The organism is Pseudactinotalea sp. Z1739 (genome assembly GCF_049725055.1).
Classification (GTDB): domain Bacteria; phylum Actinomycetota; class Actinomycetes; order Actinomycetales; family Beutenbergiaceae; genus CALKWS01.
On sequence record NZ_JBMPQA010000005.1, the window covers coordinates 1 to 57246 of the forward strand.

The 57246-nt window shown below is 67.9% G+C and carries 51 protein-coding genes, 2 pseudogenes and 2 riboswitches (1 of these 55 only partly in view); of the genes and pseudogenes, 31 read left to right on the forward strand and 22 right to left on the reverse strand.

What is annotated here, in order from left to right; all coding sequences use genetic code 11:
* Positions 1-322: 322 nt before the first annotated feature.
* From ACO0LV_RS07760 to ACO0LV_RS07770, 3 genes and pseudogenes are all read left to right on the forward strand, one after another.
* Positions 323-967 (forward strand): hypothetical protein, encoded by a 645-nt coding sequence (locus ACO0LV_RS07760; protein WP_424787315.1) that lies wholly within the window; start codon positions 323-325, stop codon positions 965-967.
* A 2-nt stretch (positions 968-969) separates the two neighbouring features.
* A complete protein-coding gene (locus ACO0LV_RS07765) occupies positions 970-1641 on the forward strand; it encodes a group II intron maturase-specific domain-containing protein (protein WP_424787316.1) in 672 nt (223 codons plus the stop codon).
* Between the two features lie 74 nt (positions 1642-1715).
* A pseudogene (locus ACO0LV_RS07770) lies at positions 1716-2327 on the forward strand (IS1634 family transposase); the annotation flags it as partial.
* 10 nt (positions 2328-2337) lie between these two features.
* Here the strand turns inward: ACO0LV_RS07770 and ACO0LV_RS07775 are convergent.
* Both ACO0LV_RS07775 and ACO0LV_RS07780 read right to left on the reverse strand, forming a co-directional pair.
* Positions 2338-3336 carry a transposase gene (locus tag ACO0LV_RS07775; protein WP_424787317.1) on the reverse strand — a complete coding sequence of 333 codons (999 nt, stop codon included), beginning with the start codon at positions 3334-3336 and terminating at the stop codon, positions 2338-2340.
* On the reverse strand, positions 3285-3602 hold the full coding sequence (locus ACO0LV_RS07780) for a transposase (protein ID WP_424787318.1): 318 nt from the start codon (positions 3600-3602) through the stop codon (positions 3285-3287). The genes ACO0LV_RS07775 and ACO0LV_RS07780 overlap by 52 nt, the downstream gene beginning before the upstream one ends.
* Positions 3603-3677: 75 nt before the next feature.
* On the opposite strand from ACO0LV_RS07780, the pseudogene ACO0LV_RS07785 reads away from it, so the two are divergent.
* A pseudogene (locus ACO0LV_RS07785) lies at positions 3678-3896 on the forward strand (IS1634 family transposase); the annotation flags it as partial.
* 278 nt (positions 3897-4174) lie between these two features.
* Here the strand turns inward: ACO0LV_RS07785 and ACO0LV_RS07790 are convergent.
* The 5 genes from ACO0LV_RS07790 to ACO0LV_RS07810 all read right to left on the reverse strand — a co-directional run bounded on the left by ACO0LV_RS07790 (position 4175) and on the right by ACO0LV_RS07810 (position 10845).
* Positions 4175-5122, reverse strand: a complete 948-nt coding sequence (locus ACO0LV_RS07790; protein WP_424787319.1) for an ABC transporter ATP-binding protein — start codon at positions 5120-5122, stop codon at positions 4175-4177.
* Positions 5109-6059, reverse strand: a complete 951-nt coding sequence (locus tag ACO0LV_RS07795) for an ABC transporter permease (RefSeq protein WP_424787320.1) — start codon at positions 6057-6059, stop codon at positions 5109-5111. Before ACO0LV_RS07795 ends, ACO0LV_RS07790 begins: the two co-directional genes overlap by 14 nt.
* On the reverse strand, positions 6056-7528 hold the full coding sequence (locus tag ACO0LV_RS07800; protein WP_424787321.1) for a glycosyltransferase family 4 protein: 1473 nt from the start codon (positions 7526-7528) through the stop codon (positions 6056-6058). The genes ACO0LV_RS07795 and ACO0LV_RS07800 overlap by 4 nt, the downstream gene beginning before the upstream one ends.
* 287 nt (positions 7529-7815) lie before the next feature.
* Entirely contained in the window at positions 7816-8862 is a 1047-nt protein-coding gene (locus ACO0LV_RS07805; protein WP_424787322.1) for an LCP family protein, read from the reverse strand.
* An 84-nt stretch (positions 8863-8946) separates the two neighbouring features.
* A complete protein-coding gene (locus ACO0LV_RS07810) occupies positions 8947-10845 on the reverse strand; it encodes a glycosyltransferase family protein (protein WP_424787323.1) in 1899 nt (632 codons plus the stop codon).
* A 393-nt stretch (positions 10846-11238) separates the two neighbouring features.
* Between ACO0LV_RS07810 and ACO0LV_RS07815 the strand changes: the two genes are divergently transcribed.
* From ACO0LV_RS07815 to ACO0LV_RS07855, 9 genes are all read left to right on the forward strand, one after another.
* Complete coding sequence (locus tag ACO0LV_RS07815) at positions 11239-11433, forward strand: hypothetical protein (RefSeq protein WP_424787324.1); 195 nt, start codon at positions 11239-11241, stop codon at positions 11431-11433.
* Positions 11434-12397: 964 nt separating this feature from the next.
* Entirely contained in the window at positions 12398-13633 is a 1236-nt protein-coding gene (locus ACO0LV_RS07820; RefSeq protein ID WP_424787325.1) for an MFS transporter, read from the forward strand.
* Between the two features lie 1129 nt (positions 13634-14762).
* A riboswitch (cyclic di-AMP (ydaO/yuaA leader) is annotated at positions 14763-14912 on the forward strand.
* Between the two features lies 1 nt (position 14913).
* Positions 14914-15909, forward strand: coding sequence for a LysM peptidoglycan-binding domain-containing protein (locus ACO0LV_RS07825; RefSeq protein ID WP_424787326.1), 996 nt, complete (start codon positions 14914-14916; stop codon positions 15907-15909).
* Between the two features lie 259 nt (positions 15910-16168).
* On the forward strand, positions 16169-18208 hold the full coding sequence (locus ACO0LV_RS07830; protein WP_424787327.1) for a serine hydrolase domain-containing protein: 2040 nt from the start codon (positions 16169-16171) through the stop codon (positions 18206-18208).
* Between the two features lie 176 nt (positions 18209-18384).
* A complete protein-coding gene (locus ACO0LV_RS07835; RefSeq protein WP_424787328.1) occupies positions 18385-19734 on the forward strand; it encodes an enolase C-terminal domain-like protein in 1350 nt (449 codons plus the stop codon).
* Positions 19731-20054, forward strand: coding sequence for an L-rhamnose mutarotase (locus ACO0LV_RS07840; RefSeq protein WP_424787329.1), 324 nt, complete (start codon positions 19731-19733; stop codon positions 20052-20054). Before ACO0LV_RS07835 ends, ACO0LV_RS07840 begins: the two co-directional genes overlap by 4 nt.
* On the forward strand, positions 20051-20983 hold the full coding sequence (locus ACO0LV_RS07845; RefSeq protein ID WP_424787330.1) for an aldo/keto reductase: 933 nt from the start codon (positions 20051-20053) through the stop codon (positions 20981-20983). The genes ACO0LV_RS07840 and ACO0LV_RS07845 overlap by 4 nt, the downstream gene beginning before the upstream one ends.
* Complete coding sequence (locus ACO0LV_RS07850; RefSeq protein ID WP_424787331.1) at positions 20980-21840, forward strand: amidohydrolase family protein; 861 nt, start codon at positions 20980-20982, stop codon at positions 21838-21840. Before ACO0LV_RS07845 ends, ACO0LV_RS07850 begins: the two co-directional genes overlap by 4 nt.
* A gap of 20 nt (positions 21841-21860) precedes the next feature.
* Positions 21861-22601 carry a copper homeostasis protein CutC gene (locus ACO0LV_RS07855; protein WP_424787332.1) on the forward strand — a complete coding sequence of 247 codons (741 nt, stop codon included), beginning with the start codon at positions 21861-21863 and terminating at the stop codon, positions 22599-22601.
* Between the two features lie 13 nt (positions 22602-22614).
* On the opposite strand, the gene ACO0LV_RS07860 is transcribed toward ACO0LV_RS07855, so the two are convergent.
* Both ACO0LV_RS07860 and ACO0LV_RS07865 read right to left on the reverse strand, forming a co-directional pair.
* Positions 22615-24102, reverse strand: coding sequence for a M81 family metallopeptidase (locus tag ACO0LV_RS07860; RefSeq protein WP_424787333.1), 1488 nt, complete (start codon positions 24100-24102; stop codon positions 22615-22617).
* The gene (locus ACO0LV_RS07865) at positions 24099-25232 is read right to left on the reverse strand and encodes an ROK family protein (protein WP_424787334.1); all 1134 of its coding nucleotides are present in this window, start codon (positions 25230-25232) and stop codon (positions 24099-24101) included. The genes ACO0LV_RS07860 and ACO0LV_RS07865 overlap by 4 nt, the downstream gene beginning before the upstream one ends.
* A gap of 251 nt (positions 25233-25483) precedes the next feature.
* On the opposite strand from ACO0LV_RS07865, the gene ACO0LV_RS07870 reads away from it, so the two are divergent.
* The 8 genes from ACO0LV_RS07870 (at position 25484) to ACO0LV_RS07905 (ending at position 34478) form a co-directional block, all read left to right on the forward strand.
* Positions 25484-26755 (forward strand): alpha-L-fucosidase, encoded by a 1272-nt coding sequence (locus tag ACO0LV_RS07870; protein ID WP_424787335.1) that lies wholly within the window; start codon positions 25484-25486, stop codon positions 26753-26755.
* 32 nt (positions 26756-26787) lie between these two features.
* Complete coding sequence (locus ACO0LV_RS07875; RefSeq protein WP_424787336.1) at positions 26788-28068, forward strand: ABC transporter substrate-binding protein; 1281 nt, start codon at positions 26788-26790, stop codon at positions 28066-28068.
* 7 nt (positions 28069-28075) lie between these two features.
* Positions 28076-28993 (forward strand): carbohydrate ABC transporter permease, encoded by a 918-nt coding sequence (locus ACO0LV_RS07880; protein WP_424787337.1) that lies wholly within the window; start codon positions 28076-28078, stop codon positions 28991-28993.
* Positions 28983-29888: a carbohydrate ABC transporter permease gene (locus ACO0LV_RS07885; protein WP_424787338.1), complete on the forward strand. Its 906-nt coding sequence runs from the start codon at positions 28983-28985 to the stop codon at positions 29886-29888. Before ACO0LV_RS07880 ends, ACO0LV_RS07885 begins: the two co-directional genes overlap by 11 nt.
* Positions 29885-30811, forward strand: coding sequence for an ROK family protein (locus ACO0LV_RS07890; protein ID WP_424787339.1), 927 nt, complete (start codon positions 29885-29887; stop codon positions 30809-30811). Before ACO0LV_RS07885 ends, ACO0LV_RS07890 begins: the two co-directional genes overlap by 4 nt.
* Positions 30812-30906: 95 nt before the next feature.
* On the forward strand, positions 30907-32280 hold the full coding sequence (locus ACO0LV_RS07895; protein ID WP_424787340.1) for an alpha-L-fucosidase: 1374 nt from the start codon (positions 30907-30909) through the stop codon (positions 32278-32280).
* A gap of 129 nt (positions 32281-32409) precedes the next feature.
* Positions 32410-33456 carry an LCP family protein gene (locus tag ACO0LV_RS07900; RefSeq protein ID WP_424787341.1) on the forward strand — a complete coding sequence of 349 codons (1047 nt, stop codon included), beginning with the start codon at positions 32410-32412 and terminating at the stop codon, positions 33454-33456.
* A 50-nt stretch (positions 33457-33506) separates the two neighbouring features.
* On the forward strand, positions 33507-34478 hold the full coding sequence (locus ACO0LV_RS07905; RefSeq protein WP_424787342.1) for an NAD-dependent epimerase/dehydratase family protein: 972 nt from the start codon (positions 33507-33509) through the stop codon (positions 34476-34478).
* Here the strand turns inward: ACO0LV_RS07905 and ACO0LV_RS07910 are convergent.
* On the reverse strand, positions 34475-35542 hold the full coding sequence (locus ACO0LV_RS07910) for a PucR family transcriptional regulator ligand-binding domain-containing protein (RefSeq protein WP_424787593.1): 1068 nt from the start codon (positions 35540-35542) through the stop codon (positions 34475-34477). The two genes, ACO0LV_RS07905 and ACO0LV_RS07910, sit on opposite strands and share 4 nt — an antisense overlap.
* A 247-nt stretch (positions 35543-35789) precedes the next feature.
* On the opposite strand from ACO0LV_RS07910, the gene ACO0LV_RS07915 reads away from it, so the two are divergent.
* From ACO0LV_RS07915 to ACO0LV_RS07940, 6 genes are all read left to right on the forward strand, one after another.
* Positions 35790-37277, forward strand: a complete 1488-nt coding sequence (locus ACO0LV_RS07915; RefSeq protein ID WP_424787343.1) for an APC family permease — start codon at positions 35790-35792, stop codon at positions 37275-37277.
* Positions 37264-37971, forward strand: coding sequence for an SDR family NAD(P)-dependent oxidoreductase (locus ACO0LV_RS07920; RefSeq protein ID WP_424787344.1), 708 nt, complete (start codon positions 37264-37266; stop codon positions 37969-37971). The genes ACO0LV_RS07915 and ACO0LV_RS07920 overlap by 14 nt, the downstream gene beginning before the upstream one ends.
* Positions 37972-38757, forward strand: a complete 786-nt coding sequence (locus ACO0LV_RS07925) for an SDR family NAD(P)-dependent oxidoreductase (protein WP_424787345.1) — start codon at positions 37972-37974, stop codon at positions 38755-38757.
* Positions 38758-38792: 35 nt separating this feature from the next.
* The gene (gene speB, locus ACO0LV_RS07930) at positions 38793-39752 is read left to right on the forward strand and encodes an agmatinase (protein WP_424787346.1); all 960 of its coding nucleotides are present in this window, start codon (positions 38793-38795) and stop codon (positions 39750-39752) included.
* On the forward strand, positions 39749-40591 hold the full coding sequence (locus tag ACO0LV_RS07935) for a polysaccharide deacetylase family protein (RefSeq protein ID WP_424787347.1): 843 nt from the start codon (positions 39749-39751) through the stop codon (positions 40589-40591). Before speB ends, ACO0LV_RS07935 begins: the two co-directional genes overlap by 4 nt.
* 88 nt (positions 40592-40679) lie before the next feature.
* Complete coding sequence (locus tag ACO0LV_RS07940) at positions 40680-41561, forward strand: O-methyltransferase (RefSeq protein WP_424787348.1); 882 nt, start codon at positions 40680-40682, stop codon at positions 41559-41561.
* A 284-nt stretch (positions 41562-41845) separates the two neighbouring features.
* Here the strand turns inward: ACO0LV_RS07940 and ACO0LV_RS07945 are convergent, their stop codons facing one another.
* From ACO0LV_RS07945 to ACO0LV_RS07960, 4 genes are read right to left on the reverse strand one after another with little or no spacing between them, the layout of a single operon-like run.
* Positions 41846-42517, reverse strand: coding sequence for a DUF305 domain-containing protein (locus tag ACO0LV_RS07945; protein ID WP_424787349.1), 672 nt, complete (start codon positions 42515-42517; stop codon positions 41846-41848).
* A 39-nt stretch (positions 42518-42556) separates the two neighbouring features.
* Positions 42557-43372 carry an acVLRF1 family peptidyl-tRNA hydrolase gene (locus tag ACO0LV_RS07950; RefSeq protein ID WP_424787350.1) on the reverse strand — a complete coding sequence of 272 codons (816 nt, stop codon included), beginning with the start codon at positions 43370-43372 and terminating at the stop codon, positions 42557-42559.
* Positions 43373-43403: 31 nt separating this feature from the next.
* Complete coding sequence (locus ACO0LV_RS07955) at positions 43404-44345, reverse strand: NAD(P)-dependent oxidoreductase (RefSeq protein ID WP_424787351.1); 942 nt, start codon at positions 44343-44345, stop codon at positions 43404-43406.
* Positions 44342-44623, reverse strand: coding sequence for a hypothetical protein (locus ACO0LV_RS07960; protein WP_424787352.1), 282 nt, complete (start codon positions 44621-44623; stop codon positions 44342-44344). Before ACO0LV_RS07960 ends, ACO0LV_RS07955 begins: the two co-directional genes overlap by 4 nt.
* Before the next feature lie 165 nt (positions 44624-44788).
* On the opposite strand from ACO0LV_RS07960, the gene ACO0LV_RS07965 reads away from it, so the two are divergent.
* Together ACO0LV_RS07965 and ACO0LV_RS07970 are read left to right on the forward strand one after the other, a co-directional pair.
* Positions 44789-46273 carry an NCS2 family permease gene (locus ACO0LV_RS07965; protein WP_424787353.1) on the forward strand — a complete coding sequence of 495 codons (1485 nt, stop codon included), beginning with the start codon at positions 44789-44791 and terminating at the stop codon, positions 46271-46273.
* Between the two features lie 174 nt (positions 46274-46447).
* On the forward strand, positions 46448-47197 hold the full coding sequence (locus ACO0LV_RS07970; RefSeq protein ID WP_424787354.1) for a hypothetical protein: 750 nt from the start codon (positions 46448-46450) through the stop codon (positions 47195-47197).
* 62 nt (positions 47198-47259) lie between these two features.
* Here ACO0LV_RS07970 and ACO0LV_RS07975 read toward each other — a convergent pair whose 3' ends face one another.
* The 4 genes from ACO0LV_RS07975 to ACO0LV_RS07990 all read right to left on the reverse strand — a co-directional run bounded on the left by ACO0LV_RS07975 (position 47260) and on the right by ACO0LV_RS07990 (position 51431).
* The gene (locus tag ACO0LV_RS07975) at positions 47260-47946 is read right to left on the reverse strand and encodes a YkoF family thiamine/hydroxymethylpyrimidine-binding protein (RefSeq protein ID WP_424787355.1); all 687 of its coding nucleotides are present in this window, start codon (positions 47944-47946) and stop codon (positions 47260-47262) included.
* Between the two features lie 42 nt (positions 47947-47988).
* A riboswitch (TPP riboswitch) is annotated at positions 47989-48095 on the reverse strand.
* 160 nt (positions 48096-48255) lie between these two features.
* Positions 48256-49212, reverse strand: a complete 957-nt coding sequence (locus ACO0LV_RS07980; protein WP_424787356.1) for a hypothetical protein — start codon at positions 49210-49212, stop codon at positions 48256-48258.
* 306 nt (positions 49213-49518) lie between these two features.
* A complete protein-coding gene (locus ACO0LV_RS07985; RefSeq protein ID WP_424787357.1) occupies positions 49519-49722 on the reverse strand; it encodes a PLDc N-terminal domain-containing protein in 204 nt (67 codons plus the stop codon).
* A gap of 89 nt (positions 49723-49811) precedes the next feature.
* Entirely contained in the window at positions 49812-51431 is a 1620-nt protein-coding gene (locus ACO0LV_RS07990; RefSeq protein ID WP_424787358.1) for a protein adenylyltransferase SelO, read from the reverse strand.
* Between the two features lie 107 nt (positions 51432-51538).
* Between ACO0LV_RS07990 and ACO0LV_RS07995 the strand changes: the two genes are divergently transcribed.
* Positions 51539-52297 carry a DUF429 domain-containing protein gene (locus ACO0LV_RS07995; RefSeq protein ID WP_424787359.1) on the forward strand — a complete coding sequence of 253 codons (759 nt, stop codon included), beginning with the start codon at positions 51539-51541 and terminating at the stop codon, positions 52295-52297.
* A 304-nt stretch (positions 52298-52601) separates the two neighbouring features.
* Here ACO0LV_RS07995 and ACO0LV_RS08000 read toward each other — a convergent pair whose 3' ends face one another.
* Positions 52602-53378 (reverse strand): FadR/GntR family transcriptional regulator, encoded by a 777-nt coding sequence (locus ACO0LV_RS08000; protein WP_424787360.1) that lies wholly within the window; start codon positions 53376-53378, stop codon positions 52602-52604.
* A gap of 429 nt (positions 53379-53807) precedes the next feature.
* On the opposite strand from ACO0LV_RS08000, the gene ACO0LV_RS08005 reads away from it, so the two are divergent.
* The gene (locus ACO0LV_RS08005) at positions 53808-54629 is read left to right on the forward strand and encodes a lysostaphin resistance A-like protein (RefSeq protein ID WP_424787361.1); all 822 of its coding nucleotides are present in this window, start codon (positions 53808-53810) and stop codon (positions 54627-54629) included.
* 153 nt (positions 54630-54782) lie between these two features.
* Here the strand turns inward: ACO0LV_RS08005 and ACO0LV_RS08010 are convergent, their stop codons facing one another.
* The 3 genes in view from ACO0LV_RS08010 to ACO0LV_RS08020 are tightly spaced (at most 11 nt apart) and all read right to left on the reverse strand, a layout consistent with a single transcriptional unit that may run on beyond the window.
* On the reverse strand, positions 54783-55919 hold the full coding sequence (locus ACO0LV_RS08010) for an ABC transporter substrate-binding protein (RefSeq protein WP_424787362.1): 1137 nt from the start codon (positions 55917-55919) through the stop codon (positions 54783-54785).
* Between the two features lie 11 nt (positions 55920-55930).
* Positions 55931-56863 (reverse strand): ABC transporter ATP-binding protein, encoded by a 933-nt coding sequence (locus ACO0LV_RS08015; protein ID WP_424787363.1) that lies wholly within the window; start codon positions 56861-56863, stop codon positions 55931-55933.
* On the reverse strand, positions 56860-57246 hold the end of the coding sequence (locus tag ACO0LV_RS08020; protein ID WP_424787364.1) for a FecCD family ABC transporter permease. 681 nt of this gene lie beyond the right edge of the window; the window shows 387 of its 1068 coding nt (coding positions 682-1068); its start codon lies beyond the right edge, outside the window; it ends in the stop codon at positions 56860-56862. The genes ACO0LV_RS08015 and ACO0LV_RS08020 overlap by 4 nt, the downstream gene beginning before the upstream one ends.

Genomic DNA, 57246 nt, shown 5'->3' on the forward strand with positions numbered 1-57246 from the left:
TGCACCGACGACCAAGGAACCCCAAGTGGAAAAGCCGGACAGACCGGCGATTTACCCCTGCCCTTGCAGCGTTTCGAGCATCTCAGCCCAGATCAACTCGCCTTATCGCCCCATCGGTGGATCGAGGCTTAGACCTAGTCGAGCACGCCAATGCCTACCGGGCCGAGTACAACACCACTCGCCCGCACGAGGGCATCTCATGGAACCGCCCACTCGAGGTCCACCTCGGCCTCGCCGACCCCCTCGTCCCCAACTTTCCCGAGACCGAACCTCTGCCAACTACTTGACGCGGGACAGGGATGGTTTTCGGGATACTAATCTGATGGCGTTCGTGCGTAAGGTTCGCACCGGTTCGGGGGCGACGGCGGTTCAGGTGGTGCAAAAGCGTCGCGGGCGGCTGGAGGTCTTGAAGCACGTGGGTTCGGCGCACTCCCAAGCGGAGTTGGGGGTGCTGCTGGAACAGGCGCAGGGCATCTTGCGCCAGTATCAGCCGGTTCTGGATCTGGGGATCGATGATCCGGTGGGCCCGGCTGATCTGCTGGGCGAGCCCAAGGCTCAGGGCGAGTTGTTCAACCCGCCGGGCCAGTCTGTGAAGGACACGGTAGGTAGGGCCCAGGCGGTGGGGACGGTCTCCGATGTGCTGTGGGCGACGCTGCGCAGCGCCTATGGGCGCCTGGGTTTCGATGTGGTCGACGATGAGGTCTTCACTCAGTTGGTGCTGGCCCGGTTGATCGAGCCGGCTTCGAAGTTGGCCACCATCGGGATCCTGGAGGAACTGGGCGTTGATGCCCCGCACCGCAACACGATCACCGCCTGTTTGAAGCGGATCAACGCCGAGGACTACCGGTCCCAGATCGCTCGGAAGTGTTTCGCCCACGCGGCCAGCAGCGGTGATATCTCCCTGATTCTCTACGACGTCACGACGTTGTATTTCGAGGCCGAGCATGAGGACGTGCCGATGATCTAGTCGTGCTCTGCCATTCACGGCAGCAGGCCGAGCGGGTCAAGGAACGCCTGGCCGCGTGGTTGGCGCCTCGAGGGCTGTCGTTCAACGAGGACAAGACACAAATCGTGCCCCTGTCCGAGGGGTTTGACTTCCTCGGGTTCCACGTCCGCCACTACCGCAGTCCGGGAATATTGCTGATCAAGCCCTCGAAGGCAGCGGTCAAGCGGTTCCGTGCCCGGCTCCGCATCGAGGTGCGTAGCCTTCACGGCACGAACGCAGCGGCCGTGATCAGCAGGCTCAACCCGATACTGCGGGGCTGGTCGGAGTACTACCGGACGGCTGTGTCCAAGCAGGTCTTCGGAGACATCGACTCCACTTTGTGGTGGTTGCTGTTCAAATGGGGCAGACGCCAGCACAACATGAAGACAGGCCAGTGGATCGTGGACCGCTACTTCGGACGGTTCCATCCACGACGACAGGACCGCTGGGTCTTTGGCGACCGCACAACCGGCGCCTACCTGCGGAAACTGTCGTGGACGCCGATCCGCCGTCACCAGATGGTCAAAGCCGACGCGTCCCCGGACGACCCGGCGCTGAGCCACTACTGGGAACAACGACGGCGGCGGCGGCACCGGCCCCCGGCCACACCGGCACCGCTGTCCCAGTACCTACGACGCCCACAGGAATTTGCTTGAGCCGGATGCGATGAAAGTCGCACGTCCGGTTCTGAGGGGGCCCCGGCCCGGCAACGGGCCGGGGCTACCCGACGACCACCACGTTGATCCCGGTGCTGACCCAGTTCCAGCAACGTCATGGTGTTACTGACACGGTCGTGGTCGCCGATGCGGGCATGCTCTCGGCCGGTAACCTCAACGCCCTGGAGGATGCTGGTTTCAAGTTCATCGTCGGCTCACGACTGACCAAGGCTCCTTACGACCTGGCTGAGCATTTTGAGCGCCACGGGAACTACTTCACCGATGGGCAGATCCTGGAATCAACCAGGGTGATGGGCACCGGGAAGAACGCCCGGGAACGTCGCATCGTCTACCAGTGGTCCTTCAAACGTCAAAAGCGCGATGACCGCAACATCAACGCGATGATCGCCAAGGCCGAGAAGATCGCCTCCGGAGCCGCCCCGATGCGCAGGACGCGGTTCTTGAAGGTCACCGGTGCCACCAAGGAACTGGACCAGGCCACCATCGACCGGGCCCGCCAACTGGCAGGCCTGAAAGGCTACGTCACCAACCTGCCCACCCAGACCATGGCCGGCCAGAGCGTGATCGGCGCCTATCACGACCTGTGGCAGGTCGAAGCTTCCTTCCGGATGACCAAGTCTGACCTGGGCGCAAGACCGGTCTTTCACTACCGACGCGAGGCGATCCTGTCTCGCGTCAAGTAGTTGGCAGGATTTGTTCGATTTCGAAGTTGGGGATGGTGGGGTCGGCAAGGCCGGCGTGGACGTCGGCGGGACGGTTCCAGGCGAGCGCTTCGTGTGGGCGGACGCGGTTGTAGTCGTCCCGGTACGCGCTGATTTGCTCGACAAGCTCGAGGCCGTGGTCGATCTCTTCGCGGAACAGCCACTCGTATTTCATCGTCCCGAAACCGCGTTCGCGTGACCCGTTCTGCCCGGGCGTACGCACACGCGTGCGGACGTGCCGCAGCTCTGGGTGCGCGGCGATCAGCGCTTCGAAGGTGACCGACCGGAACGGGCCACCGTTGTCGGTCACGATCGTCAAGACCGGCGTGATCTCCCCGGTCACGGGCTCTACCGGGGCGTCATCGATCAGCGGGTGCCCGAGCAGCCCCTCGGCCTCGGCGAGGGCCTTCTCGACCGCGGTAACGGCGTCGTGCATGTTCGCCGTCGGGGACACGTGCGCGTCGAACTCGTACTTGGACCAGTAGTCCCGGCACGACGCGATCCGCCACGTCCCACCGGTGGTCGTCTCGTACTCAGAGAAATCCAGCTGCCACACCTGGTTCGGGCCGGTGGGTTCGGTCGCGAAGGCCGCCTTGCGGCGCTCCGCGAGGCGGCGGCGTTCCCGCTGGTAATGCGCGGGCAGGATCAGTCCCTCGTCGCGCAGGAGGCGCAGCACGGTCGACTGGGAGACGCGGTGCCCGTCGTGGCGGGTCATCGCCCAAATCTTGCGGTGACCCCACGCCGGATGCGCGAGCGCGTGCGTGACAGCGCGGCCCCGGGCGCCCTGGCGCGCGGGCTGCGGCCACGACCCCTTAAGCGGCCGGTCCACGCGTGCTTTGGCCTGCCAGCGCCGCCACGTGCGTTCGGGCATGTCGACCAGTGCGCAGAACCTCGAAGTCGACATACCCGCCTCCGCGCGGATCACCTCGAGGTCCTCGAAGGGCCCAAGCGGCCCTCCGCGCTCTTCTTCCACACCCGGATCTCCACGGCCGCTTCGCCGAGAGCCTGGGTCAGCTCGGCGACTTCGTCCTCGAGCTGCTGCTCCCGGGTCGACGGCTTCGACTTCCCGGCCTCGATGCCAGCCTTTCCGCCTTCGAGGAACTGTCGTTTCCAGTTCCCGATTGCCTGCTCGGAGACCTTCTCCCGGCGGGCGGCCTCGGCGATGGTGATCTCGCCTTGCAGCACAGCAAGCACGACGCGGAGCTTCTTCTCCGCAGGGATCGTCGGTGGACGACTCATGATGATCCAAACCTCTCAGCCGGGGTGTTGCACCAGCAACTAACTACCCCTGCCAAACATTCTGACGCGCGACAAATCCAGGCCCACCTGACTATCGTCTTCGCCGCACTGGCCATCACCCGCTACCTCACCACAGCGACCGGTACATCGATCAAGAAGATCGTGCGCACCCTGCGGCCCCTGCGTTCAGTGCTCATCGGCATCGAGGACCACCAGATCACCGCCGCCCCCGCCATTACCAACCAGGCCCGCGAAATCCTCAACCAACTACCCCCGATCACCACGGGGCACTAGGCCTGTGAGAGTCGCGGCAGAGAACCTGGGGCGGTTCACAGTGACACCTCCAGGTGGTCCCATGCTCGGGCAACGAGGTGGTCCCTTCACCCTGGCAAGCGACACAAGTGGGCCCGCATCGATGTGAGTCGCGCGGTCAACCTCGACAATCGCAGTAACTGAACCGCCTCGCCATTGAACTCCGGCGAGAATCTACAGCGCTTCTCCGACACTCTGGCGCTTCTCTTTCGGAAACAAACCTCGTAGCGCCTCGTATCCGAAATATCAGGAACGGCTCGCTAGACCTTCCGGGCCTGCTTGCGCGCATGTCGTGGCGGACCGAATGCGACTGGAGCGTTCTCGAGCACTGAAACCTCGCTCACGCGTCGTTCTTCGATAGCCTCCCCGAGCAGTTTAGCGGCCTTGCGTTCCTCACCGTTCGCAACGTTCCATGACCACCAACGATACTTCTGGGCAGTCTCATATGCGGGTCCATCCATTATGATTCGACCTTGGTGTAACCAAATCGCCCTGGTGCACATATCCTCAACCGTCTGCGCGGCGTGCGACACGAGAAAGACGGTAGCAGCACCCCTACGGAGTTCAGTCATCTTCTGTTCACTGCGGTCTCTGAACGCGGCGTCACCTGTGGCAAGGGCCTCGTCGATCAGGAGGATGTCTGGTGCGGCCGCTGCGGCGATCGCGAATCTCAGGCGCGAGCCCATGCCGGATGAATAGGTCCGCATAGGCAAATAGATGGACTTCCCGATCCCAGCGAGTTCCACGACCTCAGGGAACAACTGTTCGACCTCGTGCGGTGACTTGCCCATAGCCAGGAGCCCGATGCGTACGTTCTCCGCGCCGGATAGGTCCGGTAGCAGAGCAGCGTTGACTCCCAACAGCACCGGCGTGGACTCCGCCAACACAGTTCCTCGGCTTGGGGGTTCAAGGCCAGCGATAATCCGAAGCATCGTGCTCTTACCCGAGCCGTTTCGCCCGATGACACCGATTGACTCCCCCGAGCGAGCTAGCAGAGAGACGCCACTCAATGCTCGGACCAGTACCTCGGGTCTGGCGCCGAGGAGTCGCTGCGCGGCCACCTGTAGCGGAGCCCCCCCGACCCGCTCGGCCCTGTCACTCGACGGCACGCTGTAGCGCATGTGGACGCCTGATAGCGCGACGGTGGCAGCGCCTACAGGCACCTGGGTACTGGACTTGCGTTCTTGGGTGGTGTTACTCGCGGCCATAACGCTCCTCTGCCCGCCAGAAATAGATGAATCCAAGCAGAGCTGTGCCGACTGCCCAAGCGCCGAGGATCAACCATGATCGTGCCTCCGGGCTCACGCCGTAGAGGAGCAGGTCGCGTGACATGTCAAGGACTATGAACACGGGGTTCAGACCGAGGATCGCAAGAATCTGCGGATCGGTTACGAAGCGATCGAAGGAGTACAGTACACCGGAGCCGTAGAACCACAATCGTTGCACGAACTGCAACAGATGTCGGAAATCCGGTATCTGCGCGACAATCCGCGCGGCGAAGAATGCCACGCCCACGTTGAATACCGTTTGCAGGATGAATACAGCCGGGAAGAGGAGCCATCGCCACGTGACGTCGGCATGTGGGGGACTCATCTCCGCCGCATCCGGCGAAGGGACCATCACGATCAGAAGCAGCATGGTCCCGATGACAGGGAGCATGTTGAGTGCTTCTCGGAGGATAATAGAGATGGGCAGGGAGGCGCGCGGAAATGTGAAGCCGCGGATCATCGCCTTGGAACCGGTGATCGCTGTCGCCCCACTCGTCAGAGATCGGCCTGTGAACTGGAAGAGGAACACCCCGATGATCAGGTATCCAACGAACCTATCAATGCCGCGTGAGGTTCCCAGTAGGACGCCGAAGATGAGGAAGTAGATCGCACCATTCAGCAATGGCTGGAGCACCAACCATACGTTTCCCAAGATCATTCCCCGCCCGGTAGAGAAGGCGCGGGCTCGGGAATCAGCCCAGATGAAGTGGCGGCGATTCCAGAGGTCGAAGAGGTACCGCCTCAGTGCCGGGCGCTTGCCGACGGGTTTGAGGAACCAGCGGCCGATCACCTCTTTATGAGGGTCGTCGCTTTGGAGTTCTTGTACGAAGCGTGCGTTGTCCTGGACCTCCTGCTGGGGTTGTTGGTTCGTGCTCATCGCGTCTGATTCACCTCCTCGTAGATATCTGCATAGGTTAATCCGAGGGTCCGCCAAGTTCGGTCGCGGGCGAAGGAACGGCCTGCTCTAGCGTAAGCCGTTGCCAGGTCACGGTCGCATTGCAGTGCAGAAATGTGATCCGCGAGTTCACGAAAGTTGCTGGGATGGAACGTCTTCCCCGCACCTGGCGCGGAGACGATCTCGGCGAGCGCTGGCAAGTCGCTGGCGATCACTGGCCGACCCAAAGCCATGGCCTCGACCGGCTTTAATGGAGTGACGATCCGGGTCACTGGGAGATCACGGCGAGGGACGACGAAGGCATCCAATGCCTGGTACCACGTCCGTGCTTGGTGGCGGGGCACCCGGCCGGGAAACCTGACCCACTCCTGCAGGCCGAGCCGGCGAGTCTGAGCGATCAGGTCAGGTCGCGAGACGCCATCACCTACGAGTGCGCCTCGCACATCCAGCCCTTCTGCGCGTAGGACGGCAATCGCCTCGATGAGAGTGTCGAAGCCTTCATAGTCCACCAGCGAACTGACTGAACCCACCCAGAATCCGTCCGCGGGAAGCCCGAGTGCCTCCCGGGCTTGAGGCGGCGTCCGGCGCTGCTCCAACAGCGCCGCATCGACCCCGTTGGGAATCACGGTAACCTCGTCGGCGGCCCGGCCACGGGCGATGATGTCCTGGCGCAGCGTCTCACTGATCGTGACCACGTGATCGGCAGCGAGCATCATCTCCGTCTCCTTCTTGCGCAACAGCCGGTAGCGCTCGCTGGTTTCGGCTGCTGACTGAACAGAGGGATGGCGGGAGGCCAGCCATGTCTTCTCCAACTGCCCGCGTACCTCGTAGATCCAGGGGACGCTGAGCGCTCCGGCTATTGCCTGAGTTACGAGGGCGTTGGTGTAGTTGGTGGTGGTGTGGAGCACCGTGGGAGCAAACTCTTCCGCGATCGGCAAGGTCTGCCGGACCATCTGGTCCAACCGCGTAGCGGGTAGGCCGGCAAGGCGCGATGTCAACACGCGGTGGTAGGTGATGCCGTCAACCTCATCGGAAGCGCTGGCCCCGGCGAGCCCGACCGTGACGGGGTAACCGATCCGCGTCACCGCTGCCACGCTGACACCGGCCTGCGCCTGAGCCTTCAACACTTCGTGGCTGCGGAAGGCGTAGCCGCTGGCCGTATGCGGTACGGAGTTCGTCAACACGTGGAAGGCGCGGATGCCACCTCCTGGCGTGGGGCGGGCCCGAGCGGCGGGGGTCCTCAGCGCAAAGCCTGGGGCCAGAGTCGCGCGCTCGGAAGCCAGACGAGCGGCATACCGCTGCCCGGCCCGCCCGGCGCGGCGGGCCAGGCGGATCGCTTCGGTGATGTCGCCGTCGTTCCACGCCCCGCGCGCACGAGTGAGCGGTCGTGCCGACTCCAACCTCTCAGGCGCCAGGGCGGGGTCTCCTAACTGAACGGCCAGTTCAGCCATCACATGGCGTGGTAGCACTCGCTTCGGTGGCCTTGCTGCTGCCAAGGTGCCTGCGACGTCGTCGGTCCTTCCGGCAATGAATTGGGCCAGGGCGAGCCGCGCTCCCGCAGAAGCGCGCACAGCCAAAGCGCGGGAGAGCACCGTTCGGGCGCGGTTCGGCAGGCGCCGGGCGGCCTGGACCACCAGCAACAGCGGATCGTCTGCACCCTGCTGCAGCGCAGTCCGGGCGATCAGGAGGAGATTTCGCAGGACCTGAACCGGTCGGGCGGGTGTGGAGGCGGTAGGCACTAGGGCGTGTAGTCCGTGCCGTAGGTGTCCACGTACTCATCCATCGAGTCCGTGCGCAGCGCCTCACCCAGATCAGCGGTCTGGCTCTGGTTCACCACGTTGACCGACTGGCCCTGCTCGGTGCCGAACCCGGTGACCGGTGCCATCAACGACACCACCGAGTCAGTGTCGAAGTCCTCCAGCACCGTGGCGAGGGCGAGGGTGTCCTCCACGGTGAAGTCCCCGGTGACCCTGACGTTCTGGTAGAGCATCTCCACCAGTTCAGGGAATTCCTCCGGCTCCTCGGTGAGTTTCTCCTGGATACGCTCCAGCATCCCCACCAGGGCCGCTCGGCCACGTTCGGTGCGGTCCAGATCACCCAGCGGCATGCCCTGGCGCTGGCGGACGTAGATCAGGCCGTCGGTGTTCTCCAGCCGGATGCGCCCCTCGGGGAACTCCACGTGCCGCCCGGTGCTCTCCACGGTGACCGACGTGGCGTACTGGTTGTCCACCTCGAAGTACTCCAACCACCGGGTGAGGTTGATGAAGGAGTTCATGTTGGTCTGCACCGTGAAGTCGATGTCCAGGCCGCCGAGCAACTCATCCAAGGTGGCGTGCATGGTGTCCAGGCCACCGCGGGGGTAGGCGGAGTTGAGTTTCCCGTTCCCGAAGCCGGGGATGTGCACCCAGGAGTCCCGGCTGAAGGAGACCAGGTAGACGTTCTCCCGGTCCTCTGGGACGTGGGCCAGGATTATGGTATCCGGGTTGCCGACCATGGTGTCGGGGTCCCGATCGTCCGTGCCCAGCAACAGAATGTTGACCGGCCCCTCGGGCAGTGGGTCCTGTGCTTCGGGCTCCGGTTCAGGTTCGGGTTCCGGCTCCGGTTCGGGTTCGGGCTCCGGTTCCGGCTCAGGTTCGGGTGCAGCGCTGGTGGTCTCCTCCGGCTCGGGCTCCTCCGCGGATGAGCATGCCGTGAGGACCAGTGCCCAACTGAGCACGATCATCAGCAGCGCTAAGCCTCGGCGTGGCCGGCGGTCAGTGCGGCGCAGTGTCACGGGTGCAGCCACGACGATCCCCCCTGGTTAGGTCCTGAGCGTAAAGAGTCATCGTACGCAGGCGCTGGTGCATGCATCGGTAAGTACCTGTCTGCCCTACACCATCACGTGGGCAGGGTTGTGGCCGTAGAACTGCACATCCGCGTTGGCCAGCAACTCGGTGTCGGTGGTGTTCCAGGTGTGCCGGTGGTCGCCGTTGCCGGAGGTGGTGGCGCGGCGGTGCTGGATGAAGTTGAATCTGTCGGCCGAGTAGATCGTGGCGCCGGCCGCTGAGGCCGCGTCGAGGAACCCGGTGTCCTCCCCGCGGGGCACAGCAGGGAACGGGTGGGATAAGACCAGGTCGCGGCGAGCCACGATCGTCGGACCGGCGACGAAATCGGTGTATCGGTGCTCGCGCTCGGGGAACCGCAGCACGGTGGCGTCCGGGTCGGCGAGGTACATGAAGTGTGCTTGTTTGCCGACCACGTCGGCGCCTGCGTAGTCCATGGCGTACACCTGGTCGGACAGGTACTGCGGCCCGTACAGATCGTCGTCGTCGACCTTCGCCACCACATCCCCAGTGGCCGCCCGAGCCAGGATGTTCAAGCACTCGCCCAGGGGTGTCTGGGCGTCTGCGCTGAGGAATTCTATTCGCTCGATCCCGTGCTCGTTGGCTTGGTCGCGGGTTTCGGTCTCTGGCAGGTCGAATCCGTGGGCGAGGAGCAGGAGTTCGTAGTCGACATCCTGCTGGGCTGCGATGGTGGCCAGGACGTGCTCGATCTGGGCGGGTCGGTTGGTGGACACCAGAACCGAGACCGTGGGCCGGGCCTTTACGCGGTGCTCGGCGCCGATGCGGTCCAGGACAGCGTCCACCCGTCGGGTGTAGGTGTGCTCGGACCAGATCCGCCGCTGGGCCCGGTGCACCATCCGGTCGCGCAGTTCGCGGCTGCGGACCAGGGCGCGCAGGGTGTGTTCGGCCTCCTGGCGATCGTGCACCTGGGCGACCATGTCCGCGGTGAAGTAGTGCTCGATTGCCGGGCTCGGCGTCGAAACCACCGGGGTGCCGCTGGCGGTGATCTCGAAGATGCGCCGGGCGCACATGCTGGGGGAGTCCACCACGGAGTTGACGTTGAGGAACACCTTGTAGGCGCGGTTCGCCGAGAGCATCCGGTCATAGGTCAGCGAGCCGACCACACGTTGATCCAGCGGCGGGGGGAACTGGTAGCGATCATCCGCGCCCAAGTACCGGGAGAAGATCTCCAGGCCGGTTTCCATCCTCGGGCTGACGGCCTCGGCGGCGCCCAGGAGAAGATCCATCTGCTCACGGCGCTCGGGGTAGCGGTGGGCGAAGTACATGCCCGCGAAGGCGATGTCTCGGTGCTGGTGGCCGCCTGAGGGGCGCACCGGGTTGTGGATCGACTGCTGGGCGGCGAAGGGCAGCAGGCCGATGCGCTCGTGGCCCAGGTCGCGGCGGTAGACATCGAGGCGATTGGCATCGGTGGTGAACACGTGGTCGAAGAGCCGTGCCGAGTCCAGGAAGTCGGCGTAGTGGGCTGGGTCTTCCTTGTTCCAGAACACCGTGGGGACACCGTTGGTTCTGCACCACTCGACCAACTCGACGAACTGCGGGCGGGGAGCGCTGGTGCCGGTGAGGTGGTACTGCCACGCATCGGCATTGCCGTGCCAGGCCGACTCCACGAACAGCATCTCCACCGGGTGCTCGGTGAGCGTCTTCCGCCAGGAGGAGGGGGTGAGTTCGACCTGGACCCACTCGTAACTGAAGGCCAAGCGGGAGAAGTCATCGAGGATGACGGCGACCCGCATCTGCCTCCGCGGGGCCCGTTCTGGGAGCGGCCATGGGGGGAAGGTCAGGTGCCCATGGGCGTCACGCTGGCCCTCCAGCAGCGAGGGGGTGTGGCGGGTGGTGGTGCTGCGGTTCAGGTACTTGCGAAGTTGCCGGTGGCCCCCCGTGCGCAGATGCCACAGGGCGACGCGGGCTCGGTGGAGCCTAGACAAGGGGTGGGGCTTCCGACGCGGGGTGATGGCCCTCGTGGGTGCCGGGAAGGCGGCGTGATGGCCGCGCTGCGAGATCGCCCTCCCGGGATGCTGCCTCCATGATGTGCCAGCATAGTCAACCGATGCAGGCGGGATTGTGCGGTTGCGGGTCATGCGCGTAGGGGTGGGCGTCGTACACAACGGGGGTTTCGTGGTCGTCAGTCGACAAGTCCAGAGCGAGGCACTCTGAAGAATTGTCGGTTGGTGTAGCGACCCAGCAGGGCGCGACCGTCCGTGTCGTTGAGCGGTATGTGCCGTTCTACTCGGGCAAGATTGGTGTAGCGCAACGCTGGATTAGGCCGCGATGTCAGACCTCGGCGCAATCATGTGGCGGACGCGTGTGGAGGAGCGACCATGGCACCGAAGACTGCAGTTCGAGTGATGACTGTCGAGGAGGCGAAGGAGTTGCGCGCTGATTTGGTGCGCCGTTTGCCGTTCTCCGAAGAGGAGTTGCGCCATCGCGCGCAGCGGTTCGATCTTGATCCTCGGCAGTTGGCGGCCTATGACGAGATCGAAGACCTGGACTACCTACTCAAACACGCCGGATGAGCCAGCTCGCGGTTCAGGCTCGTCAGTTCGCTGATGAGTTGACCGCGACGATCGACGGAGTCGTGGTCGGTAATTCCCAGCCCTTCGACGCGTCTCTGGTAGCAGGTGGTGTGGGGGTGACTGTTCGACAAGAGCCTGGTACGGGCACCCCGTTGTCGGTAGACGGTGACACGACCATGTCTCTGCGAGTGCATTACCGTTGCGCTCTCGATTCATCCGAGAAGTTTCTTCGTGTTGAGAAGTCGACGTTCGCCCTCCATTACGGTGCTGAGGCCGACGGGCCACCGATATTTCGATACGACTACGACAGGGACATGCCGCATCCGCTCCCGCGAGCCCACCTCCAGGTTGATGAGGGCGCGACCTCCGATAACTCCGGGTTGTTCTCCTTGGCTGGATCCGGAACGTCTCGAGCGCGCCGGGTCCGGAAACGATGGGAGCGGGACGACTCGCACGGGCGACAAGGCGACCTGCACTTCCCACTTGGCGGGGATCGCTTCCGGCCGAGTGTGGAGGATGTGCTTGAGATTCTGGTGGACGCGTTCGGCGTGGATTGCGAACGGGGGTGGCGGTCGGTCCTCCGAAGAGGCCGCGTGCGTTGGCGCCGTATACAACTCATGGCAGCCATTCGAGACAATGCACAGGTGGCGGCGGAGGTGCTTGAATCTGAATTCGGCTATAAAGTGATTCCTCCCGCGGGCGGGCACCCGGCGTCGAAGGACGAGAACCTCCGTCGGCTCTGATCTGCCACCAACGAGCCAGTGGCCAGGCGCCCCCGCCCGGAAGGTGGACGCGATGTCCGAGGCCAGTTTCATCACTCCAGCGACTAAGGCTCGGCGCGCACGTCAAGGGCCGCCCGTGCATCGTTTTCGGCGCGAGTGTCCTACTGCGGATGCACAGGAGGTGGGTGTGCCAAGGAACGGGGATCGTCCCTCGTTGATGCCGTGCGGGAGAATGCGTGGCGATGACCCCTTCTGACCGATCGAGCACCGTGGTCTCCCTGCGCGCCCTGCTGCCCGGGGTCTATTTGCCCACGCTGTTGTTTGAGATCGGCGTGGGCGCGATGATGCCGATGATCGCCGTGTCCACCACCAGCCTGGGTGGGAGTCTGTCCACCGCGGCGTTAATGGTGTCGCTACTGGCGGTCGGCAAGATCCTGGCCGATGTGCCGGCCGGTGCACTGGCCGCGAAGGTGGGGGACCGTCCGGCGATGGTGGGGGCCTCCGGACTGGCGGTGCTCGCGCTGGCTGGGCTGGCGTTGGCGCCGAACTTGGTCACATTGGCCATCGGCGTGCTGCTGGTGGGGGCTTGTGATGCCGTCTACGGCCTGGCACGCCAGTCCTACCTGACCGCGGTGATCCACCCGCTGCGCCGGGCCCGGGCCCTGTCCACCCTGGGCGGGGTGGCCCGGATCGGATTATTCCTGGGCCCCTTCGTGGGTGCCCTGGCGATGGCAGGTTCGGAGGAACCATCCCGGTCCTACTGGGTGGGGGTGGTGACCTCCCTGGCCGCGGCCGTCGTCGTCGTCAGTGTTCGTGACCCGGCCAAGGACCTACCGCACACCGCCGCACCCAAGGGCGGGCGCATGGCTGTGCGGGCGGTGTTGCGCCAGCACCAGCGCGTCTTCGTCACCCTCGGGGTGGCGGTGCTGGGGGTGAGCGCAGTGCGTGGGGCGCGCAACACGGTGCTGCCGGTGTGGACCGAGTCCCTCGGGTTCGACCCCTCGACGACGTCACTGGTGTTCGGGCTGTCCGGCGCGATCGACATGCTGCTGTTCTACCCGGCGGGCAAGGTGATGGACCGGTTCGGGCGGCTGTGGGTGGCGATCCCCTCGATGGCGGTGATGGGCCTGGCGATGCTGCTGTTACCGCTCACCTCCACGCTGGTGGGGGTGTCGGTGGTGGCAATGGTGCTGGGGTTCGGCAACGGCATCGGCTCGGGGATCCTGATGACCCTGGGCGCCGATACCGCCCCACCGGGCCAGCGCGCCCAGTTCCTGGGGATCTGGCGACTGTTCGCCGACACCGGGGGAGCGGCCGGGCCCTTGGTGGTCTCGGCCGGCGCGGCGCTCGGATCGCTGGCCGCCGGGATCGTCTCGATGGGGGTGCTCTCGGGCGCCGTGATTGCGGCGCTGGGGCTGTGGGTGCCGCGGTGGTCGGTGCATGCCAATGCGCGGACGCGGCGGGAGGCGGGGGTGTGAGGGTCGTGTTGTTCGTGCGGACGCCTGCGATGTCGACTACGGGCTTGCGCGCCAGTCTCGCCCGCTTGCCTCACTGCGATGATCCCCCCGTTGCGGCGCCACGGCAGCGGTCGCGATTCAACAACAACATGCCAACCGTGGGCTGTAGTTTAAGTTTAGGCACCCTGCTAAACCTAAACTTATGATCGATTCGCGCGACTCGATTCACTTCCAGCCGGGCACCGAACTTATCGTGGACCGCAACCGAACGGAGATGGCCGTAGAACGTTGCCTCGAGGCAATCCGCCATGGCAGTTTGCCGGATGCAGCCGAGCGCCAACGAGTGGATGTCAAGGAAGAAGCGGGCCGGCGGGGTTCGGGCGCCTTAACGCGTGCGATTTGCAAGTACCTCTGCCTCAACCTCCCGTTTCACGTCAGCGTATGTCTCAGCGGCACGCCGGTAGACAGCGGAGCGCGCCTCTCTAGCCATGCTCGCCCGGCGCCCCGGCCGGAGGGGGGAGGCTCGTGGTCGTTTTGAGCGCGCCACGGCGCGCCTCGTTCGGCTCTTGTGCTGATGACCTCGCCACGCAACTCATCGGCAGAGGAGCGGAGTTGCTTTTCGATCGCCTCTGCATCCACTTTCTCGCCTGCGGTCCTATATGCGAGGGGTGTTGTCTTCACGGCGTGTGTCACGGCCGATGTCGACCCGTCGTCCCCTGAGGAGGGGGCCATGGACCCGGCGCGGCAGAAGACCATAACTAACTCACGCCAAAAGCTATGACGATGAAGCGATGACGCGATAGTTCATGACTTTGCCACTACCGCCGGAGCAACTCGGACCAGGGCGGAGCTCTTGCCAACTTGCGGCACCGCCGTCGTGCTTTGCCCTTCCAGGCCCTGCCCAGGGATCGACGCGGGCTCCGCGATCCGGCGACCGGGTGGAGCGATGAGGGTCGTCCTACAGCCCGTCGTGCTCGGCGGGCATCGGCGGGTCGCGGACGGGGGCTTCTGAACCGAGTCCCCGGCGCCGCTCCGTGACCTAATTGTGACTTATGTTACCGAACCGTGACATTGCTTCGCGAGCGGGTTACGGTCGCGGCACTTCCGAACCTGGAAGTCCGTGGGCGGACGCCGAACTCTGCCACCGCCCGCGGTCCATTAGCCGCCATGGCAGGGGCGGGGGACCCATGAAGACGGGACCGGCGTGCTGGTCCCTGGGGTGAAGTCTGGCCACGGCCAGGCCGGGTGTTTATCCGACCCGAACCCGACAGCTAACCCCGAAGGCAACCGGAGAAAACACCATGACACTACACAGCACCGCACGCGCGCGGCACCGAGCCGACGTGCGTCCCACCACCTTCCTCTCCGACCTGCCGGTGGGAAAGGTGGCCCGTCGCGGCACGGCCGGTGTGGCCACCGCGGGCCTGGCCTTCGGGCTGGCGATGCCCGCAGCCAGCGCCGACCCGGACGAGACCTACACCGTGAACGCCGGTGACACCGTCGGCAATATCGCCGCCGAACATGGCGCCAGCATCCAGGGGATCATCGACGCAAACGGCCTTCGCTCCGATGCGCGGATCTTCCCCGGTGACGAACTCACCATCCCCACCAGTACGGCATCGTCCAGTGCTGGTGGCGCCACCCACACCGTGAGTGCCGGTGACACCGTCGCGGCTATCGCGGCGCGGTACGGCGCCGGCGTTCAGGCGATCATCGACGCCAACGGCCTGGGTGCTGACGCGCTGATCTTCCCTGGGGACGAGCTCACCATCCCCGGTGGGTCGGGATCGTCGTCGGGGTCGGGATCGGCGTCAACGTCGGGATCGGGCTCGGGATCGGCTTCAGCCTCCGGGTCGGGCTCGGCGTCAACGGCGGGCTCGGGATCGGCTTCCGTGCAGCGGGGGACCGACACGGCCTCCCGTGACGGCCAGCGCTCCGCTGCGCCCTCCCCGCAGGCCAGCGCCTCTGGCAGTGCGATCGTCAACATCGCCCGCCAGTTCGTGGGCACCCCGTACGTGTGGGGTGGGTCCAGCCCGGCCGGATTCGACTGCTCCGGGTTCACCTCCTACGTGTACGCCCAGGCCGGCATCGACCTGCCGCGTAACTCCGGGGCCCAGCGCAGCGCCGGCCAGGTGGTCTCCGCCAGCCAGGCCCAGCCCGGGGACCTGGTGTGGTGGCCGGGGCACATCGGTATCTACACCGGCAACGGCAACCACATCGCCGCCCGTAACCCCGGCACCGCGCTGCACGAGAGCAAGATCTGGCGGGCCAACCCGACCTTCATCCGGGTGGCCTGACCGGCTCACGGACTCAACTGCCGCGTGCGACCCATCGGCCCGCCCCGAACTTCGGGGCGGGCCGATGCGTTTGCAGACCGGGCTGCTCGCCCATGATCAGGCGACTCCAGGGACGAAGCCAGCATTGGTCGGCTGAGGGGGTGGCTTCAGCCGATTGATGCTGACTTCGGGGGTGGGTTGATGTCGGCGGCCCATAGGGTCAGGGCTCGTGGGAACTCACTCAGCACGTACAGGCCACGGCCCGCCTGGCACGCCGGCCATGGCACCGCCTGCCGGAGCACCTCAGCGCCGCCGGCGGCCGTGGATCGCCGCGAGCATCGGCGTCGTCCTCGCTGCGGTCCTGGCCGGGTGTGCCGCCCTGCAGGGCGCCCCGGTGAACCCGCCACCGGCTCCCGCGGCCGCTCCGTCAGCGGCCGACGCGGCCGCGTCACTGACCGCTGTGGACACAGAGGCCTGGCTGGACGGTTTCCTGCCGGCAGCGTTGGAACGGGAGGGCGTGGCCGGGGCAGCGGTCTCGGTGGTCCACGAGGGCGAGGTGGTCACCGAACGTGGCTACGGCTACGCCGACACCGGCGCCGGCTCCGGTACCGGCTCCGGCTCCGACGACCCTGCCTCGGCGCCGCAGCCGGTCGAGGCCCAGCGCACGCTGTTCCGAGTCGGATCGATCAGCAAGGTGGTGGTGGGCATCGCCGTCATGCAACTGGTCGAGGAGGGGGCCGTGAGCCTGGATCACCCGGTCGCCGACTACATCGACCTCGACATCCCCACCACCTACGACGAACCGATCACACTGCGCCACCTGCTGTCCCACACCGCCGGCTTCGAAGAACGCCTGGCCGGTGTTTTCCTCGACCCAGCCGGCGACGTCCCGCCACTGCGCGAGGTGCTCGCCGACCCGCCGCGGCAGATCTACGCCCCCGGTACCACACCGTCGTACACCAATTACAGCAATGCACTGGCCGGCTACGTCGTGGAACGCGTGAGCGGGATGAACTTCGCCGACTACGCCGCCGAGCACGTCTTCACCCCGGCCGGGATGTCCACCGCGACCTTCGCCCAACCGCTGCCCACCGAACTGGCCGAGCAGATGTCCGGCGGCTACCCGCACCTGCGCGCCGAGCCGGCACCCTTCGAACTGGTCGGCCTCGCCCCCGCCGGGGCGATGAGCGCCACGACTGCGGACATGAGCGCACTCATGCTCACCCTGCTGGCGGCCGAGGACGGTGACCCCGGCTCCCAGGTGCTGTCACCGGAGTCGCTGCGCACCATGGCCGAGCCGGCGTTCGGCGCCGACACCCTCGGCGGGCTAGCCGGCGGGCCGCGCACCGGCCTGGGGCTGTATGAACTGGACCGCAACGGCCAGCGCATCGTGGGCCACGGCGGGGACACCTACGTCTTCCACGCCGAGATGCAGATCTACCCCGAGACCGGCACCGGGATCTACATCGGACTGAACAGTTCCGGGGTGGGTCCGATGTCCACCGCCGTGATCCGCGATCAACTCGTGTACGGGTTCACCGACCGGTACTTCCCCGACACCCGCACCGCTCCGGAGCCGACGGCCACCGCCGCGGAGCACGCGCAGGTGCTCGCCGGGTCCTACATGACCACCCGGGGGGTGCAGAGCAACTTCGTGCGGGTGTACTCCGCGCTCGTACCGGTCACGATCAGCGCGACCGGCGACGGCACCCTCACCATGGACGCGTTGGTGGATGCCTCCGGGTCGCCGCGGGTGCTGGTGGAAGTGGAGCCGTGGGTGTGGCAGGAGGTCGGCGGGCAGCAACGCCTCGGCGCCGACGTCGTCGATGGGCAGGTGCGGGCCGTGGGGCTGCACCCGGCGATCGCGTTGGAGCCGCTGCCGGCAACGTTGGCGCTGGTGCCGTGGGTGCTGGTGGGGACCTCGGTGGTGCTGGTGGTCGGGCTGCTCGGCCGCCCGGTGGCGGCGCTGGTGCGCCGGCGCTACCGGGGCCGCCTGCAGACCTCGCGAGAGGACCGGTGGCTGCGGCTGGCGTGCACGGTCGGTGCGGCGGTGGCCTTGCTCGCGGTGGGCCTGTGGGCGGTGGTGGCCGCGATGCTGATGGGCTCCGGTGGCGCCCCGGCCCTGCTGATCCGGGTGGCGCAGTTGCTGACCCTGGTGGCGGTGTTGGCGGTGATCCCGGCCGGGATGCGTTTGGTGGGTTCGCTGCGCCGGCGGCGCTGGTGGTCTGCGGGCAGCGCGGCGTTCTTCTCCCTGGCCTTCGCCGGCCTGGGTTACGTGGCGGTGGTGGGCCGGTTGCTGAGCCTGGACATCACCTACTGAGGAGTGGTTTGAAACTTCTGCGGCCAAGCCTGAACCGCTAGACATCCGATCTTTTGGTGTGGGTTGGTGGCGATCTTCTGGGACCGTCCCCGTTTGCCGTGTCGAACCTGTGCTATACATCCTATGTCTAGGATCTCTGCACGCGTGCCACCCATCTCGAAAGGACATCGCCTGCCATGGGCACCATCACGGCCCTTGAGTCGCGGGACGTTCGATTCCCCACTTCCCGTCAACTGCACGGCTCCGATGCGATGAACCCGGATCCGGACTACTCCGCCGCCTACCTCACTCTGCGGACCGATGAGACCCTGCCCGGTGGTGAACCACTGGCCGGCCACGGTTTCGTCTTCACCATCGGCCGCGGCAACGATGTACAGACTGCGGCACTCGCAGCCCTGGCCGATCACGTCCGGGGCCTGGATGTCGACGCGGTGTGCGAGGACCTCAGCCTGGTGCCCCGCCGGCTCACCGAAGACTCCCAACTGCGGTGGCTGGGACCGGAGAAGGGCGTCATCCACATGGCAGTCGGCGCCGTGGTGAACGCCGTGTGGGACCTGGCCGCCCGCCGAGCCGGCAAGCCGTTGTGGCGCTTCATCGCCGAACTGTCGCCCGAGCAACTCGTGGCGTGCATCGATTGGCGCTACCTGGAGGATGCGCTCACCCCCGGTGAGGCTCTGGACATGCTGCAGGAGAAGGTAGCGGGACGGGCTGCGCGCACCGATGAGTTACTCGCCGAGGGCTACCCCGCCTACACCACCACACCCGGGTGGCTCGGCTACTCCGATGAGAAGTTGACGCGGTTGTGCCGCGAAGCGGTGGCCGATGGCTACCGCACGGTGAAACTCAAGGTCGGTCAGTCCCTCGACGAGGACATCCGCCGGCTCTCCCTGGCCCGGGAGGCGCTCGGCCCGGACGTGCATCTGGCGGTGGACGCCAACCAACGGTGGGGTGTGCACGAGGCGGTGCGGTGGATGACCGCGTTGGCGCCTTATGACCTGGCCTGGATCGAAGAGCCGACCAGCCCCGACGACGTGCTCGCCCACGCCGCGATCCGCCGGCAGATCCCGGTTCCGGTCTCCACCGGAGAGCACGCCCAGAACCGGATCATCTTCAAGCAACTGATGCAGGCCGAGGCGGTGGACCTGATCCAGATCGACGCTGCCCGGGTGGGCGGGGTCAACGAGAACCTGGCGATCCTGTTGCTGGCGCAGAAGTTCGGGGTGCGGGTCTTCCCCCATGCCGGCGGTGTAGGCCTGTGCGAACTCGTGCAACACCTGGCGATGGCCGATTACGTGGCGATCTCCGGGACGAAGGAGGACCGTGCGATCGAGTACGTCGATCACCTGCACGAGCACTTCGAGGATCCGGTCATCATCCGCGACGGGCGCTACCTGGCACCCAGCGCCCCGGGCATGAGCGCCCGGATGAGAGACTCCTCGGTGCACGCCCACCTGTACCCCGGCGGTGCGGTGTGGCTGGAGGAGGACGAGCACAGCAACGCGGAGCGGGAGGCAGCACAGGCATGAGGGTCGCCGTTCACACGAAACTCAAAGCGGGCGCCGAGCAGGCCTACGACGAGGCGCATCGGGAGGTGCCGGCCGAACTGGTCGCAGCGATGCGGGCCAACGGGGTGCACGACTGGCGCATCTGGCGCAGCGGACTCGACGTGTTCCAGGTCATCGAGTGCGACGACTATGCCGCACTGCTGACAGCGCTGCGCGACCTGCCGGTGAACATCGCCTGGCAGGAGCGCATGGGCCAGATGCAGGACGTCACCCACGACTACTCCGCTGACGGCGCAGATGACGGCCTGCCGATGGTGTGGAACATCAAGGACGTCCCGTGAGCGTGGTCTTCGGTGCGGCATCCATCGCCGGGCTCTACCGGCCGGTCAGCCGCGATGACGCGTTGGCCACTCTCGAGGAGGCGTGGAACCGGGGCATCCGTGCCTTCGACACCGCCCCGCACTACGGGGTGGGCCAATCGGAGACGTTGCTCGGTGAGTTCCTGCAGGACAAACCACGCGACTCCTACACCCTGTCCACGAAGGTAGGACGGCTCCTGTACGAGGACCCCGACGCCCAGGACGGCACCGACGGGTTCTTCGGGGTGCCCAAGCGCTCCCGGATCCGGGACTACACCCGCGACGGCGTGCTGCGTTCCCTGGAGGACTCCCTCCAGCGCCTGGGCCTGGACCGGGTGGACAGCCTCTTCGTGCACGATCCCGAAGACCACATGGACGCTGCCCTAGACCAGGCGGCGCCGGCGCTGGCTCAGTTGCGCGACGACGGGGTGATCAGCAGTTACGGGGTGGGCACCAACTACGCGCAGGTCGCGGCACGGTTCGTTTCCGAAACCAGCGCCGACCGGATCATGGTCGCCGGGCGGTACTCCCTGGTCGACCGGCGCGCTGATGCCACGTTGCTGGAGTTGTGCGCCCAACGGCAGGTGCGCGTGCAGGCGGCCGGGGTGCTCAACTCCGGGCTGCTGGCCAGACCCGGCCCGGGTGCCCCGTTCAACTACGAGCCCGCACCGCAGTGGCTCATCGAGGTAGCCCAGCAGATGGCCCGGGCCTGTGCCCGCTATGACATCGCGCTGCCCGCGGCCGCGTTCCAGTTCCCCACCCGCCACCCGGCGGTGGAGGCGATCGTCATCGGCCCGGGCCGCGTGACCACCGTGCAGGACACCTTCGACCAACTGGCCGTCTCCATCCCCGAGGAACTGTGGGAGGAACTGGAGGCACTGCTGCCCGATCAGGACCGGTTGCCGTCATGACACCGGCTGCACAGAGCCCGCAGATCCTCGATGCCCACCTGCACGTGTGGGATCTTCGGGTGAACACCTACCCGTGGCTCACACCCGAACTGGGCCCGCTGTATGCGAACTACTCGATCCAGCAGGCACGCGCCGAGGCCCGGGCCGCCGGGATCAGCGAAGCGATCCTGGTGCAGGCCGAGGACTCGGTCGCCGAGACCGACTACCTGCTCGGCCTGGCCGCCGAGCACTCCTGGGTCCGCGGTGTGGTGGGCTGGCTGCCCCTGGATGACCCGGCGGCCGCTGCGGCGCTGCTGGAGCGCTACGACCACAACCCGCTGCTCGTGGGGCTCCGGCACCTGATCCACGACGACCCCAGACCCGACCTGCTCGACTCCCCGGAAGGGCGCCGCACCATGGCCGCCGTGGCCGAGCACGGCTACCCGGTGGACATCCCCGATGCGTGGCCGCGTCACCTGCAACAAGTGGAACGCCTGGCCGCCGCCGTACCGGGCCTGACCATCGTCGTCGACCATCTGGCCAAGCCACCGCGTGGCCAAGCCGACTTCGGCGACTGGGCGAACACCCTGCACCAGGTGGCCGCGCACGAGAAGACCGTGGCCAAACTCTCCGGGCTGCACAAGCCCGGGCAGCCCTACACCGCCGCGGCGCTGCGCCCGTCCTGGGAGGTGGCCCTGGAGGCGTTCGGTCCGGACCGGTTGCTGTACGGCAGCGACTGGCCGATGAGCGTGCCCCACGGCGGGTACGGGCCCACCCACGAGGTGCTCATGGAACTCGTGTCCGAGCTGTCCGCACCGGAACGCACGCGCATCCTGCGGGACACCGCACGCCGGGTGTACCGGTCGGCCGATTCCTGAACAACCCGGAGGAACCCCTGATGCCCACCACCCCGAGCGCGACCGGCCTGGAGATCGCGATCCAGGACATCGAGGGCGCCCACGTGGCCGCGGCCCACGGCGCGGACCGGGTAGAACTGTGCCAGGCCCTGGCACTGGGCGGGCTGTCACCCAGCCGAGGACTGATGACGCACGTCGCGGCGACCGGGGTCCCCTTCCGCGCGCTGATCCGCCCCCGCGCCGGGGGTTACCGCTACACGCCGGCGGAGGTCGCCGTGATGGTCACCGACGTGCGCACCGCGCTGGAGTGCGGGGCCGAGGGTGTGGTGATCGGTGCACTGACCGACGACGGTCTGGATCACGCCACCTTGCGAACGCTCGCCGACGCCGCCGACGGCCGGCCGGTGATCATCCACCGGTGCATCGACGTCCTCCTGGCCGATGGGCGGCACGACCCCGCGGCGCTGGTCGAGCAGATCCGGGCCACCGGGGCCACCGGGGTCCTCACCTCCGGCGGGGCCCCCCGGGCCGGGCAAGGGCGGGCCGTGATCGGTGCCCTGGCCGCGGCCGGTGGCGGTGACTTGGAGATCGTTGCCGGCGGGGGAGTGCGTCCCGAGGACGTGCCCGCGCTGGTGGCCGCGGGAGCCGACGCGGTGCACCTGAGCGCGAGCCGTGAGGTGGCCACCGGCCCCTCCGGGCCCGGGGGAGGAGAGGACACCTTCTCCACCACCGACGCCGGAGGTGTGGTTGCAGTTCGTGCGGCGGTCGACGCGCTCGCCTGACTCTTTGTGGGACCTAGTGGCGCGGGGGCAGCAGCGTGGCACTCAGGGACGGGTCAGCCATGTCCGGGTCGAAGGGGTACATCGGCCGCTCGATCCGTTCATGACCCAGCCGCAACAGGTCCTGGTCCACTCCGCCGGGGGTGAGCGCCATCCGCCAGTCCGCGGCCAACCCGTACAGGTACGGCTCGAGGTAACCCACCTTGGAGATCACGATGTCGAACTCGTCCGGATCCACTCCGGCGTGGCCGAAGTCCTCGGCCAGGTGGTAGGGCTTGCGCCGCTCGGTCACCACCACATGCAGACCGCCCACCCGGATGACGGCGACGGCCCCTGCCACCGGATCGGTTCCGCTGACATGCTCGACGACGCCGTCCAAGGTTACCGGGGGCTCGTGGATGTCGTCGATGCGGGCACCGGCCTGCAGGCGCACCGGCGCACCCACGCCCGCCTCCGCAGCCTGGCGGGCAGCAGGGGCATCAGGCAGCGCGGTGTACAACACCTTGACCTGGCCCCCGGTGACCCGGGAGTCCTCCAGCAGGCGCGCAACCGCCCAGGTCATATCGCCTGAGCCGCCGGCGGTGGGGTTGTCCCCGGAGTCGGAGATCATGAACGGCCGGGCCGGGCTCGAGATCGCCTCGTCCAGGCACTCGGTGAACGTGCCCGTGGGGGCGACGAACTCGAAGTCCGCCCGGGCCTGCCAGTACAACCGCGCCAGCCGCTCGGCCTCGCGGGTCACCACGTCGGTGTCGAACCCGGTGACGACCACGGTGGCGTTGCACCGGGGCTCATCAGCCCAGGCATACCCCACCCAGATCGCGGCATCGAGCACGTCATCCAGGGCCTCGACCACCGGAACCTCGGCATAGATCCGCTTCGCCGGATCGATCCGGGTGGACGTCTTCTCCCCGGGCAGCAGCACGGGAATGCGCACCCACGCCTTGTGGGGCCGCGTGCCGCTGGTGAGTACCTCGACCAGGTTGGCCACGGTACGCTCCCGGGACTCCATGGCGTCCTCGTGCGGGGCCATCCGGTAGCAGGTGATCAGGTCGACGGCCTCCAGCAACGGCTGGGTGACGTTTCCGTGCAGGTCCATCGAGGTGGAGATGACGGTTCCCGGCCCCACGGCCTCGCGCACCCGATGTGCGAAGTGGCCCTCGGCGTCGGCCATCCTCTCCACCGACATCGCCCCGTGGATGTCGAGGAAGACGCCGTCGAACGGGCCGTGCTCGGTGAGCAGATCGAGAATCTCGCGCTCCATCTGCTGGTAGGCCCCGGCCAGGACGGCGCCGCCGGGGATCGCCCGCGCTTGCATCAGGGGCACCCACTCGGCGGCGGCGCGAAGGGGTTGGTCGTTCTGCAGGAACGGGTAGTACTCCAGGAGTTCATCCCCGCGGCGTTGGACGAAATCCTCCAGGCCGGCGCGGTGGGGTGAGAACGTGGAGGACTCGATCGCGATTCCGACGATGGCGATCCGGGGTCGGGTGGTGGACGAGGAGGTCATGACTTCCCTTCGTCGATGTGATGGGAGAAGACGGCGGACAGTGCGAGGCGACCGGCACCGATCACTCCGGCATCGGCACCGGAGAGCGTCGGCTCGATCAGCAGGTGCCGCGTGACCAGGGGGTGACAGCCCTCGTACAGACGGCTACGGACCGCGGCCACGAACGGTTCCACGGTTGACAGGACCCCACCCAGGTACACCGCGCCGGGATTGACGAAGTTCACCACGGTGGCCAGCACCTCACCCAAGTATCCACCGGCGGCCCGGACCAGCGACGTCGCCGTCGGCAGGCCCTGGGCGGCCTGCGCCACCATCTCCTGGGTGCCGGCGACCTGGGCGCCTTGTTCCTGCAGCAGGCGAACGATCCCGGCTCCACTGGCCACAGTCTCCAGGCAACCGAGGTTCCCGCACGAACAGGGCGCGTCACCGGCGCTAGGTACCCGGGTGTGAGTGATGTCCCCGGCCCCGAACGTGGAACCCCGGTAGACCTGACCACCGATGATCAAGCCCGAACCGATCGCTGTTCCGGCTTTGACGGTGACCGAGTCGTAGTCGGCGGCTCGCGTGAGGTGTTCTCCCAGTGCCATCGCGTTGGCATCGTTCTCGATCACCACCGCGACGCCCAGACGCTCGTGGAGGAACTCGGCCACCGGGAAGAGGTTCCAACTCGCTAACCGGGACGCTTGGATCACGGTGCCGCGCGTGAAGTCGACCGGGGCCGCCACGGCCAGTGCCACCGCGCGCAGCCGTCCGGGCTCACCGGCTCCCAGTTCCGCCAGGGCGGTAGCGAGTCGCTCCAACGTGGGCTCTGGTCCCTCGGCTGCCGCGATGGTCAGGTCCTGCACTTGCCGCACGTCTCCGGAGATCCCGATGATCCCCAGGCGCGCGTGGTGACTGCCGAGTTCAGCCACACCGACGTATCCGGCCTCATCGCGCAGTCGCAGTACCCGCGGCCGGCGACCCCCGCGGGAGGCGCCCTGGCTGTGTTCGTACAGGACGTCGTCGTCGAGTAACTGCTGCACGTGCAGCGAAATGGTGGAGGGGGAGACATGGAGGGCGCGGGCGAGGTCGGCTCGCGAGGCTGCCTCGCCGGTGGAGACGAGTTCCACGATGCGGTTGGTCACCCTCACGTGGGCACTTCCTTCGCTATCGAACTAATAAGGCCATAAGCGTGCAGCGGGATCGCAGGATCGCGGGCCTCGATGGGGCGTATCCGGGATCACGGTTGGGTAACGGTTCAAAAACCCTGGCAGACATCCTATGTTTATCATGATTTAGTATGCATAAGCGAAGCAACTTAGTTCAGGACTGGATTAAGTGTATGCCTCGTGATGCCGGCAGGAGTCACTGCTCGACACGAGGCCAGAGAAGGAGGTCATTGGTGACTGGTGACATCGGGTGGTTCACGCACGACCGCTTCGGGCTCTTCGTCCACTTCGGGCTCTACAGCGGGTTGGCTCGCCACGAGTGGGTGATGACCCGTGAGCGCACCCCGGCGGAGGAGTACGAGAAGAACGCCGAGTTCTTCGATCCCGACCGGTTCGATGCCAAGGCGATCGCCAAGGCGGCCAAGGCCGCGGGTATGCGCTACGCGGTCCTCACCGCCAAGCACCACGAGGGCTTCGCGCTGTGGGATTCGGCGCTCTCGGACTACAACTCGGTCGCCGTGGCCGGCCGGGACCTGGTGCGCGAGTTCGTCGAGGCCGTCCGTGCCGAAGGGCTGCGGGTCGGTCTGTACTTCTCGGTGATCGACTGGCACCACCCGGACTTCACCATCGACTACCACCACCCCCTGCGGGACCTGCACGATGCCCGCGAGCGGAACAAGTCCCGGGACATGAACCGCTACCGGGAGTACCTGCACGGTCAGGTGCGGGAGGTGCTGACCAACTACGGCCGGTTGGACTACCTGTTCTACGACTTCACCTATGTCGACCCGCACAACGGCTGGGAGGGCAAGGGGCCCGAGGACTGGGACGCCGAGAAGCTGCTGGCCATGACGCGCGAGTTGCAGCCCGGAATCGTCGTCAACGACCGCCTGGGAATCCCCGGTGACCTGGTGACACCGGAGCAGTACCAGCCCGACGAGCCGATGCGGCGCGACGGTGCGGAAGTCGTCTGGGAGGCCTGCCAGACGCTCAACGGCACCTGGGGCTACCACCGGGACAACCTGGACTTCAAGTCCTCCGACCTCTTGGTGCGCATGCTGGTGGACACGGTGTCCAAGAACGGGAACCTGCTGTTGAACATCGGGCCCGATGGTCGTGGCGCCATCCCCCCGCAGGACGCTGAGCGGCTGGCCGCCGTCGGACGCTGGATGGACGTGCACGCCCCGGCCGTCATCGGTGCCGGAGCCACCGACCTCCCCGCACCACCCGGCACGGTGCTGACCCGCCGGGAGGACCGGCTCTACCTGCACCTGCTGGTCTGGCCCTTCGGGCACCTGCACCTGCGCGGCATGGCCGACAAGGTGCGCTACGCCCGCTTCCTGCACGACGGCTCAGAGGTGCAGCGCAGCCAGATCGAGCCGGACCAGCAGGCCTGGAACACCCACCCCGGTGGACAACCACCCGGAACCCTCACCCTGCACCTGCCCGTGCAACGCCCGCAGGTCGAGGTACCCGTGATCGAACTCTTCCTGGCCCAGGCCTGACCCACCCACCGATTAACAACAAGGAGTATCGAATGAGGACGAGAAGGACTATGGCGCTGGCGGCCGCGACCAGCGGGCTGCTGGTGCTTGCCGCGTGCGGCGATGGCAACGGCGGCGGCGGCGATGCGGCAGCCGGTGACAACGGTGACGGCGAACAGCACACCGTGGTCTTCGACATGTGGGCCGGCGGGGAGAGTGAGGTCGAGGCTCTGGAGGCCCAGATCGCTCACGCCGAGGAGGAGCTGGGAGACGTCACGATCGAGTTGCGCTCCGCCCCGTGGAATGACTTCTTCACACAACTCACCACTCGGATGTCGTCCGGTGACATGGCCTGCGTGACCGGGATGAACGGCCAGCGGCTCTCCGGGTACGCCGAGGCCTTCCTGCCGCTGGGCGAGGAGGAACTCGCCACCGCCGGCATCGACCCCGCAGAGTTCACTGACGGATCGCTGGACATCATGACCCACGACGGCGTGCTGCGCGGCCTGCCGTACGACGTCGCGTCGATGATGGTGTTCTACAACAAGGACGCCTTCGACGAGCAGGGTGCCGACGAGCCGCAGCTCGGGTGGTCATTCGACGACTTCGAAACCGCGGTGCAGGATGTGCACACCGACGAGATGCCCGCCTTCGGTATCGGGTTGGGTGAGTTCCAGTGGATGTCACTGCCGATCGCTCGGGCCGAGCAGCAGCCGGTCACCGAGGCCGGGGAACTGGATCTGACCAACCCGGACTTCGTCGATGCCGCCGAATGGTATGCCGATCTCGCGCTGGAGGGGTATGGCGAGGCTCCGCCGTCGGCCTCGGAGACCGGCTGGGGCGAGCAGCAGTACGAGGCAGGAAACGTCGCCATGGCGGTGGACGGAACCTGGAACGCGGTGTCCTACCTCGATAACCAGGGCGGATTCGAGGCCGGCATGGTCGACCTTCCCTCCGGCGACGGTGGTGGCCTGGCCCTGGTCCTCGGCTCGGGTTACGGCGTGAGTGCCGACTGCGAGGACCCCGAGACTGCGCTGCGGGCCCTCGGCGCGCTGGTCGGCGAAGCCGCCCAGGACGAGATCGCCTCCTCCGGACGCTCCTACCCGGCCCGGGTCTCCTCCCAGCCGCTGTTCTTCGAAGCCCTCGATGAGGACATCCGCGACGAGGTAGAGGCCGCATTCGACGCCGCCTTCACCAACCTGGAGGGCCAGCGTTCCACCGACGACTGGGCACAGGTCAACGAGATGCTCCAGCCCAACCTCGTCTCGGTCTTCACCGGCCAGACGACCATGAGCGAGGTGCTGGAGAACGCTCAGCAGCAGTTCGGAGAGTGATGACGGCGTGACTGCGGCCACTGCTCCTCACCGGCGCGGCGGCAACCAGTTGCGAAGGATCGAGTCCCGCCAGGCGTTGGGCTTCATCAGCCCGGCCCTGGCGGGCCTCGCCCTCTTCACGGTGTTGCCCGTCGGCTTGTCCATCATCATGAGCCTGTACGACTGGCCCGCGATCGGCGAGCGGGAGTTCATCGGGTTCGGCAACTACATCAGCCTGTTCACCTCGAACCCCGACTTCCTTCCCGCGCTGCGCAACACCGCAGTGTTCACGCTGCTGTTCGTGCCACTGAACGTCACCGTTGCGCTCACCCTGGCTCTTGTTCTGGGGCCGCGGATCCGTGGACGGGCCGCTTTCCGGGTGCTGTTCTTCATCCCCGTGGTGACCCCGATCGTGGCGAACGTGCTGGTCTGGCGCATGATCCTGCAACCGCGCGGACTGATCAACGGCTTGTCCACGTCCCTGTTCGGACTGGACCTCCCCAGTTTCCTGGCCCACCCACAGTGGGCGATGATCATGGTGGTCATCATGTCCGTGTGGGCGGGCATGGGATACAACATGCTGATCTTCTCCGCAGCCTTGGAGCAGTTGCCCGAGCCCGTCCTCGAAGCCGCCCGCATCGACGGAGCGCATGGCTTCCGGATGCTGTGGAGGGTCGTCCTGCCGCTGATCTCCCCGGCCATCTTCTTCGCCACGGTGATGACGATGATCACCGCGATGCAGGTGTTCGCCCAACCCCAACTCCTCACCGGAGGTGGCCCGGGGAACGCCACCATCCCACTGGTGATGTTCATCTACAACCAGGCGTTCACGTTCCAGGAGATGGGCTTGGCCGCGGCTGCCGCGTGGATCCTGTTCGCCATCATCATCACGTTGACCGCGTTCCAGTTCCGGGCGCAGAAACGGTGGGTGCACTATGAGCACTGACGCAACGAAGGTCGAGCCCGGCACGGCTGCGGCGATCCCGGGTGTTCCGCTGAGCAGTGAGGGCGCCACCCGGCCCGGCGGCCGCGGGGTGCTCGCGCATGTCTTCATCGTGCTGGCGGCGCTGATCTTCGCCGCTCCGTTGATCTACGCCTTCTTCTCTGCGTTGAAGCCCAATGAGGAGATCTACTCCCTCCCGCCGACGCTGCTCGGCTCGGAGGTGCGGTGGGGCAACTTCATCGAGGTGTTCCGTTTCGGGCCGTTCCTCACCTACATCCGCAACTCGTTGCTGGTGGCCGTCGCCGGGACTGCGGTGGTGCTGGCGGTCTCCACCACGGCCGGATACGCCTTCGGACGGTTGCGCTGGCGCGCCCGGGACCTGGTGTTCATCCTCTTCCTGGCCACGCTCATGGTGCCGCAAGAGGTCCTCGTGGTGCCGATGTACGAACTGATGCAGTGGTTCGGATGGGTCAACACACCGCAGGCACTGATCCTGCCGTTCGCGTTCACCGCGTTCGGCACCTTCCTGATGCGCCAGTTCTTCCGGGCGATTCCGTATGAACTCGAGGAGGCAGCCCGGGTAGACGGCGCCGGCCCGGTGCGCACCTTCCTCCTCATCATCCTGCCGTTGGCCAAATCGGCGGTGGCGGTGCTGGCGGTCTTCACCTTCATCAGTTTCTGGAACAGCTACTTGTGGCCGCTCATCGTGGTGTACGACTACTCCACGCTGGGCACCCTGCCGATCGGTTTGGCCACCTTCTCCGGCCAGTTCGGCACTCGGTGGGACCTGCAGATGGCCGCCAGTATCATCTCGATGATCCCCACGATCCTGATCGTGCTCCTCCTGCAGAAGCACCTTGTCAAGGGCATCGCGACTGCTGGGCTGGGTGGGCGTTGACCAGCAAGGACCACGTAGTACTCGGCATCGACATCGGCGGTCAGGGGATCAAGGCATGCCTACTGGACGCTGCGGGTGAGGTCCTGGAACGGGGGCGCACCCCGACGCCGCGGGGTGGGCAGGCGATGCTCGATGCCGCTGCAAACATCGGTGCGAGTCTGGTCAAGAGCCACGGCCGCCCCCTACTGGCTGCTGGTATCGGTACCGCTGGAGTGGTCCAGGACGGTGTGATCGTTGCGGCGTCCAGTTCCTTCACCGGCTGGGTGGACACCCCGGTACGGACCGCGATGCAAGAACGGTTCGGGGTGCCCGTCGTGGTGGAGAACGACGTGAACGCCTTCCTCGCCGGCGAAGCAAGCCTCGGAGCGGTTCGCGACCATCGCGATGTGCTCGGGATCGCCCTCGGCACCGGTGTGGGCGGTGCCCTCTGGTTGGGCGGCGCCTTGTACGGCGGTCCGCAGGCTGGTGCCGGGGAGGTCGGGCACATGCCCGGCTTCGGTGCCGATCCGTGCACCTGCGGTCAGTTCGGGCACCTGGAGACGCTGGCCGCCGGGCCTGCGATCGAGCGGCGCTACCGAGAACGCGGCGGCGCGGTGGTGACCGGAGGAGCGGCAGAGGTCGCTCGCCGGGCCCGGGCCGGTGACGGCGCCGCGGTTCAGGTCTTCGCCGATGCCGGTGCTGGGGTTGCCCGCGCCGCGCTCATGGTGGCCGCCATGCTGGACGTCGTGGAGGTCGTGATCGGCGGTGGCCTGGCCGGGGCGGCGGACCTGCTGGGCCCGGCGATTGATGAAGCGCTGGCCGCCGAGCCTCCGGTTTCGGGTCGGCCGATCCAGGCGCACTTCACGGCGCTTGGTTCCTCGGCTGCCGCTGTCGGCGCCGCAGTGCTTGCGTCGACGCAGGCCGCCGCCGTCACGGTGGCCTGACTGCCTGGCCCTGAGGGCGAGTGTTCCGTTGCCTGCTGCAGATGCCCTTGGGGGCACACTGCGAATGGGCGTAAGTGTGAAAGAGGAGTTGTGCCATGTTGAATTTCGAAAAGCGCCAGGGTCCGGCCTTCGCTGAAGGCGAGGCCCCGGAATATCCGCGCGCCGAGGTGCCGACGTGGTATCGCGACGCAAAACTGGGAATCTTCATCCACTGGGGGCTCTACTCGGTTCCCGCCTGGGCCACGGTCGGCGATGGTACGCAAGTGCCGGTCGAAGATGCGTATGCGCACCACAAGTATGCGGAATGGTATGGAAACACCGTGCGCATCGCCGGCAGCCCCACGCATACCCGGCACGAGGAGAAGTACGGGGTGGGCCACAGTTACGAAGACTTCGCCGACGTGTGGAACCTGGGTGACTTCGATACCTCCGAGTTCGTGCGCAGCCTCGGGGAGACCGGGGCGAAGTACGTCGTGCTGACCACCAAGCATCACGACGGTTTCTGCCTCTGGGACACTCCAACGACCGGTTTCAACTCCGCGGCCCGGGGTCCCCGGCGCGACATCGTGCAAGAAGTACATGGCGCCACTCGCGCGCTCGGACTGAAGTTCGGCACGTACTTCTCCGGCGCACTGGATTGGCACGCGAGCAACTTTCCCGCCATCGAGTCGGATGTGGATCTGTTCCGGTTCCGGCGGAACGATCCCCGATTTGCGCAATTCTCCGCCGCGCAACTGGAAGAGCTGGTCGAGCGGTTCGAGCCCGACGTCCTGTGGAACGACATCGAATGGCCGGACGCCGGTAAGGGGAGCGACTCCTACGGGTTGGCGGCACTCCTGACGCGTTACTTCGACAGGGTTCCCGAGGGTGTCATCAATGACCGATGGGGGATTCCATATCACGGTTTCCTCACCCGGGAATATACGAACGTTGACGACATACTGGAGACACCGTGGGAGTCGACACGCGGTTTGGGCCTGTCATTTGGTTATAACTCTGCGGAGTCGGCAGACCTCACGCTCACCGGGGTCGAATTGATCCATCAGCTCATCGACGTCGTCAGCAAGAACGGCAATCTGCTGATCAACGTGGGCCCTCGGGCCGATGGCACGATCCCAGAACTCCAACGCCGAACGCTTGCCGAGTTGGGCGACTGGATGGGCCTGAACGCGCGTGCGATCCACGGAACGCGGCCGTGGCTCCGTGCGGGCGATGCCGGCGAACGTGGGACGGCTCCGGTCGCGTACACACAAGGCGAAGGCACCCTTTACCTGCACGCGCTGCAGCCGGAGCAAGCGGCGGTCCGGCTACCGGAGGAGATCCGTCCCGGAAGCCGGGCGGCATGGCTCACCAAGGACGGGGATGCATCCGGGCTCGTGGCGGTGGGCGACAGCGGGCTGGTCGAGATCCCCCACTCGCTGCGGTCGGCACCGGCAGCGGTCCTGGAAGTCGTGCGCGAGAGCCGCTGACGTCACTCTCCTCCGCCTCCACTCGTTGCGCCGAGCCGGCCCTGGCGCAACGAGCGGTTTCGGATAACTCCACCACACCTGCACACGATTTCGGCTGTGGGCTGGGCGCGCCCCCATATCCTGAGCAGCATGGCCAACGAACCACCCCGCTCGCGCACCAAACTGGCGCTCATCATCGCCCTGTCGCTGGTGGCGCTGCTGATCGCGGTGCCGGTCGTGGCGTTCCTCGTGATGCAGAACCGCATCGACGACCGCATCGAACGCTTCGAGGACCCCTTCGCCGGGCGTGAGGACCGCGACTCCGGCGAGGACGACGATGACGCCGAGGAGGAGTCCGACGGCGATGACCCGGTGAACATCCTGGTGCTCGGATCGGACTCGCGGATCTCCGCCGGGGACCCCAGCCAGTGGGAGGCCGGCGGGCAGCGCACCGATGCGATCATGATCGCCCAGGTCTCCGGGGACCGGGAGTCGATGACGTTCATGTCCATCCCGCGCGACTCCTGGGTGCCGATCCCCGGCCACCCCGACGCCAAGATCAACGCCGCGTTCTCCTGGGGCGGGCCCTCCCTGATGATCGAGACGGTGGAAGACCTCACCGGCATCACCCTGGACCACATCATGGTCACCGACTTCGAGTCCTTCCAGGCCATCACCGACGAACTCGGCGGGGTGGAGATCACCCTGACCGAACCCCTGCGCAGCGGCGGCACCGACCTACCCGCCGGCACCCACCGGCTCAACGGGTCCCAGGCCCTGGACTACACCCGCCAGCGCTATGGCCTCTCCGGCGGGGACCTCTCCCGGATGCAACGTCAGCAGAACTGGATGCGCGCGATGATGGTCTCGGCGTTCAACCGGGACGTGCTCACCAACCCCGGGCGCCTGAACGACCTGCTCATCGTGGTCGCCGAGAACGTGGCGGTGGATGAATACTTCCAGATCTCCCACATGCGCAACCTGGCCCTGTCGATGCGCAACATCCGCCCCGGGGACGTCAACTTCATCTCCGCCCCGGTCACCGGGCTGGGCCGATCCCCGGACGGGGCCCAGTCCATCGTGCACCTGGACTTCGAGGCCCTGGACCAGGTGTCCCAGGCCTTCATCGAGGACCGCGCCGCGCAGTTCGTCGCCGAGAACGAGGACCTGGTCCAACTCGGCGACCTCGTGGAGTAGCCGCAACCGCCACCGGGCCACCTGGCCCGGCCCACCCGAAGGGAGCCGAGGTGCGCATCGCTGTGCTGGGCGCCTCCGGCTTCGTCGGCTCGGCAGTGCGCGCCGCCGCCCGCCACGCCGGCCACCACGTCATCGAGGTCCCGGCCCCCCGGCTGACCACCGCGGCCCGCGGCACCGATGCGGTGCACGCCCAGGCGATGATGGCCGACGACGACGCAGCCACCCTGGCCGATCGCCTCACCGAGGCGCAGGTGGTGATCAACGCCGCCGGTCTGGCCACGCCCGGCGCCGGGATGACCGATGCCGTGGTGGGCGCCAACGCACTGCTGCCTGGCGTCGTCGTCCGCGCCGCTGCGCTGGCCGGGGCGGAGCGGGTGGTGCACGTCTCCTCGGCAGCGGTCCACGGGGAGGCCCGGGTGCTGGACCCCGCCGCCCAGCCCCGACCGGCGTCACCGTACGGGTGGTCCAAACTGTGGGGCGAGCAGGTGGCGTCCGCTGCCGTCCTCCAGTCTCCGCCCACGCCCGGTGCTGGACAGCCCGAGCGAGGCGCGGGGCAGCCTGATCACGGCGTGGGACAGCCCGATCGCCGCCCGCGGCGTGGCGATCACGGCGCATCCGGCCCCACGGTGGTGACTTACCGCCCCACCTCCGTGCACGGCCCCGGCCGCAGCGTGACCGACCAGGTCCGCCGGCTCGCCCGCTCCCCGCTGGCCTGCGTGGCCGCACCGGGAGATGATCCCACCCCGCAGGTCATGGTGGAGCAGGTCGCGGCCCACGCGCTGCACCTGGCCACGGCGCCCGAGGTTCCCACCGGCCCGGTGATCCATCCCTGGGAAGGGTGGACCACGTCGTCGTTCCTGCAGCACCTGGGCGACGGCAGGCGCCCGCGGCGCATCCCACGCCCCCTGGCCCGCGCGGCGCTCGCGGTAGCCAAGACCGCCGGCCGTCTGCACCCCCGCCTGGGCGCCAACGCCCGCCGCCTGGAGATGCTCTGGTTCGGCCAGCGACAGAAACCAACCTAGTCGGACGGTTGGGCCTCGCTGTCGCGCGAAGGGGAGTGGTCCAGTGCCCAGAGAGCGATTCGCAAGTCACTCAGCCCTTCGTGGGTGAACGGGTCCTTGTCGGTGATGTCATGAATCTGCCTCAACCGGTACCGGACCGTGTTCACGTGCAGATACTCGCGCTTGGCTGTGGTCTGGGGTGAACCATCGGCTGCAATGAACTGCCGCAACGTGGACAGTAGTTGGCTCCCGCCCCGGGTGCCTTGAATCGGAACGATCACGTGGTCGATGAAGGGTCTGAGCCGCCGACTCGGCAGTTGGGCAAGCAGGGCGTCCAGGGTGGTCAACTCCTCCGCTCCCACGACGAGCCCACGCCGCCACGCGATCCGCGCCGCGATGCGGGCTTCGTTCACGGCCCGACCAACACTGCGAACCTGCACGGGTGCGCTCACCCCGCAGGCGAGACTGAGCTGCGCTGCGTGTTCTCGGACAGGGAGGTCATGCCGGGTCACCGCAAGAGTCACGTCCCCTACTTCACCGATGAGTGCAGGTACGAGCGTGCGCTCCAACCGTTCCCGCACACCTGGTGGCCATGCCGAGACCACGACGGCCTGATCCCCCCGCGCCACTGACCGGAGATCCAGCAGCACAGCACCGGGCTCGGCCAACCCGTCCGCTATCAGAGTGAGTAGGTGCCCCACGTGCAGACTTCGCGCGTGGGCGGCGCCGTGGGAACTCCCGGAGAGATTGGCGAGACGACTCTCGAGGACGATCTCGTTGATCTGGGAGAAGGAGACCCCGAACGGAACCGTCACCAAGGGCACTGTGAAGTCCCGGCAGGCCCGGACCAAGCCATCGGGGACCTCGAGGTGAACTTCGCCGAGGCCGAGGCAGATTCCACTAGGTCCAGCGTCCGCAACAGCCTGGACGAACCTGAAACACGAATCGGCATCGTGGAGGGCGCTACCGAGCGTGCAGACCAACGAGGCCGCCCGCACGTGCGGGCGGGGGTCGAGCATCTCCGTCGGATGAGCCCAGGAGATGGGTGCCGTCCCAGGCGATGGTGTGCCCGGCACCGGCTTCATCAGCAGGTCGGGGTGGTCGATGAGGTCCCTCAGGGGCGTACCCTCCTGGGTCTCTTCCACGACGAACCTCCTTGGCCCGCCATCCGCGACGGCACTCAGTACGTAGGTGAGGCAACGGTTGTATCTTCCTACAACCACCGGCGTCGATGCGGTGGATAGCACCTAAGCTTGCGAAGAAGTGTGCTCCCGATGACACGTCGTGCCCCAGACTCTCCAGTGAGATTCGACTGCATCAAGGGAGAGCAAGATGAGTCACGCCCCATCAACCAGCGCAAAGCCGGAGGCTCGCACCCTCAAGCGAGAATTCACCCTCTGGTCGTCATTCGCATTCGCTTTCGCCTTCATCTCACCGATCGTTGCGCTACACGGGATCTTCGGTCTGGCTTACATCGGAGCCGGGCCGTCGTTCTGGTGGGGATTCTTCATCGTCTTTGCCGGGCAGTTCCTCGTTGCGTTGATCTTCGCGGTGCTGGTGTCCCGATGGCCGTTGGAGGGCTCCATCTATCAGTGGGCGTCACGGCTCATGGGACCGGGTTACGGATGGTTCGCCGGGTGGTTCTATATCTGGACGCTCGTGATCGCCATGTCGACCGTCGCGCTGGGGGCCGCGGGGTTCCTCGCGGCGATCTTCGGCGTCGCGGATCAGGCAACTACAGTTGCGCTGATCGCCTTCGGCATATTGATCTTCGGTACGGGGATCAATCTCGTCGGCAGAATAGTTCTCAAAGCCTTTATGGGAATCGCCATCGTGGCAACGGTCATCGGGTCGGTAGGACTATCCATTTGGCTGCTGCTCTTCCACCGCGTCCAGAGCCTCTCGGTTCTGCTGGATGGCGGCGCAAGCATCGGGGAGAGCCTGCAGTACTTCGCCGTGGGCGGACCGTTCCTGCTCGCCCTGGCCTTCATCGGGTGGAGCTTCGTCGGCTTCGAGAGCGCAGCAGCCATCTCCGAGGAAGTCGCGGAACCCCGTCGAGACGTGCCGAAGGCGATCCTGTCTTCGCTCGTCCTCATCGCTATCGTCGTGATGTTCTCCGCGTTGGCGCTCATCCTCACGATCCCTGACGAACCCGAGCAACTCGCCGGGTGGGGAGCGGACCCCGTGTACGCAGTCTTGACCGCGCATCTGGGCACTGGTATCTCGGTCTGGATTCAGATACTTTTCGTCATCGGGTTCGTCGCAAGCTTCCTCGCATTGCAGACATCGGCCTCGAGGTTGATCTGGGCGAAGGCGCGGGACAACGCGTTGCCTGCGTCCGGCGTGCTGGTCAAACTGACGAAACGTCAACATCAGCCGATCGCGGCCGTTCTATTCACCACGGCGGTCGGTACGCTGCTCCTGCTCGTCTCGAGTTTGGCGGAGAACGTGTACGCGATCGGCGTGAATTTCACTGCCGGCGGCTTCTACCTCTCCTTCCTGTTCCCGGTCCTTGGCTTCGCCATCGTCTATCTGCGGGGGCGTTGGGTGAGTGGGAAATTCAGTCTGGGGTCAGTCACAGGGATAATCGCCATTGTTGCGACCGTGTGGGTCGTTCTACAACTGGTGAATATCGCTTGGCCCCGGGCGGTGAACGACCTTCCCGTCATGGATTGGTCGATCGTCATCGGTGCCGCGGTTCTGACGATCCTCGGATTGATCGCGTACATGGCGGTTCGCCGTAACATCCCGGACATGACGGGAGTCGAGGTGACCGATGACCAGATCGGCGAGGAGATGCGTCCCGATGGACTCGGGTGAGGCCGTGCCGGTCGCGGTGGTGACGGGCGCTGCGAGCGGCATCGGATCCTACGTAGCCCACGAACTCACCGATGCGGGGTGGGCGGTCGCCGGGCTGGACCTGAACGAGGCCCAGGGATTGGCGGCGTCATACACCGTCGATATGCACGACGCTGATGCAGTCCTGCGGGTGGTCGACCAGGTGACCAAACGGCTGGGACCCATCAGGGCTGCGGTCTCGGCTGCGGGACACTACGAGATGACGCCGGTCTCCGAGATTGACCATGACCAGTGGAACCGCATGCTCCGCGTGCATCTCGGCGGCTTCATCAACCTGACCCGAGCAGTTGCTCCTTCCATGCGCGCCGGTGGCGGCGGAGCGATTGTCGCGATCGCGAGCGAACTCGCTATCGGTGGCGGAGACCGGGACTCACACTACGGGGCTGCCAAGGGTGCTGTTCTCGGTGCTGTTCGTTCGGTCGCGCTGGAGATGATCGGTGACGGCATCCGGGTGAACGCCGTCGCTCCAGGGCCCACCGACACCCCGCTGCTGGCTCACGATTCACCCTGGCGCGAGGACGGCTTCCTGGCCACGTTGCCCAGCCGCCGACTGGCGACGCCCGCCGAGGTGTCGGCCACCGTGCGGTTCCTGGTCGAGCGTGGAACGTTCTGCGTTGGTGAAGTGTTCGGACCGAACTCGGGAGCGGTGATCTGAGTGGAAGGTAGGACTTCGGGTGGGCGTCCTGACCTAGCAGGTCGGGTCGCGCTCGTCACCGGCGCCACGGGCGGCATCGGGCGGGCTGAATCTCGGAGGCTGGCCGCCGCTGGGGCAACGGTTGCCGTCAATGCCCGGCGCAACACGCCAGAACTCCAGGCCCTTGCCGAGGAGATCGGTGGCGTCGTCGCCCCGGCAGATATCCGCGATTGGGAACAGACGCGAGCAGCAATCGCCCAGCTCGAGGGGTCGATCGGTCCCGTCAGCGTCCTGGTAGCCAACCACGCGGCGATGACGATGGACCCCCTGATCGAGGCAGACCTCGAGGACTGGTGGCACGTGGTCGACACGAACCTCGGCGGCACCTTCAACCTCATCCAGTCCGTCCTGGCAGGGATGCGCAGGATCGGAGAGGGCCGGATCGTCGTGGTCTCGAGTGAGTGGGGCGTCACCGGCTGGCGAGACGCAAGCGCGTACGCGGCGTCGAAGTCGGGCCTGATATCCCTCGTGAAGTGTCTCGGGCGTGAACTCGGGCCGGAGGGAATCATGGTTAATGCTGTGGCGCCCGGGGTGATCGACACGCCACAACTCCAGGTCGATGCCGATGCGGCGGGCCTGACGATCGAGCAGATGCACGACGAGTACCGGGAAGGAATTCCCGCCGGTCGGCTCGGTCAGCCCGAGGAGATCGCGGACCTCATCGCCTTTCTGGCCGACTTCGAACTCCGCTCCTTCGTCGGCCAGACGATCCAGGCCAACGGCGGTACCACGCGTTCACGCGTGTGAGGGCGCAACATCAGGCAGCAACCAGAGGGGTAAGGATGGATGTACGTAACCCGGGACCGATCGGACCGACGGACGGTCAACGCTCACCCCGATACGCGGGACTGACGACGTTTGCCAGGCTGCCCAGGATGTCCGACGTCGGTGAGGCGGACGTATCGGTGGTCGGGGTGCCCTTCGACGCGGGAGTGACCTTCCGTCCCGGGGCTCGGTTCGGGCCTTCTGCAATACGGGAGGCGTCGCGACTGCTTCGGCCGTACAACCCGGCCCAGGACATCTCGCCCTTCGCCACTGCCCAAGTTGTCGATGCCGGTGACCTGGACTGCAACCCTTTCGACATCGAAGCAGCGCTCAATGACATAGAGACTGGCCTGCAGCCGCTACTCGAGGGTGGCCGGCCGGCGGTCCTGCTCGGTGGGGACCACACCATCGCACTCGCTTCCTTGAGGGCGCTCACCAGAGTCCACGGTCCCGTCGCACTCTTGCACTTCGATGCACACCTGGACACCTGGGATACGTACTTCGATGCCCCCTATACCCACGGGACGCCATTCCGGCGAGCCATCGAAGAGGGGCTGCTCATCAAGGACCACTCCGCACATGTCGGAATCCGGGGATCGCTCTACGGGCGTGCGGACTTGGAGGACGACGAGCGCCTCGGCTTCACCATCGTGCATACCCGCGACTTCGATCGCGTCGGGGTCGACGCTGTGCTCGCGCGATTGTGCGAGCGGGTGGGCAATGCCCCTCTCTATGTTTCGGTCGACATCGACGTGCTGGACCCCTCGATGGCTCCGGGGACCGGAACCCCTGAGGCGGGCGGCCTGACGAGCCGCGAACTGCTGGAACTGCTGCGAGGCCTCGGCGACCTCAACGTCGTCGGCGCTGACATCGTGGAGGTGTCGCCACCGTACGACCATGCCCAGATCACGGCGGTGGCAGCCGCGCATATTGCCTACGAGTTGCTCTCGATCATGGCCGCGCAGGTGCGGCCGTGACGAACCCCGGACAGCCCTTCCCCTGGCCGGCGGGCGCCACGAGTGCTGCTTCCTTCACGTTCGATGTCGACGCCGAGTCGGCGGTGCTTGCGATCAGTCAGGCAGCGGAATCGAGACTGAGCCTGATGTCGCACCAGGCCTACGGGCCACGAGTGGGTGTGCCGCGGCTACTCGGCCTGCTCGACCGTCATCAGATTCGGTCCACCTTCTTTGTTCCCGGTATGACCGCAGAGCGTTACCCGGGGGTGGTCAGAGATATCGCGGCTGCCGGCCATGAGATCGCCCACCACGGGTACCGGCACCTGCCGCCGAGTTCGGTATCGGTTGACGAAGAAATCGTCGAACTTGATCGCGGCCTGGACATCCTCGAGGCCCTGACGGGCGCACGGCCTGTGGGCTACCGGGCGCCGATGTGGGACATGTCCACTCGCACCCCTGACCTTCTGGTGGAGCGAGGGTTCCTTTACGACTCATCCTTGATGGACGCCGATGCCCCGTACGAGTTAACGGTCGAGCACCACGCCGAGTCGCTCGTTGAGATCCCGCTGCACTGGGCACTGGACGACTGGGAGCAATACTGCTTCCTGCCCGACATTTCGATGCTGGGGCCGATCCAAACGGCTGCGAACGCCACTGCGCTGTGGCGTGAAGAATTCTACGGATTGCACGAGGCGGGTGGGTGCTGGGTGTTGACGAACCATCCGTTCCTATCCGGCAGGCCCGGGCGCGCAAAGGAACTCGGCCGACTCATGCAGGAAGTCGTGCAGACGCAGGGAGTGTGGGTGGCCACGATGGCGGAGATCGCCAACCATGCCCGCAGCATCTTCGACCAGGGATGAACTCACCAGTCACGGCCTGGCCGGGACGTGGGTGCGCAGCGTCAGTAGACTTCTCGGGCAGAGCCACGCGCGGGAGGAGTAGGCCGGGGTGCGAGCACGTTCGACGGGGAGCCGGCTGGCGTCCTCGCGGCTGGCCCGCCGGTTGCGTACCTCCGCCGGCGCCCGAATCCCGGCCATCGCGGGCTTGGGTGGCGCCCCGCGCGAACTGGACCCGCTCATCGAGGCGGTCCTGGTCGCCGTCACCCGCCGCGAACTCAGCCCGGCCGAACAGCAGACCGCCGAGCGCATCGAGGTCCGCCGGGAGGAACTCAGGGCCTCGGGCCGGATGGTGGAGTACCGCGACTACGGCGCCGGCGCTCCCACCACCGCAAGACCGACCGACGACGAGGCCGCGGCCGGGCGCCTGGGCACCCAGTCGTTGGGGCGCCTGACCACGGTGGCGAGCAAGGACCGGATGTGGGCGGCGCTGCTGATGCGGCTGGTGCGGCACACCCGCCCCCACTCGTGCGTGGAGATGGGCGCCGCGGTGGGGATCTCCGCCGCCTACCAGGCCGCCGCGCTGCAACTGAACGGGCACGGCCACCTGGTCACCTTGGAGGGCGGGCAAGCCCTGGCCGAGGTCGCCGAGGCGACCCTGGCCTCCCTGGACCTGTCCGGCATCGCCCGGGTGGTCCCGGGTCGCTTCGCCGACACCCTGCCCGCGGTCCTGGGCGAGGCCGCACAGGACTACGTGTTCATCGACGGCCACCACGACGGGCAGGCCACCACCGACTACTTCGCGCGGGTGGAAGCCGTGATGCCCCGCGGGGTGGTGGTCCTCGACGACATCGACTGGTCCGAGGGCATGCGGCGCGCGTGGCAGGAGATCAGCACCGCACCCTCGGTGGCGGCGTCGGTGGACCTGGGCCCGTTGGGGGTGTGCGTGCTGGGTGAGTCGCGCGCCCCGCTGCACTGCCGCCTGGAGTACTGACCGGGGCGCCACCGCCACCACCGTGCTCGCCCTGGACTGGCCCCTCAGACCCGCCCCGAGGTCCCGCGGCCGCGACCCCCACCCAGCGGCGCGCGCGGACCCGGCCGGCACGTCGCGCCGAGGGCGAGCCTGGCCGCCGAGGGCGAGCCCGGTAGGTATCGCCCTGGATGGCAACGATCGCCCTCGGTGGCCGGGGAGCGTGGGCGGCCCGACCCGAGGGCCCGCGGACGCTGCCCTCGCCCAGCGGGGCGCGCGGGTGCAGGCGATGCAAGGGCAGTGGTGCCTCAGTCGTCCTCGGGCGCGTCGTCGTCGGCGGTGTCGCCGTCGCCGCCGTCGTCGGGCTCGTCCTCGACGTCGAGCCCGGCGAGGATCTCCCGCATGTGGGTGACCTCGTGCTGCTGGCTGTTCAGCATCGACTGGGCCAGGTCCACCAACTCAGGGTTCTCCCCGTCCAGGATCACGTCCTCGCAGATGCTCGAGCGGGCCTGGTGCAGCGCGATCATCTGCTCCAGGTACAGCGCGTTGGCCGCATCGCCCGACGCCGGACCGAGTTCACGGAACTCGGCATCGGTCACCACCTCGGTGTCCTGCTCCTCCGGAACCTCCGCGCCCCACTCGGTGAGCATGCCCTCCAGGGCCTCCACCTCGTCGTAGTGGGAGGTGTACAGGCTCAGTGAGAGCGTGTCCACCTCCTCCACCACATCGGCCTTGGACCGGATCACCTGGTGCAACTCCAGGCTGGTGCGGTGCAGCGCGATGAGGTCCTGGGCGTGGGTGACGTCGTCGTCGCTGAACTGCGGCTCGGCCTCCGGTTCGTCCTCCGGCGCCTCCTCTTCGGCGGCGGTGGTCTCCTCGGTCTCGGTGGGCTCGGGGCGCTCCGGGGAGGGGTCGGTGCAGGAACTGAGTGCCAGTGCGGCCACCAGGGCCACCGCGGCGCTGACCAGGCGGCGGCGCATCATGCCGGGCTGGGGGTAGGAACGATCACGCGCTCCACCCTACTTGGCCCGGGTGATCTGGATGGGGACGCTGCGCCCGCGTCGCAGGGCCTGTTCCAGCACGACGAAGCGGGGCTCGGGCAGATCGGCGAACGTGCGCCGGGGCAGCGCGGCCACCTGCGCCAGCACCGGATCGGCCAGCACCTGCTCACCCAGCGCCCGGTCCCCGCCGACCACCAATCCCTGCGGCAGTTGCGGCGCGGACCCGACCGGGCCGGGCAGCAAGTGCGCCGCGGCCAACTCCACCACCGCACCCACCAGCGCATCGGCCTGGTTGCCGCGCCGGCGGGCGAACCGCTGCTGGGACCACCCGCCGGCCGCGGTGCGTGACTGCACGTACTTGGTGCCGCTCTTGTGGGAGCGCAGCCGGGGGCCTTCGGCCCGGCCGACGGCGTAACCTCCGCGGCGGATCAGCACCAGTCCCAGGTGGGTCGGCGGGGCGCACCAGGCGCTGATCGCGGCCAGCGTCGCCGCGCTGGTGGCGTCGGGGTTGGTGGCGCCCGGGTCGGGGTAGTCCGGGCTGGGGTCGTCGGGGTTGGTGGCCTCCGGGTTGGCGGCGCCCGTCGTGCCGGGTTCCTCCCCGAACCGCAGGTCGAGGCCGGCGCACTCGCCCGCGCCGCCGGAGGCACCGGAGCCGAGGGGCCACCGGGAGAACTCGGCGAGTTCCCCGTCACCGCCGCGGATCCGCACGACCTCGGCTCCGTCGTCGTCGGCCGTGCTTCGGGCCAGCACCACGGCTCCCTCGTGACGGTCGGCGAAGCCGGTGATCCACGTACCGATCCGCTCGATCGGCACGTGCACCGTACGGACGGTCATGACGTCCTCAGTGGGCCGATGCGCACCGGGGTCAGCGGGCGACGAGCCCGGCCAGTTCCTCCCCGGCCAGGTAGGCGCGCACGTTCTGCTCGATCAGCGGCTCGGAGTTGCGCGGACGCCCACCGGCCGAGTGCGGGGTGATGATCACGTTCGGAGCGGACCAGTACGGGTCGTCGGCGGGCAGCGGTTCGGTGCGGAACACATCGAGCGCGGCTCCGCCGATGCTGCCCTGGTGCAACGCCTCCAGCAGCGCCGCATCATCCACGGTGGCCCCGCGGCCCACGTTGACGAACCAGGCGTGCTGCGGCAGCGCCTCGAACACCGCGGCGTCCACGATGGCCTCGGTGCGGGGGTTGGCGGGCAGAATGTTGATCAGCACGTCGGTGCGGGGGAGTTCGTCCGGCAGGTCCGCCGCGGTGATCACCGGGAACCCGGCGCGCTCCCCGGCGGTGGAGGCCACCCCGGTCACGGTGGCGCCCATCGCGGCCATCCAGGGGGCCAGTTCCTGCCCGATGGAGCCGAAGCCCCAGATCAGCACCCGGGCCCCGGACAGGGTGGAGAAGTTGCCGGTGCGCAGCGCCTGGTTGCCGCCCAGGTGGGTCTCGTCCCATTCGTTGTTGGCCTGGTAGAGCACGCACAGGTCCAGTCGGCGGGCCGCAGCCAGCACCATCGCGAGGGTGTGCTCGGCCACCGGACCGGCGTGCAGACCCAGCCCGGAGGTCATCGTGATGTCCTCGCTGAACCCGGCGTTCACCGCGGCGTCCATGCCGGCCATCAGGCCCTGCACCCACTTCAGGTTCGGCAGTTCCGCCGGGAGTTCACCCATGCGGTGCCCGGGCGTGGCCCACAACACGATCGCTTCGGCGTCGCGGTGCTCCTGCGGGATCGGCTCGGTCACCGCGTAGGTGACGGGCTGCACCTCCTCGGGCAGGTTCAGGTCAAGGTTGATGGAGTCGGGCAGGAGCAGTTTCACGAAGGGTCCTGGGGGTCGGGGGCGGGTTCGGTGGTGGGTGCGGCGAATTCGGGACGTGGGCGTACCCAGGCCCAGACCAGGCCGGCCGTGCCCAGCACGACGCCGGCCACGGCGAGCGAGACGAGTCGGCCGTCGGCGCCGTAGCCGAGCAGGTGGCGGGCGCCGAGCACCAGCAGGACGGCCAACCAGATCAGGATGCCCACGCTGAACATCAGCACGGAGGGCACCCTGGCCGGCTGCAACTCCTGTGGTGTTCGTTCGGGGTCGAGGCTGCGCACGTCTTGATGGTAGAGCCTCGGGCTACTGCGGTGGTGCGGCGGTGGTGCTGCAGTGGTGCTGCAGTGGTGAGCCGCTGCAGTCGGGCGAGGCGCCGTCGTCGGGCACTTCCCACCTGATGGGCGGGATTGGACGGAACCGAGTTCGGCTGGCCAAGATAGTGCCCCATGGGACAATCCACGCGCGAGGATGAGCGCACCTCCGGATTCGCCGGCCTCCTGGACCGCTACTTCGAGATCTCCGCGCGTGGCTCCACCATCGGGCGTGAGATCCGCGGCGGTCTGGTCACGTTCTTCGCGATGAGCTACATCATCGTCATCAACCCGCTCATCCTGGGCACCGTGCCCGACGGTACGGGCAACTTCATCGGCGGGATCGAGGAGCTGGCCGTCCCCCGGGTGGCGGCGACCACCGCCCTGGTCGCCGGGGTGCTGTGCATCGCGATGGGTCTGGTGGCGCGATTCCCACTGGCCATCGCCGCAGGCATGGGCCTGAACGCCGTAGTGGCCTACTCGATCGCCGCGCTGCCCGACGCCGGGCTGACCTGGGCCGACGCGATGGGCATCGTGGTGCTGGAGGGCATCATCATGCTCGTCCTGGTCCTGACCGGGTTCCGGCAGGCGGTGTTCCGCGCGGTTCCGTTCGAGTTGAAGATGGCCATCAGTGTGGGCATCGGATTGTTCATCGCCTTCGTCGGCCTCGTCAACGCCGGCATCATCCGGATCCCGGCCTCCATGGCCACGCCGGTGGAACTGGGGCTGAACGGGTCGCTGGGTGGGTGGCCCTCGCTGATCTTCGTGATCGGGCTGTTCACCGCCGGCATCCTGTGGGTGCGCAAGGTTCGCGGGGCGCTGCTGATCGCGATCGTGGTCGGCACCGGCCTGGCGATGCTCGCCGAGGCGTTCCTGAACGTGGGGCGGGCCTCGGAGGACAACCCCTGGGGTTGGCAGCTCAACCCGCCCGAGATCAGCGGTGAGATCATCTCGCTGCCCGACTTCGCCCTGCTGGGCCACTTCTCCCTGCTCGGTTCGATCGAGAAGGTCGGCATCGTCGTCGTCCTGCTGCTGGTGTTCACCCTGATGCTGGCCGACTTCTTCGACACCATGGGCACGATGGTGGCCGTGGGCGCCGAGGCCAAGCTGCTGGATGAGCAGGGCAACCCGCCGCGGACCCGAGAGATCCTGGTGGTCGACTCCTTCGGCGCCATCGCCGGCGGCGCGGGATCGGCCTCGACGGCGACCGCGTACATCGAATCCGCAGCCGGTGTCGGTGAGGGTGCCCGGACCGGGCTGAGCAGCGTGGTGGTCGGCATCGCGTTCCTGCTGGCCACGCTGTTCTCCCCGATCGTGGCGCTGGTGCCTTTCGAAGCGGCTACGCCGGTGTTGGTGCTGGTGGGCTTCCTGATGATGGCCCAGGTGACCGGTATCGACTGGAAGCGCACCGAGGTGGCGATCCCGGCGTTCCTGACCATCCTGATGATGCCGCTGACCTTCTCCATCGCCGCGGGGATGGGCGCCGGGTTCATCGCCTACGTGATCATCCAGGTGGGTGCCGGCCGGATCCGCAAGGTGCACCCGCTGATGTGGGTGACCTCGCTGATGTTCGTCTTCTACTTCGTGCGCGGTCCGATCGGAACGCTGCTCGGGGGTTAGCCGGGGCGCGGGCCGGGCGCGGGGCGGCGCGGGTGGCGTGTCCGCCGGCGGCTTGGGCTTGGCGAGTGGACCGGGTGGGCCGGTGCTCCGGGTGGGTAGCTGCACCGGGTAACTGCTGCTCCGAGTGACCGCGCTGCGGTTGGTGCACCGTCGCCCGCCGATGGACCATGGGGTATGACCCGCTCCGCTTCGCCCCGCACCTGGAGGTTCTCCGGTCGGATCGCCGGGTGGGGGACCGCGGGTGGAACCCGGTTCGTCGTGGGCAACTGGCACACCACTCCGCTGGGGCCATTCGCGGGGGTGATGGTGCAGCATCCGCACGGGCATCGAGTGCTGCTGGCGCCATCGACGGAGGTCGCCGAGTTCGTCTCGGCCACGTACCAGTTCGATGCCGTCGAGCCCGCGAACGTGACCGTGCACCGGTATGCACCCAGGCCCCCGGCAGGTGCGCGTGCGCGTGACGCCGTTGCGCGGGGAGTGGCAGATCCCGGCTCCTCCCAGCCGCCCGTACCGGCCGAGGCGCTGCCGCGGACTGTGCCCACCATGGCGGGGGAGCGGTGGCAGATCGGAGCCGGCCCGCTGTCTGCAACCGTGCAGATCGGCGAGCGGGCAGCGGTGGGTTGGCTGTTGCGCGCGCTGCCCGCTGCGGTGGCCGGTGCGCCCTGGTTCACCCTCCTGACCGATCCGGTCGCGCGGGTGGCCCTGCCAGGGGTGCGTACCCGCGGTTCGGCCGGGGGTGGGCGCAGGGAGTATTACGGCGCGAGCGACCTCCATCGTCTCGCCGGTGCTCGTAGCTCGTGGGATGGAACGGACCTGGGCGCGATGGTTCCGATCGACCCGCCGGTGCGGTTCGGGTTCGCCTCCACCCCGGCGACGCCCAGCCTCACCGACCTGGTCACCACGGTGCGCGGCGGGGCTCCCTGAGCGCGTACCCCACACGGCCAGTGCGCGAGGCGGACGGGCCCTCGTGAACTAATCTGGCGCGGTTACCTCCCGCGGGTCGGCGTGGGTGAGCCAACCGAGATGGTCAGGTGGGTCGCCACGTGCGGGACGGTGGTGCCCACCTGGGCCCACGCGTCGACGGCGGTGGCCACCACCTCCGCGAGGTCACCGGTGAGTTTGGTGGCGTAGTGGGCCGCTGGGGCGGCAACGCCGCGCTCCTGCGCGCGGGTGATGGCCGCCTCGATGATGGACATGTGTTCGCCGGCATCGTCCCCACCATCGAGTAGCGGGTATAGCGACCACTGCGCCACCGCCTCGATTCCGGTGGGTTCCAGGCGCACCGGGGCCACCTCGGGCAGGATCGTGGAGGTCAGGTCGCAGGTACGTTCGCCGGGGCAACCGCGGGAGAACAGCACATGGGCGGCGACGTGCCCGCCACCGGAGTGCCGGGAGGCGGCGGCGATGGCAGCCACGAGGTAACCGGCCAGGTCCTGTTCGGCCGGCACCGCCCGGGCACCGACGTATGTGCTGACCTCGTCGGTCTCGATCACCAGCCCCTCGGCGACGCCGCTCGCCTCCACCTCGGTGAGGGAGTCCAGGATCACGCGCACGAAGTCGTCGGTGTGCGGGTGGATGCTGAATCGCATCCCGACGCCCAGTTCGCGTGGGGTGGCCGCGCTGGTGCCGGTCATGGCGACCCTCTCCGTGCTGCCGTGGCCGGTGGTGCTCATCGGTGTCCTCCCGCCCCGGGGTACCTCATGAGCCGCCGATGCTCATCGGCGGGTGCCCAACTCCCTACGCCGGTACGAACCGGATCAGGTGGACGGGTCTGCGGACTCTCCGCACTCTCAGCGCTCCGCGCGCTCCCCGGGGGTTGGCTCGACGCTAACCGTGGCGGACCGGCGCTGTCCACTCGGGTGCCGATCGGCCTCGGGCGCCTACCGGCGAAATCAGCATTAGTCGGCTCTACCTGCAGGTTCAGCCGATCAATGCTGACTTCGGCGGGGGTCTGGTGGGGTGGGTTAGGGGGTGGGCTGGGGTTAGGGGGTGGGGGTGGGAGTGGGGTGGGTGGTGAGGGCTTGGCGGACTTGGTTGGCGATGGTGCCCGGGGGGCGCAGGTCGCGGCTGGTGAATCGCAGGATGGTGGCATCCGCCTCGGCCAGCAACCGGTTCTGGCGCTGCCGGTCCCGGAAGAGCGCCTCGGGTTCGCTGTGGACCTGGCGTCCGTCCATCTCGACGATGACCCAACCGCCGTCACGGCGCCGCCACCCCATGTCACCGCGCCCGATGAACGTACCGGTGGCATCGCGCAACACCACTTGGAGTTGATCCGGTGGCAGGTCGTGGTCATGGCAGTCGAGCCGTGCCCACGTCTCCAATGGCGACTCGGCGCGACCATCCACCAGCGGCCACCACGAGCCGACCCGAGCGGCACCGCGCCGCCCCTGCAGTCGCCGGCGGACGTCGGTGAGGTCGCTGGTGTTGATGAGCCCTTGGTTGAGGGCCGAATCGATTACGGCCACCCCGTTGTCGCGTCGCAGGAGCGGCAGAGCGTGGACGAGCGCGGTGGGGACGTCGCTCACCTGCCAGCCGGCGTACCGCACCCGGACCGGTACGTCGCGATATCGGCGCACGACGACGCCGACCGGTCCCCGCAGCCAGCGCCCACCCGTGATTGCTACCTCCGGCGTCAACTGCTGGGGCAGCCCTGCGACGCCGTGCAGGGCCAGGGCGCAGCAACCCACGGCGATGGCGTTCTCACCCATCGCCAGCAGGCCGGTCCAGGCCGCCTTGCGCCGGGCCGCGTCGAAGTCCCTCGGACGTTCCGGCTCGGTGTCGTAGACGCCGCGCACGACCCGCTGCCAGATGCCGCGAGCCACCAGGGTGGCGCACCGGTCACCACTGATGCCCAGAGCCCGGCATTGCGCGGTCGAAATGAGGCCGCACTGCCAGCGGGTGTACCGCAGCAGGCCCTCCGGGATCGGCACCGTGCGCATGACGCCAGTAAGCACCAATCCCCTGCGCCCATAGCGGCTGCCCACCAGCACCTGTGGACACAGTTTCCCCCTGTGCATACCCGCCCACCCCCTGCCTCAACCATGCCCATTGGGGTCAACCCCACCGGCCGAAGCCAGCATTAGTCGACTTTGCGGCACGTTCAGCCGACTAATGCTGGCTTCGCCGGCGGCCGGCGGCCGGGGGCCGGGGCCGGGAGTCGGCGGCCGGCGGCCGGGGGCCGGGGCCGGGAGTCGGCGGCCGGGGGCCGGGAGCCGGGGGGCCGGGTGGGGGTGGCTGGTGGGTTGTTAGCCGTGGGAGTGGCGGCCGATGAGGAACCAGGCCACGGGGCCCAGGAAGGGGAGGGCGAACACGGCCAGCACCCACAGCGCCTTGATTCCGGAGGTGTAGTTGCGCGACTGCGCGATGGACATGAGCGCGGCGACGATGAGCGCCAGCCACGCCAGCGCGAAGACGACGACCAGGAGGCCTCCTGCGGCGGCTTCAAACATGTCCCGACCCTAGCAACGGGCCCGGATGGGTACTTGACCTGGGAAGTCAGGTTCCGCAGTAGGTTACGAACGGGGCGGCCTCGAAGCGGTCAGGTTCCGCAGTAGGTCACGAACGGGGCGGCCTCGGCCGGGGCGGGCTCGGTGTAGCGCTCCAGTCCCGGGCGCTCGGTGAAGGGCTGGGTGATCACGTCCAGCAATTCCTCGAAGGGGCCCAGGTCCGCGGTGCCGGCAGCGGCGAGGGCCTCCTCGACCAGGTGGTTGCGCGGGATGTAGATGGGGTTCACCTGGGCCATCACGCTCGCGTCCGGGCGATAGGAGAGCCAGCGTTGCAGCCACGGCTCGAAGGCAGGCCGCTCGGTCGATGACGCCGGGTCGCCTCTGTTACCGTCGAGCGATGCCGGGGCCGGAACCCCAACGCCACCGGCACTGCCGGACAGCGTGGGCACCGGAACCTGGTCACTATCGGCGTCGCCGAACAGTGCCGGCACCGAAACGTCATCGTCACCCGCACCGCCGAACAACACCCGCACCGGGCCCGCGTCCCCGCCGGCCGCTGTGGTCAGGTGGCGGAAGAAGGAGGTGTAGTCCACACCCCAAGCACCCAGGAGCGAGGTGAGGTCGCGGATCAGGGCGGTTGCGTCGTCGTCGGGCGTGAAGGACTCCAGTCCGAGTTTGGCGCGCATGCCGCGCGTCCAGACGGCGGAGTAGACCTCCGGGAAGGTGTCCAGCGCCGCGGTGGCCGACTCGACGGCCTGCTCCTGGTCCGCACTGATCAGCGGCAGCAGCGTTTCGGCGAACCGGGCCAGGTTCCACTGCGCGATCTGCGGTTGGCGGCCGTAGGCGTAGCGGCCCAGGGCGTCGATGGAGCTGAACACGGTGCCCGGGTCGAAGGCGTCCATGAACGCGCACGGACCGTAGTCGATGCTCTGCCCGGAGATGGTGGTGTTGTCGGTGTTCATCACCCCGTGCACGAACCCGATCAGCATCCATTTCGCGACCAACTCGGCCTGCGCGGCCAGTACCGCCTCGAACAGGGCCAGGTAGGGGTTCTCGGCCTCCCGCGCCTGCGGGTGGTGCCGGGTGATGGCGTGATCGGCCAGGCGGCGCAGCAGATCCTCATCACCGGTGGAGCGGGCGTAGGCGAACGTGCCCACCCGCAGATGACTGTCCGCCACCCGGGCCAGGACCGCACCGGGCAGGGGGCGCTCACGCATCACCGCCTGACCGGTGGCCACCACCGACAGCGACCGGGTGGTCGGCACCCCCAGGGCGTGCAGCGCTTCGCTGATGAGGAACTCCCGCAGCATCGGACCAACCGCGGCCAGCCCGTCCCCGCCGCGGGCGAACGGGGTGGGGCCCGAACCCTTCAGGTGCAGGTCACGCAGGTTGCCGGCGGCATCGGTGAGTTCACCCAGGAGCAGGGCCCGGCCATCACCCAGCCGCGGCACGTAGGTGCCGAACTGGTGGCCGGCGTAGGCCTGGGCCACCGGGGTGGCGCCCTCGGGCACCTCGTTGCCGAGCAGGAACCGCAGGCCGGACGGGCTGCGCAAGTACTCCGGGTCCAGGCCCAGTTCATCGGCGAGGGTGTCGTTCAGCGCGACCAGTCGGGGCTCGGGGGCCTTCTCGGCCTGCCACGGCACAGCCAGTTCCGGCAACTCACGGGCGAAGGTGCCGTGTAGCAGGTTGCTCGGTGGGGCGGTGGTGGTCATATTTCGACGATACGCCGCCCGCGGCGCCGATGCTCGGGCAGACCCTCGAGGCCCCGGTGCGGGACAAGCCCCGGACCGTGCCAACACGGGGAATAGTGTGGCCGGGCATGAGCATGCACATCGGAATCGACCTGGCCTGGTCCTTCCGCGCCCGCACCGGGCTGGCCGCGGTGGACCAGGGCGGAGCGCTGGTGGCCTCCACCGGCGTGGTCACCGATGGCCAGATCGATGACTGGCTGACCGGGCTCGGGGCCGGTGTGGTGAGCGTGGCGATCGACGCGCCGCTGATCGTCACCAACCCCACCGGGATGCGCGAGTGCGAACGCCGCATCGGACAGTCCTACGGGGCGTATGAGGCCAGTTGCCACACCAGCAACCTCGGCAATCCGCACTTCAACCCGCCGCGGGCCGCGGTGCTGGCGGGCCGCCACGGCTGGCACACCGATCCCGCGAACCGGGGCGAGGTCGCGGCGCCGGTGGCGATCGAGGTCTACCCGCACGCGGCGATGGTGGGGCTGTTCGAGCTGGGGCGCACGCTGAAGTACAAGAAGGGCCCGGTGCCATCGCGGCGCACCGGCATGCTGGCGGTGCTGGACCGGATGGAGACCCTGGCCGAGTTGGCCCTGGTCGGCAACCCGCGGTGGCAGCAGATCCGCCTCGCGGCCGACCGGGCGAAGCGACAGATCGACCTGAACCGCATCGAGGACGAGGTCGATGCGATCCTGTGCGCCCACCTGGCCTGGCTGTGGTACCACCGCCCCGGCGCCCTGCAGGTCTACGGCGACGCCGCGGCCGGCTGCATCATCGCCCCGCCACGGCCTACCCATCCACACACCCCGCGAGTGCCACGGTCGGGGCGGGGGTAGTCATCCAGGATGCGCGATGGCATGCTCGAGGTGTACGTCGCAGCCAGCGTGAACGCGTCACTCCGGGTTCACCGACCGATGCGGAGTTCTGAACTATCGAGTCCGGTCTTGCCACCTATGACCTGGTGACCACGGTGATCGTGATCCTTCTGATCACCGCCACCATTGCCGCCGTCGCATTGATCGCGCGCAAGGTCTTGCGGCAACGGCACCGCGAAGGCGCCGATCCGCGGCCCGCCCGGGACGCTGACCCGCGTAACCGGCGCAGTGCCGGCGAGGCCGCCGGCGGGCCGGGGCGAACCTCTCAGCCTGTGCTGCGCTCGGCCGACTCGGCGCGAGCGGCCTCGACCCGCACCTGATCATCGGGTGAGCGGCGCAGCGGCGGGATGATCTCATCGTCGGGGGTGAGGATCACCAGGTCGTTGTCCATGTGATCGGCCATCGCGTGCACGGCGTCGATGAAGTCGCCGCGGCGCACGGCATCCACGATGCGTTCGTGCTCCTTGTGCATGGACAGCACATCGCTGGCGTGGGTGAGCCGCTCGGCGTTGGCGGGCTCGGCGAGCTTCTCGGTGATCCCGGCATACAGGGAGGCGAGCAGTCGATTCTTGGCGGCGTCGAACAGCAGGTAGTGGAACCGGGCCGCCAGGTCCGCATCGGGCTGCGGGGTCATCACCGGGCACTGCCCGGGCCGCAGGGTCGCGGCTGCCGCGGCCTCCAGGGCCTCGACGTCCTCGTCGCTGCGATGCAACGCGGCTTGCTGGGCGGCCTCGACCTCCAGGGCACGGCGGTAGGAGAGCAGTTCCTCCAAGGTGTAGGCGGTGAGGAACTCCGAGAGCACGCTGGAGGTGGGCGTCGCCGAGCGCACGAACGTGCCACGCCCGGGCAGGGTCTCCAGCATCCCGATACTGGCCAGGGAGCGCACCGCCTCACGCACGGTGGAGCGCCCCACGCCCAGGATCTCGGTGAGTTCGGGTTCGATCGGGATGCGCTCGCCCACCGCCCAGGCACCGGTGGTGATCTGGCGGCGCAGATAGGCGAGCGTGGTGCGGGCCCGCTCGGTACCGCTTGTGGTGGCCATCACACGAGTATAGGAAGGCTGCCGGTGCAGGCGTGGTGCGCTGCACCGAGCACCGGTAGTGTCCTCCGCCGTATTCCGGCTGCCTGCAGGGCGGTGGTCTGGAGCGGTCAGGGCCGAGGCCAGTTCCGCTGACTCATGACGTCTGACACTGCCGCGCACGCCGGGGTGCTTACTAGCGTGTCGGCTGCGCGGCTCGAGCCCGTGGGACAGGAACAACCCTCCACAGGCACTGCGCCGGCCGGGCACCGCCCGTGCGCACGCGTGTCATCTCCCTGCCCACCCCTTGATAAGGAGAGCCCGATCGACCCGCACGCCCACACCTCCACCGGTCCGCCGTCGTCGTCCCGGTCGCCCTCCCCGGGCGAGCCCGCGCCCTGCCCGGCCGATCGCCCACCCTCGCCGGCTGACACCACCCGCTGGGTGCTGCCGGTGCTCGGCACAGTGGCGGTCATGGTGGCGGTGGTGGCCGTCGTCGCCGGTCCGGTGCGCACCATCACCGAGGTCGGTGCCGGGGCGGCCTCGTTCGCGTTGCAGTGCCTGGTACTGGCGCCGGTGGTGCTGCTGGTTGCCCGGCGCCGCCCCGGTTCCGGCCGGCCGGTCGTGGTGGCCGCGGCGTTCCTGCTCCTCAGCTTCACCGTGCACACCCTGCCCAGAATCGGCTTCTTCGCCGACCTGGACTGGAACTGGCAGGGCAAGACGTTCGAGTTGATCTGGCTGACCATCCTGCTGGTCATGCTCGGCCGATGGGCGCGCGCGGACGTCGGCGTGCGCGCACCCGTGCAGGGCTCGTTGCGCCCGGCCCTGGTGGTGATCGCCGTGGTCTTCACGATCCAGGCGCTCCTGGTCACCCTGACGGTGATCTCCGGGGACGGCACGTTCGACGGCTTCCACTCCACCGAGCGGCTGCTGTTCGACCTGGCTCACGCCAACCTCGTGGAGGAGTTGCTCTGGCGTGGCGTGCTCATCGCCCTGCTGGACCGCGCACTGGGTACGCCGTGGCGATTCTTCGGCGCCAAGGTGGGGTGGGGCCTGGTGCTGACCACGCTGAGTTTCGGCCTCGGCCACGGGTTGCTGCTCACCACCGAGGGGCTGGTGTTCGCACCGGATCAGATCATCCTGACCGGCCTGCTGGGCCTGATCATGGGGTGGGTGCGGGCACGGACCGGGTCGGTGTGGCTGGCCTACCTGGCCCACTGCGCGCCGGAGATCGCGATCCACGCCGGGGTGGGCGCCGGCTCGCTGCTGACCTGAGGTGGCTTCTGGTCCGCCGGCTGACCCGCCAACGACCGATGCAGCGCCACGGTGGTCCGTCGGCGACTGCCGCGCCGCCATAGTCGCCCAGTGGCAACTGATTCACCCACAGCAGCCCGGCGATTACTGACGCAGCGCCAACCGGTCCAGCGGCTACTGGTCCAGCCAGGTCGCGATCTGATCGCGGCCTTCCACCGTGCTGGTGAACCCGAGGGCCTGGACGTACTTGCCCTCCACGAGGAAGGGCTCATGCTCGGCCACCGCCGGCAGCGCGGCCACCGCCGGGTTGTTCAGCAAGTCGGCGAAGATCGTCTCACCGGAGCCGTTCATGTCCACCAGCAGGATCCGGTCCGGATCGGCCGCCAGCACCTGCTCGGCCGAGATCGGGCCGCTGCGGACCATGCCCAGGTCGGCGCTGGCGTCCCGGCCACCGGCCAGGCGCACCACCTCCAACGGGAAGGCACCCCCGGCGGTCACGAACGGGCGACCGGCCTGGTTGCTCAGCACCAACACACTCGGTCCGTCCTCGTCGGAGGCATCCACCAGCCCGTCCGACAGGGTGGTCGCCAGGTCCGCCGCCTCCTGCTCCATCCCCAGCGCGGTGCCCACCAGGTCGATGTTGGTGAGCATCTCGCTCACCGAGGAGAAGGTGTTCGGCAGCACCAGCACCGGGATGCCCGCTTCGGTGAGCACCCGGCCCACCCCTTCTTCCATGCCGTGCCGGTCGTTGAAGACCACCAGATCCGGGTCCGAGGCGATCACGGCCTCGGCGTCCACGGCGGACTCGGAGGCGATGTGGTGCTCCACGTCCGCCATCACGTCCGGTTGGTTGGACAGTACCGGGTTGGCCGCTTCGGCCGGTGCCATCACCAGTTTCTCACCCGCACCGAGCTCGGCCACCAGGGCGGCGGTCTCATAGGTCAGCGCGGTCACCCGTTGCGGTTCGGCGGGGATCGTCACCTCGGTGGCGGGCCGGTCGTCGCCGGCCGGCACGTCCACGGTGCGGGGGAAGCCCTGCTCCTGGGTGCCCTCGTCCTGCGCGGAGGCGTCGTCGTCGGCGGTTCCGGTTTCCCCGGACTGTTCGCCGCCGGACTGCCCGGTGGCGTTCTCGGCTGCCCCGTCGGGCTCGTCCGCGGGCACTCCCGAGGAGCAGGCGCCCAACATCAGCAGCAGCGCGGCCAGTGGGAGGAACAGCAGGCGCAGGAGCCCTCGGCCGGATCGGGTGGGCGGCGGGGCGGCACCAGCGCATCGGGTGGGCGGCAGGGCGGCACCAGGCGACGTCGGACGCATCGGCACCCCTTTCAGGGTCGGGCCACCTCGGGGTGGCGGCGGGTGAAGGTACTGGCAGTGGGACAGGTGGGGCGCACCAGGCTGAGCGTCGGGGCGCCGCTGGGGGAGTCGAACACCTCGGCGGTCACCCCGTACACATCCCGGATCAGCCCGGGGGTGACGACCTCAGCGGGGGCGCCGAAGGTGGCCCGGCCCTCGGCGATGATCGCGACCCGGTCTGCCCAGCGCAGCGCTTGGGTGAGGTCGTGCATGGTGACGATCACGATGTGCCCGGCGCCGGCGCGCTCATGCAGGGCGTGCATCACGGTGAGTTGGTGGCCCAGGTCCAGGGCCGCCGTCGGCTCATCGAGCAGCATCACCGGCGCGTCCTGGGCCAGGATCCGAGCCACCTGCACAAGCTGGCGCTCCCCACCGGACAGGCGGGCGTAGCGACGCGGGGCCAGCTCGGCCACGCCGACACGGTCCAGCGCGGCCATGATGCGCTCCTCGGTGCCGCCGGACCGCCCGGTGGCCCGGGCCCCGACACCGACCACGTCGCGCACCCACAGTTCGTTCGGGGCGTAGGAGTCCTGCGTCATGTAGCTGAGCACCTCGGCCAGGCGGCGCGGGCGCAGTGAGTGCAGGTCCGCCTCGCCGTAGCGCACCCCTCCGGAGGTGCTCACCCCGTGCCCGACGACGGCGGAGAGCAGGCTGGACTTGCCCGCTCCGTTGGGCCCGACGAGCCCGAGCAGGGTGCCCGGGGTCACCGTGGCATCGATGGGGTCGAACAGGGGGCGGTCGCGGTGGGCGACCAGGCCGGACAGGACCAGATCGTGGGTGGCGGCCGGGGGGCGCGTGGCGCGGGCCCCGGAGGCGCCGGCGTCGGTGGCGCCGGCGTCGGTGGTGCGGGCCTCGGTGGCTCGGGGGCTGCTGGCGCGGGCGCTCGCGGTGTGCCCGGCGCTCACGTGTGCCGCCTGGACAGCAACAGAGCCAGGAACACCGGCGCGCCGATGAGGGCGGCCACCGCTCCGGTCTGGACCACGATGGTCACCGAGGCTGCCCGGGCGGCGGTGTCGGCCAGCACCAGGAACAGCGCCCCACCCACGATCGAGATCGGCAGCAGCAGGGCGTGCTTGGCCCCGATCACCAGCCGCACCGCGTGCGGGACCACCAGCCCGACGAAACTGATCACGCCGGATACCGCCACGGCCGCACCGGTCACCAGGGAGGCGATCAGCAGCAGCACCAGTCGGGTGCGGTGCACGTTGTACCCGGAGGTGGAGGTGACGTCGTCGCCGAGTAGCAACGCGTCCAGGGCCCGGGTGCGGGTGAGCAGCAGGCCCAGGCC

Coding starts and splice junctions, on each gene's coding strand:
- ACO0LV_RS07885 (WP_424787338.1), top strand. CDS start 28,983: ATGAGCACTGACGCAACGAAGGTCGAGCCCGGCACGGCTGCGGCGATC.
- ACO0LV_RS07920 (WP_424787344.1), top strand. CDS start 37,264: ATGGACTCGGGTGAGGCCGTGCCGGTCGCGGTGGTGACGGGCGCTGCG.
- ACO0LV_RS08010 (WP_424787362.1), bottom strand. CDS start 55,919: ATGCGTCCGACGTCGCCTGGTGCCGCCCTGCCGCCCACCCGATGCGCT.
- ACO0LV_RS07910 (WP_424787593.1), bottom strand. CDS start 35,542: ATGAAGCCGGTGCCGGGCACACCATCGCCTGGGACGGCACCCATCTCC.
- ACO0LV_RS07820 (WP_424787325.1), top strand. CDS start 12,398: ATGACCCCTTCTGACCGATCGAGCACCGTGGTCTCCCTGCGCGCCCTG.
- ACO0LV_RS07980 (WP_424787356.1), bottom strand. CDS start 49,212: ATGCGCACGGTGCCGATCCCGGAGGGCCTGCTGCGGTACACCCGCTGG.
- ACO0LV_RS07990 (WP_424787358.1), bottom strand. CDS start 51,431: ATGACCACCACCGCCCCACCGAGCAACCTGCTACACGGCACCTTCGCC.
- ACO0LV_RS07875 (WP_424787336.1), top strand. CDS start 26,788: ATGAGGACGAGAAGGACTATGGCGCTGGCGGCCGCGACCAGCGGGCTG.
- ACO0LV_RS07840 (WP_424787329.1), top strand. CDS start 19,731: ATGAGGGTCGCCGTTCACACGAAACTCAAAGCGGGCGCCGAGCAGGCC.
- ACO0LV_RS07850 (WP_424787331.1), top strand. CDS start 20,980: ATGACACCGGCTGCACAGAGCCCGCAGATCCTCGATGCCCACCTGCAC.
- ACO0LV_RS07760 (WP_424787315.1), top strand. CDS start 323: ATGGCGTTCGTGCGTAAGGTTCGCACCGGTTCGGGGGCGACGGCGGTT.
- ACO0LV_RS07895 (WP_424787340.1), top strand. CDS start 30,907: ATGTTGAATTTCGAAAAGCGCCAGGGTCCGGCCTTCGCTGAAGGCGAG.
- ACO0LV_RS07855 (WP_424787332.1), top strand. CDS start 21,861: ATGCCCACCACCCCGAGCGCGACCGGCCTGGAGATCGCGATCCAGGAC.
- ACO0LV_RS07950 (WP_424787350.1), bottom strand. CDS start 43,372: ATGACCGTCCGTACGGTGCACGTGCCGATCGAGCGGATCGGTACGTGG.
- ACO0LV_RS07945 (WP_424787349.1), bottom strand. CDS start 42,517: ATGCGCCGCCGCCTGGTCAGCGCCGCGGTGGCCCTGGTGGCCGCACTG.
- ACO0LV_RS07790 (WP_424787319.1), bottom strand. CDS start 5,122: ATGGCCGCGAGTAACACCACCCAAGAACGCAAGTCCAGTACCCAGGTG.
- ACO0LV_RS07830 (WP_424787327.1), top strand. CDS start 16,169: ATGGCACCGCCTGCCGGAGCACCTCAGCGCCGCCGGCGGCCGTGGATC.
- ACO0LV_RS07795 (WP_424787320.1), bottom strand. CDS start 6,059: ATGAGCACGAACCAACAACCCCAGCAGGAGGTCCAGGACAACGCACGC.
- ACO0LV_RS07915 (WP_424787343.1), top strand. CDS start 35,790: ATGAGTCACGCCCCATCAACCAGCGCAAAGCCGGAGGCTCGCACCCTC.
- ACO0LV_RS07815 (WP_424787324.1), top strand. CDS start 11,239: ATGGCACCGAAGACTGCAGTTCGAGTGATGACTGTCGAGGAGGCGAAG.
- ACO0LV_RS07970 (WP_424787354.1), top strand. CDS start 46,448: ATGACCCGCTCCGCTTCGCCCCGCACCTGGAGGTTCTCCGGTCGGATC.
- ACO0LV_RS07825 (WP_424787326.1), top strand. CDS start 14,914: ATGACACTACACAGCACCGCACGCGCGCGGCACCGAGCCGACGTGCGT.
- ACO0LV_RS07975 (WP_424787355.1), bottom strand. CDS start 47,946: ATGAGCACCACCGGCCACGGCAGCACGGAGAGGGTCGCCATGACCGGC.
- ACO0LV_RS07835 (WP_424787328.1), top strand. CDS start 18,385: ATGGGCACCATCACGGCCCTTGAGTCGCGGGACGTTCGATTCCCCACT.
- ACO0LV_RS07800 (WP_424787321.1), bottom strand. CDS start 7,528: ATGGCTGAACTGGCCGTTCAGTTAGGAGACCCCGCCCTGGCGCCTGAG.
- ACO0LV_RS07860 (WP_424787333.1), bottom strand. CDS start 24,102: ATGACCTCCTCGTCCACCACCCGACCCCGGATCGCCATCGTCGGAATC.
- ACO0LV_RS07995 (WP_424787359.1), top strand. CDS start 51,539: ATGAGCATGCACATCGGAATCGACCTGGCCTGGTCCTTCCGCGCCCGC.
- ACO0LV_RS07900 (WP_424787341.1), top strand. CDS start 32,410: ATGGCCAACGAACCACCCCGCTCGCGCACCAAACTGGCGCTCATCATC.
- ACO0LV_RS08000 (WP_424787360.1), bottom strand. CDS start 53,378: ATGGCCACCACAAGCGGTACCGAGCGGGCCCGCACCACGCTCGCCTAT.
- ACO0LV_RS07780 (WP_424787318.1), bottom strand. CDS start 3,602: ATGAGTCGTCCACCGACGATCCCTGCGGAGAAGAAGCTCCGCGTCGTG.
- ACO0LV_RS07965 (WP_424787353.1), top strand. CDS start 44,789: ATGGGACAATCCACGCGCGAGGATGAGCGCACCTCCGGATTCGCCGGC.
- ACO0LV_RS07985 (WP_424787357.1), bottom strand. CDS start 49,722: ATGTTTGAAGCCGCCGCAGGAGGCCTCCTGGTCGTCGTCTTCGCGCTG.
- speB (WP_424787346.1), top strand. CDS start 38,793: ATGGATGTACGTAACCCGGGACCGATCGGACCGACGGACGGTCAACGC.